The 57,671-nt window shown below is 71.7% G+C and carries 49 protein-coding genes (1 of these 49 only partly in view); 18 read left to right on the top strand and 31 right to left on the bottom strand.

Annotation, left to right across the window (positions count from 1 at the left end; genetic code table 11):
- Nucleotides 1-59: 59 nt before the first annotated feature.
- The 3 genes from fbaA to IE250_RS07665 form a co-directional block, all read right to left on the bottom strand.
- Complete coding sequence (fbaA, locus tag IE250_RS07655; protein WP_268247801.1) at nt 60-1,085, bottom strand: class II fructose-bisphosphate aldolase; 1,026 nt, start codon at nt 1,083-1,085, stop codon at nt 60-62.
- A gap of 195 nt (nt 1,086-1,280) precedes the next feature.
- Complete coding sequence (locus IE250_RS07660) at nt 1,281-2,519, bottom strand: MFS transporter (protein ID WP_189668682.1); 1,239 nt, start codon at nt 2,517-2,519, stop codon at nt 1,281-1,283.
- Between the two features lie 73 nt (nt 2,520-2,592).
- Entirely contained in the window at nt 2,593-3,240 is a 648-nt protein-coding gene (locus IE250_RS07665; protein ID WP_229872245.1) for a TrmH family RNA methyltransferase, read from the bottom strand.
- A 31-nt stretch (nt 3,241-3,271) separates the two neighbouring features.
- Here IE250_RS07665 and IE250_RS07670 point away from each other — a divergent pair, with 31 nt between their 5' ends.
- The gene (locus IE250_RS07670) at nt 3,272-4,042 is read left to right on the top strand and encodes a VTT domain-containing protein (RefSeq protein WP_229872246.1); all 771 of its coding nucleotides are present in this window, start codon (nt 3,272-3,274) and stop codon (nt 4,040-4,042) included.
- A gap of 48 nt (nt 4,043-4,090) precedes the next feature.
- Nucleotides 4,091-4,867: an HAD-IIA family hydrolase gene (locus IE250_RS07675; RefSeq protein WP_189668684.1), complete on the top strand. Its 777-nt coding sequence runs from the start codon at nt 4,091-4,093 to the stop codon at nt 4,865-4,867.
- Between the two features lie 65 nt (nt 4,868-4,932).
- Here IE250_RS07675 and IE250_RS07680 read toward each other — a convergent pair whose 3' ends face one another.
- Together IE250_RS07680 and pyrE are read right to left on the bottom strand one after the other, a co-directional pair.
- Nucleotides 4,933-5,655, bottom strand: coding sequence for a type III secretion system chaperone family protein (locus IE250_RS07680; protein WP_189668685.1), 723 nt, complete (start codon nt 5,653-5,655; stop codon nt 4,933-4,935).
- Nucleotides 5,656-5,736: 81 nt separating this feature from the next.
- Complete coding sequence (gene pyrE / locus IE250_RS07685; RefSeq protein WP_189668686.1) at nt 5,737-6,312, bottom strand: orotate phosphoribosyltransferase; 576 nt, start codon at nt 6,310-6,312, stop codon at nt 5,737-5,739.
- Nucleotides 6,313-6,392: 80 nt separating this feature from the next.
- On the opposite strand from pyrE, the gene IE250_RS07690 reads away from it, so the two are divergent.
- A complete protein-coding gene (locus tag IE250_RS07690; protein ID WP_189668687.1) occupies nt 6,393-7,460 on the top strand; it encodes a magnesium and cobalt transport protein CorA in 1,068 nt (355 codons plus the stop codon).
- A 37-nt stretch (nt 7,461-7,497) separates the two neighbouring features.
- Here the strand turns inward: IE250_RS07690 and IE250_RS07695 are convergent, their stop codons facing one another.
- The 4 genes from IE250_RS07695 to IE250_RS07710 are packed head-to-tail and all read right to left on the bottom strand — an operon-like array spanning nt 7,498 to nt 11,449.
- Nucleotides 7,498-8,274, bottom strand: a complete 777-nt coding sequence (locus IE250_RS07695) for an SDR family NAD(P)-dependent oxidoreductase (protein WP_189668688.1) — start codon at nt 8,272-8,274, stop codon at nt 7,498-7,500.
- 43 nt (nt 8,275-8,317) lie between these two features.
- Complete coding sequence (locus IE250_RS07700; RefSeq protein WP_189668689.1) at nt 8,318-9,856, bottom strand: tripartite tricarboxylate transporter permease; 1,539 nt, start codon at nt 9,854-9,856, stop codon at nt 8,318-8,320.
- The gene (locus tag IE250_RS07705; RefSeq protein ID WP_189668690.1) at nt 9,849-10,448 is read right to left on the bottom strand and encodes a tripartite tricarboxylate transporter TctB family protein; all 600 of its coding nucleotides are present in this window, start codon (nt 10,446-10,448) and stop codon (nt 9,849-9,851) included. Before IE250_RS07705 ends, IE250_RS07700 begins: the two co-directional genes overlap by 8 nt.
- Nucleotides 10,445-11,449 carry a Bug family tripartite tricarboxylate transporter substrate binding protein gene (locus tag IE250_RS07710; RefSeq protein WP_189668691.1) on the bottom strand — a complete coding sequence of 335 codons (1,005 nt, stop codon included), beginning with the start codon at nt 11,447-11,449 and terminating at the stop codon, nt 10,445-10,447. The genes IE250_RS07705 and IE250_RS07710 overlap by 4 nt, the downstream gene beginning before the upstream one ends.
- A 185-nt stretch (nt 11,450-11,634) precedes the next feature.
- Between IE250_RS07710 and IE250_RS07715 the strand changes: the two genes are divergently transcribed.
- Nucleotides 11,635-12,981, top strand: coding sequence for a sensor histidine kinase (locus tag IE250_RS07715; protein WP_229872247.1), 1,347 nt, complete (start codon nt 11,635-11,637; stop codon nt 12,979-12,981).
- Entirely contained in the window at nt 12,978-13,670 is a 693-nt protein-coding gene (locus IE250_RS07720) for a response regulator (protein ID WP_189668692.1), read from the top strand. Before IE250_RS07715 ends, IE250_RS07720 begins: the two co-directional genes overlap by 4 nt.
- A 130-nt stretch (nt 13,671-13,800) precedes the next feature.
- Here IE250_RS07720 and IE250_RS07725 read toward each other — a convergent pair whose 3' ends face one another.
- From IE250_RS07725 to IE250_RS07755, 6 genes are all read right to left on the bottom strand, one after another.
- A complete protein-coding gene (locus IE250_RS07725; protein ID WP_189668693.1) occupies nt 13,801-14,220 on the bottom strand; it encodes a rhodanese-like domain-containing protein in 420 nt (139 codons plus the stop codon).
- A 78-nt stretch (nt 14,221-14,298) separates the two neighbouring features.
- Nucleotides 14,299-14,673 carry a nuclear transport factor 2 family protein gene (locus IE250_RS07730; RefSeq protein WP_189668694.1) on the bottom strand — a complete coding sequence of 125 codons (375 nt, stop codon included), beginning with the start codon at nt 14,671-14,673 and terminating at the stop codon, nt 14,299-14,301.
- A gap of 25 nt (nt 14,674-14,698) precedes the next feature.
- Nucleotides 14,699-15,403 (bottom strand): alpha/beta fold hydrolase, encoded by a 705-nt coding sequence (locus tag IE250_RS07735; protein ID WP_189668695.1) that lies wholly within the window; start codon nt 15,401-15,403, stop codon nt 14,699-14,701.
- A 93-nt stretch (nt 15,404-15,496) separates the two neighbouring features.
- Nucleotides 15,497-18,184, bottom strand: coding sequence for an ABC transporter ATP-binding protein/permease (locus IE250_RS24935; RefSeq protein ID WP_308434117.1), 2,688 nt, complete (start codon nt 18,182-18,184; stop codon nt 15,497-15,499).
- Nucleotides 18,181-19,128: an ABC transporter permease gene (locus IE250_RS07750; RefSeq protein ID WP_189668696.1), complete on the bottom strand. Its 948-nt coding sequence runs from the start codon at nt 19,126-19,128 to the stop codon at nt 18,181-18,183. Before IE250_RS07750 ends, IE250_RS24935 begins: the two co-directional genes overlap by 4 nt.
- A gap of 26 nt (nt 19,129-19,154) precedes the next feature.
- Nucleotides 19,155-20,672, bottom strand: a complete 1,518-nt coding sequence (locus IE250_RS07755) for an ABC transporter substrate-binding protein (RefSeq protein WP_229872248.1) — start codon at nt 20,670-20,672, stop codon at nt 19,155-19,157.
- A gap of 37 nt (nt 20,673-20,709) precedes the next feature.
- Here IE250_RS07755 and IE250_RS07760 point away from each other — a divergent pair, with 37 nt between their 5' ends.
- Complete coding sequence (locus tag IE250_RS07760) at nt 20,710-21,591, top strand: exodeoxyribonuclease III (protein ID WP_189668698.1); 882 nt, start codon at nt 20,710-20,712, stop codon at nt 21,589-21,591.
- Nucleotides 21,592-21,736: 145 nt separating this feature from the next.
- Complete coding sequence (locus IE250_RS07765; RefSeq protein ID WP_189668699.1) at nt 21,737-23,611, top strand: septum formation family protein; 1,875 nt, start codon at nt 21,737-21,739, stop codon at nt 23,609-23,611.
- Here the strand turns inward: IE250_RS07765 and IE250_RS07770 are convergent.
- A complete protein-coding gene (locus IE250_RS07770) occupies nt 23,589-24,611 on the bottom strand; it encodes an ArsR/SmtB family transcription factor (RefSeq protein WP_189668700.1) in 1,023 nt (340 codons plus the stop codon). The two genes, IE250_RS07765 and IE250_RS07770, sit on opposite strands and share 23 nt — an antisense overlap.
- Nucleotides 24,612-24,831: 220 nt before the next feature.
- On the opposite strand from IE250_RS07770, the gene IE250_RS07775 reads away from it, so the two are divergent.
- Nucleotides 24,832-26,277, top strand: coding sequence for a family 43 glycosylhydrolase (locus tag IE250_RS07775; protein ID WP_189668701.1), 1,446 nt, complete (start codon nt 24,832-24,834; stop codon nt 26,275-26,277).
- Nucleotides 26,278-26,337: 60 nt separating this feature from the next.
- On the opposite strand, the gene clpB is transcribed toward IE250_RS07775, so the two are convergent.
- Nucleotides 26,338-28,968, bottom strand: a complete 2,631-nt coding sequence (gene clpB / locus IE250_RS07780; protein WP_189668702.1) for an ATP-dependent chaperone ClpB — start codon at nt 28,966-28,968, stop codon at nt 26,338-26,340.
- 116 nt (nt 28,969-29,084) lie between these two features.
- Here clpB and cpt point away from each other — a divergent pair, with 116 nt between their 5' ends.
- On the top strand, nt 29,085-29,642 hold the full coding sequence (gene cpt / locus IE250_RS07785; RefSeq protein ID WP_189668703.1) for a chloramphenicol phosphotransferase CPT: 558 nt from the start codon (nt 29,085-29,087) through the stop codon (nt 29,640-29,642).
- Nucleotides 29,626-30,426 carry a sulfite exporter TauE/SafE family protein gene (locus tag IE250_RS07790; protein ID WP_189668704.1) on the top strand — a complete coding sequence of 267 codons (801 nt, stop codon included), beginning with the start codon at nt 29,626-29,628 and terminating at the stop codon, nt 30,424-30,426. Before cpt ends, IE250_RS07790 begins: the two co-directional genes overlap by 17 nt.
- Here the strand turns inward: IE250_RS07790 and IE250_RS07795 are convergent.
- From IE250_RS07795 to IE250_RS07805, 3 genes are read right to left on the bottom strand one after another with little or no spacing between them, the layout of a single operon-like run.
- Nucleotides 30,423-31,853, bottom strand: coding sequence for a carboxyl transferase domain-containing protein (locus IE250_RS07795; protein ID WP_189668705.1), 1,431 nt, complete (start codon nt 31,851-31,853; stop codon nt 30,423-30,425). The genes IE250_RS07790 and IE250_RS07795 overlap by 4 nt on opposite strands.
- Complete coding sequence (locus IE250_RS07800) at nt 31,850-33,043, bottom strand: CaiB/BaiF CoA transferase family protein (RefSeq protein ID WP_189668706.1); 1,194 nt, start codon at nt 33,041-33,043, stop codon at nt 31,850-31,852. The genes IE250_RS07795 and IE250_RS07800 overlap by 4 nt, the downstream gene beginning before the upstream one ends.
- Nucleotides 33,044-33,048: 5 nt before the next feature.
- Nucleotides 33,049-34,371, bottom strand: a complete 1,323-nt coding sequence (locus IE250_RS07805; RefSeq protein ID WP_189668707.1) for an SLC13 family permease — start codon at nt 34,369-34,371, stop codon at nt 33,049-33,051.
- A gap of 103 nt (nt 34,372-34,474) precedes the next feature.
- Between IE250_RS07805 and IE250_RS07810 the strand changes: the two genes are divergently transcribed.
- The 6 genes from IE250_RS07810 (at nt 34,475) to IE250_RS07835 (ending at nt 40,229) form a co-directional block, all read left to right on the top strand.
- Nucleotides 34,475-35,191, top strand: a complete 717-nt coding sequence (locus tag IE250_RS07810) for a FadR/GntR family transcriptional regulator (protein ID WP_189668708.1) — start codon at nt 34,475-34,477, stop codon at nt 35,189-35,191.
- Nucleotides 35,188-35,949, top strand: a complete 762-nt coding sequence (locus IE250_RS07815) for a sulfite exporter TauE/SafE family protein (protein ID WP_189668709.1) — start codon at nt 35,188-35,190, stop codon at nt 35,947-35,949. The genes IE250_RS07810 and IE250_RS07815 overlap by 4 nt, the downstream gene beginning before the upstream one ends.
- Before the next feature lie 235 nt (nt 35,950-36,184).
- A complete protein-coding gene (locus tag IE250_RS07820) occupies nt 36,185-37,162 on the top strand; it encodes an alpha/beta hydrolase (RefSeq protein WP_229872249.1) in 978 nt (325 codons plus the stop codon).
- Between the two features lie 35 nt (nt 37,163-37,197).
- On the top strand, nt 37,198-37,791 hold the full coding sequence (locus IE250_RS07825) for a GNAT family N-acetyltransferase (protein WP_189668710.1): 594 nt from the start codon (nt 37,198-37,200) through the stop codon (nt 37,789-37,791).
- A 34-nt stretch (nt 37,792-37,825) separates the two neighbouring features.
- Nucleotides 37,826-39,613, top strand: a complete 1,788-nt coding sequence (locus IE250_RS07830) for a DNA-3-methyladenine glycosylase 2 family protein (protein WP_189668711.1) — start codon at nt 37,826-37,828, stop codon at nt 39,611-39,613.
- A gap of 67 nt (nt 39,614-39,680) precedes the next feature.
- Nucleotides 39,681-40,229 carry a methylated-DNA--[protein]-cysteine S-methyltransferase gene (locus tag IE250_RS07835; RefSeq protein WP_189668712.1) on the top strand — a complete coding sequence of 183 codons (549 nt, stop codon included), beginning with the start codon at nt 39,681-39,683 and terminating at the stop codon, nt 40,227-40,229.
- A 124-nt stretch (nt 40,230-40,353) separates the two neighbouring features.
- On the opposite strand, the gene IE250_RS07840 is transcribed toward IE250_RS07835, so the two are convergent.
- The 3 genes from IE250_RS07840 to IE250_RS07850 all read right to left on the bottom strand — a co-directional run bounded on the left by IE250_RS07840 (nt 40,354) and on the right by IE250_RS07850 (nt 43,779).
- Nucleotides 40,354-41,280, bottom strand: a complete 927-nt coding sequence (locus tag IE250_RS07840; RefSeq protein ID WP_189668713.1) for a carbohydrate ABC transporter permease — start codon at nt 41,278-41,280, stop codon at nt 40,354-40,356.
- Complete coding sequence (locus tag IE250_RS07845; RefSeq protein WP_373301622.1) at nt 41,277-42,269, bottom strand: carbohydrate ABC transporter permease; 993 nt, start codon at nt 42,267-42,269, stop codon at nt 41,277-41,279. The genes IE250_RS07840 and IE250_RS07845 overlap by 4 nt, the downstream gene beginning before the upstream one ends.
- 121 nt (nt 42,270-42,390) lie before the next feature.
- Nucleotides 42,391-43,779, bottom strand: a complete 1,389-nt coding sequence (locus tag IE250_RS07850) for an ABC transporter substrate-binding protein (RefSeq protein ID WP_229872250.1) — start codon at nt 43,777-43,779, stop codon at nt 42,391-42,393.
- 275 nt (nt 43,780-44,054) lie between these two features.
- Between IE250_RS07850 and map the strand changes: the two genes are divergently transcribed.
- Nucleotides 44,055-44,831 carry a type I methionyl aminopeptidase gene (gene map / locus IE250_RS07855; RefSeq protein ID WP_189668714.1) on the top strand — a complete coding sequence of 259 codons (777 nt, stop codon included), beginning with the start codon at nt 44,055-44,057 and terminating at the stop codon, nt 44,829-44,831.
- Nucleotides 44,832-44,904: 73 nt separating this feature from the next.
- Here map and IE250_RS07860 read toward each other — a convergent pair whose 3' ends face one another.
- The 7 genes from IE250_RS07860 to IE250_RS07890 all read right to left on the bottom strand — a co-directional run bounded on the left by IE250_RS07860 (nt 44,905) and on the right by IE250_RS07890 (nt 55,460).
- On the bottom strand, nt 44,905-45,789 hold the full coding sequence (locus IE250_RS07860) for an HAD family hydrolase (protein ID WP_229872251.1): 885 nt from the start codon (nt 45,787-45,789) through the stop codon (nt 44,905-44,907).
- 71 nt (nt 45,790-45,860) lie between these two features.
- Complete coding sequence (locus IE250_RS07865) at nt 45,861-46,664, bottom strand: HAD family hydrolase (RefSeq protein WP_189668715.1); 804 nt, start codon at nt 46,662-46,664, stop codon at nt 45,861-45,863.
- Between the two features lie 160 nt (nt 46,665-46,824).
- Nucleotides 46,825-48,096, bottom strand: coding sequence for a serine--tRNA ligase (serS, locus tag IE250_RS07870; RefSeq protein ID WP_189668716.1), 1,272 nt, complete (start codon nt 48,094-48,096; stop codon nt 46,825-46,827).
- Between the two features lie 9 nt (nt 48,097-48,105).
- Nucleotides 48,106-52,458, bottom strand: coding sequence for a hypothetical protein (locus tag IE250_RS07875; RefSeq protein ID WP_189668717.1), 4,353 nt, complete (start codon nt 52,456-52,458; stop codon nt 48,106-48,108).
- Nucleotides 52,459-52,484: 26 nt separating this feature from the next.
- Nucleotides 52,485-53,603 carry a diacylglycerol/lipid kinase family protein gene (locus IE250_RS07880; RefSeq protein ID WP_189668718.1) on the bottom strand — a complete coding sequence of 373 codons (1,119 nt, stop codon included), beginning with the start codon at nt 53,601-53,603 and terminating at the stop codon, nt 52,485-52,487.
- Nucleotides 53,604-53,642: 39 nt separating this feature from the next.
- The gene (locus IE250_RS07885) at nt 53,643-54,440 is read right to left on the bottom strand and encodes a glycosyltransferase family 2 protein (RefSeq protein WP_373301623.1); all 798 of its coding nucleotides are present in this window, start codon (nt 54,438-54,440) and stop codon (nt 53,643-53,645) included.
- A gap of 195 nt (nt 54,441-54,635) precedes the next feature.
- The gene (locus tag IE250_RS07890) at nt 54,636-55,460 is read right to left on the bottom strand and encodes a DUF5926 family protein (RefSeq protein WP_189668719.1); all 825 of its coding nucleotides are present in this window, start codon (nt 55,458-55,460) and stop codon (nt 54,636-54,638) included.
- Nucleotides 55,461-55,582: 122 nt separating this feature from the next.
- Here IE250_RS07890 and IE250_RS07895 point away from each other — a divergent pair, with 122 nt between their 5' ends.
- Nucleotides 55,583-56,935: a CoA transferase gene (locus IE250_RS07895; RefSeq protein ID WP_229872252.1), complete on the top strand. Its 1,353-nt coding sequence runs from the start codon at nt 55,583-55,585 to the stop codon at nt 56,933-56,935.
- Between the two features lie 73 nt (nt 56,936-57,008).
- Here IE250_RS07895 and IE250_RS07900 read toward each other — a convergent pair whose 3' ends face one another.
- Nucleotides 57,009-57,671 carry the 3' portion of a hypothetical protein gene (locus IE250_RS07900; protein ID WP_189668721.1) on the bottom strand. 252 nt of this gene lie beyond the right edge of the window, so the window shows 663 of its 915 coding nt (coding positions 253-915); the start codon falls outside the window, past its right edge; the stop codon is at nt 57,009-57,011.

Raw genomic sequence — 57,671 nt, forward strand, 5'->3', positions numbered from 1 at the left:
CTGGTCAGCACCTCCGCCCCAGTTCTATCTCGCCACAGTTCTACTTCGGCACAGCAGGGTCACATCTTGTGGCCGGCCGAGCGGAGCTGCTGGCAGGCCTCGACGATGCGGGCGGCCATGCCGGCCTCCGCCGCCTTGCCCCACGCGCGCGGGTCGTAGGCCTTCTTGTTACCGACCTCGCCGTCGATCTTCAGGACGCCGTCGTAGTTCTTGAACATGTGCTCGACGACAGGGCGCGTGTACGCGTACTGCGTGTCGGTGTCGATGTTCATCTTGATGACGCCGTTGTCGACGGCCGCGGAGATCTCCTCCGCCGTCGAGCCCGAACCACCGTGGAACACGAGGTCGAACGGGTTCTCCTTGCCGATCTCCGCGCCGACGGCCTTCTGGATGTCGAGCAGGATCTCCGGGCGGAGCTTGACGGCACCCGGCTTGTACACGCCGTGCACGTTGCCGAAGGTGAGGGCCGTGAGGTAGCGGCCCTTCTCGCCCGAGCCGAGTGCCTTGACCGTGGCCAGGCCGTCCTCGACCGTCGTGTACAGCTTGTCGTTGATCTCGGCCATGTGGCCGTCCTCCTCGCCACCGACGACGCCGATCTCGATCTCGAGGATCGTGCGCGCCGCCTGCGACAGCTCGAGCAGCTCTGCCGCGATCACGAGGTTCTCCTCGATCGGCACGGTGGAACCGTCGAACATGTGCGACTGGAACGTCGGCAGGCCGCCGTTCTTGACCTGCTCCGCCTCGATCGCGAGCAGCGGCTTGACCCAGGAGTCGAGCTTGTCGGCCGTGCAGTGGTCCGTGTGGATGGCGATGTTGACGCCGTAGCCCTTGGCGACCTCGGTCGCGTAGGCCGCGAGCGCGAGCGAGCCTGAGACGCGGTCCTTCACCGTCGAGCCCGACGCGTACTCGCCGCCGCCCACGGAGACCTGGATGATGCCGTCGGACTCCGCCTCGGCAAAGCCCTGAAGTGCGGCAGTAATGGTCTGCGACGAGGTGATGTTGACGGCGGGGTAGGCGAACTTGCCGGCCTTCGCCCGGTCGATCATCTCGGCGTAGACCTCAGGGGTTGCGATGGGCATCTGCAGAACTCCAAACGACTGGTGAGATGGGCGGTCGCACGAGTCGTGTCCAAGGCCGCCCGGGGATGCACCTTCGATCTTGCCACGATCCACAGGCAGCCGTGTGCGGCCGTTCGCCAATCGAACGGCCAAAACACTGTGGTTTTCGCATGTCCGACGATGTCACCCGGCCTCGGGCGGCCTCGCCGGTCCCCCACGGGGTCACGCCAGGTGATGGTCCTCGGGGTTCCGGTCGCGGATCGGGGTGAAAACGGCGACGCCGACCACGGCCACGTATACGACCGCCACGGCGAGCAGCGGCCCGGACGCGCCGAAGCGGTCGGCCGCGGCGGTGAGCACGGCTGCGCCGAGGGGAGCCAGGCTGTAGTGGATGGTCCAGAACGCGGCGGTGACGCGTCCGAGCAGCGCATCGGGCGTGACCAGCTGCCGCAGCGACATCGAGCACACCGCCGCCAGCATCAGCCCGAACCAGAACGCGAAGACCGCGGCACCGATGACCAGCACGTCGCGGCTCAGCGCCAGCACCGCGGCAGCCCCTCCGCACAGGGTCATGGCTCCTAGCCAGCAGGCGCCGAACCCCAGCTTCCTGCGCAGCCGGGCGGACAGGATCGCCGCCACGCAGGTGCCCGCCCCGGCGGCAGCCATCACGTAGCCGACGACGTTCTCGCTCTGCCCCAGACCGTGACGCACCTGGTAGATGAGCACGTCGGTCAGGCCGAACGTGACGAAGGTGGTGATCGTCAGGAACACGGTGAGCACCCGGAGCGCCGGGTGCCGCCACAGGAACCGCGCGCCCGTGACGAAGCCCGTCCGGAGGTCGCGCCCGAGGCCCGACCTGCCCGCCGACGCCGCGTCGGGGGCCACCCGCGGCAGGCGGACGGCGAGGAGCCCGAGCGCCGAGATGCCGAACGTCGCCGCGTCGATGGCGATTGCAGCGGTGACCCCGAACGACGCCGCGACGAGCCCGGCGAGCGCCGGCCCGCCGATGCTGGCCAGCGAGGCCGTGGCCTGGAGCTTGCTGTTGGCCTCGGCCACCCGCTCCCGGCCGACGATGTTCGGCACGGCCGTGATGTAGGTGATCTGGAACAGCTGGCCGAACACGGACGCCACGCCCGCGACGACGAAGAGCAGCCATACCTGCGGCTCGATCGCCCAGCAGACCGGCACCGCCGCGAAGAGCAGCAGCCGCGCCACGTCGCAGGCGATCAGGAGCCGACGCCGGTCGAACCGGTCGACGATCGCCCCGCCGACCAGCCCCATCGAGAGCGATCCGGCCGCCATGACGCTGGTCAGCAGGCCCATCTGCACCAGCGACCCCGTGGCCTCCAGCATGAGCAGCGGGAACGCGATCACCGAGAACGAGTCGCCCAGCACCGAGAACGTCTGGGTGCCCCAGAAGAACACGAAGTTCCGGTCTCGCCCCAGGGGTCGAGGATTCACCCGACGATCTTGTCGGAGCGACCGACCGGAAGCAACGGCTCACCGACGGAACGCTGCCTGCTCGGCTCAGAGGCTAGGCAGGCCCGCTGCCGTGCTGCTCGATCCAGCTGTGCATGGCGATGGCAGCCGCCGCGCCCGCGTTGATCGACCGGGTCGATCCGTACTGCGTGATGTGCAGGACGACGTCGCACGCGGCCTGGGCCTCCGCCGTCAGGCCGGTCGACTCCTGGCCGAACAGCAGTACGCACTCCCGGGGGAGTGCGTACCCCTCGATCGGCACGGAGCCGGGCACGTTGTCGATCCCGATGATCGGGAGCGATCCCGCCGACGCCGCCCACTCGGCCAGCGTCACGGCGTCCGGGTGGTGCGTCACGTGCAGGTACCGGTCGGTGACCATCGCGCCGCGGCGGTTCCACCGGCGTCGGCCCACGATGTGCACGCCCGCCGCGTTGAACGCGTTGGCGGTGCGGACCACGGAGCCGATGTTGAGGTCGTGCGCCCAGTTCTCGATCGCCACGTGGAACGGGTGCCGCCGTGTGTCCAGGTCGGCGACTATCGCCTCCACGGACCAGTACCGGTACTGGTCCGCGACGTTCCGGCGGTCGCCGTCGGCCAGGAGCTCCGGGTCGTAGCGGGGGTCGTCAGGCAACGGGCCGTCCCAAGGGCCGACGCCGACCTGGTGCTCGGCCTCGGGCTCGGACCGGGCAGACGTACTGGTCATGCCCGTCATTGTGCCCCGGTAGGCTCGGCCCATGCTGACGACCGCGCTCCCGGAAGTCTTGTCCGGACTGGCCGCCGCCCCCCTCCACGCAGCTCCGGTGCCGCAGCTGCTGGGCATCGACTGGATGGATCCGAACTACCTCATCGAGCGGTTCGGGGACGCGGCGCTGGTGGGTATCGCGCTGGTCATCTTCGTCGAGACCGGCCTGCTGTTCCCGATCCTGCCCGGCGACTCGCTGCTGTTCACGGCCGGCGCGCTCGTGGCCCAGGGGACGCTGCAGATCAACGTCGGCGTGCTGTGCGTCATGCTGTTCGCCGCCGCGTTCCTTGGCGACCAGACCGGCTACCTGATCGGCCGCAAGGCCGGCCCCAAGATCTTCGACAAGCCGGACTCGAAGCTCTTCAAGCGGTCCTACATCGACCAGACCAACGCCTACTTCGACAAGTACGGCGGCCGCACGATCATCGTCGCGCGGTTCGTGCCGATCGTGCGCACCTACGCCCCGGTCGCGGCCGGCGTCGGCAAGATGGCGTACCGGCACTTCGCGACGTACAACGCGATCGGCGCGCTGCTCTGGGCCGTCGGCGTGACGCTGCTGGGCTACGTGCTCGGCAACTTCACGTTCGTCAAGGAGAACATCGAGGCGCTGCTCATCCTCATCGTGCTCATCTCGGTGATCCCGATGGTCGTCGAGATCTGGCGGGCGAGGCGCGGGGAGAAGGCGGCGCCGGTCGAGCCCGGCGCGACAGGACCGGCCGACGACGAGGCCCCGGTCGGCCCGCCGCGCCACTCGCGGCGCTGAGCTGGACGGCCGACGCCGGGGCGCACCGCGGCCACTAGGCTGGCGCCCATGATCGAGCGGACCACCGAAGCCTGGCTCACGGACATGGACGGCGTGCTGGTGCACGAGGGCACCGCCCTCCCCGGCGGCCCCGAGTTCATCAAGGCGTTGCGGGAGAAGGAGCTGCCCTTCCTCGTCCTGACGAACAACTCGATATTCACGCCGCGCGACCTGCGCGCTCGCCTCGCGTACAGCGGGATCGACGTGCCGGAGGAGAACCTCTGGACCTCGGCCCTGGCCACCGCCCAGTTCGTGGCGGACCAGATCCCGAACGGCAGCGCGTACGCGATCGGCGAGGCGGGTCTGACGACGGCGCTGCACCAGGCGGGCTACACGCTCACCGAGTCGGATCCGGACTACGTGGTGCTCGGCGAGACCCGCACGTACTCGTTCGAGGCGATCACCAAGGCCATCCGGCTGATCGTGGGCGGCGCCCGGTTCATCTGCACGAACCCGGACGTCACCGGCCCGTCGCAGGAGGGTCTGCTGCCCGCCGCGGGGTCCGTTGCCGCGATGATCGCGGCGGCGACCGGCCGGCAGCCCTACTACGTGGGCAAGCCCAACCCGGTGCTGTTCCGGTCCGCGCTCAACCTGATAGGGGCGCACTCGGAGTCGACGACGATGGTCGGCGACCGCATGGACACGGACATCCTGGGCGGCATGGAGGCCGGCCTGGAGACGTTCCTGGTGCTCACGGGGTCGACGTCGGCCGACGAGGTCGAGAAGTACCCGTTCCGGCCCAGCCACGTGGTGAACTCGATAGCGGACATCGTCGACCTGGTCTGAGCTGGACCGGCGCCCAGCGGCACCAGCCCGGGACCGAGACCCGACCGAGCCTGGGCACGGTCGGCTCAGGTCAGGCCCGGGATCCCGAAGCCGTCGATCCTGCCGCCCGTCTCGAACCGCGGGCCGCCCTTCTCCAGCGGCAGCACGATCCGCGCGACGTCGGCTATGCGCTTGGCCCGCTCGGTCAGGGTCGTCACGTCCGTGCGGCCCGGGCGCCACAGCAGCACCGACGGCCCCTCGATCCGGAGCCGGGAGCCGTGGAAGTCGGGGAGCATCACGATGTTCGCGAGGCGGGCGTCGAGGGCGCGTCGCGCGAACACCTCGTCGGAGGTCCGCACGAGCCACTGCCCGTCGAACGCGGGGTTGTCGATCTGGACGTCCTGCGCGCCGAAGAGCTTCTGCCACTTCTCGCGGAGGCCCTCGGGCGACAGGTCGACCACGGGCTCGCCCGGCAGCGCGTCGAGCGCCACCACGTGCGCCGAGCGGCGCAGGCCGGGACGGCGCGCGTTGGGGGAGCCCGAGCGCCAGGTGTAGGTGAACGAGACGATGTCGTAGCCGTCGACGCTCCCGCGCAGGACGTCGCGAGCCTCGTGGTCCAGGCCGACGCCGAAGGGCCGGCCGCTCCACCGCTGGGCGAGCGTCGAGTCGTTTCCGACGTACTCCCAGCCGTTGGCCTCAGCCCACTGGGCGGCGTCCTGCGAACGCCCGCGCTTCATCACCCGCGCTGCGGCAATTGTGAAGGTCACCACTCCGGCGACGAGCAGGACTAAAGCGACAAATGTCCCCATGAACCTAAAGATACCGTAGCGGTGGGCAAAAGTCTCCACAGGGAGTGATATCGAGATAGCCCAAGTACGGTATTGACAGGTTCAGGCGAGGCCGAGGTCCTGCAGGCCGAACAGGTAGTGGTACGGCACCCCGAGCGCCTCGATCTTCTCGCCCGCGCCGGTGGCCCGGTCGACGATGGTGGCCACACCCAGCACCTCGGCGCCGGCGGCCCGGGCCGCCTCGATCGCCGCGATCGGCGAGCCGCCCGTGGTGGTGGTGTCCTCGACGACGACCACGTTGCGGCCCGCGATGTCCGGCCCCTCGATCTGGCGCTGCATGCCGTGCGCCTTCGCCGCCTTGCGCACCACGAACGCGTCCAGGTCCTGGCCGCGCGAGGCCGCGGCGTGCAGCAGCGCGGCCGCAATCGGGTCGGCGCCAAGGGTGAGCCCACCGACGGCGTCGATCTCGGCGGTGCCGAGCCCGACCTCCTCCAGGTGGTCCAGGAGCACGTGCCCCACGAGCGGGGCCGCCCGGTGGTGCAGCGTGATGCGGCGCAGGTCGACGTAGTAGTCGGCCTCCTTGCCGGAGGACAGGGTCACCTTGCCGTGCACCACGGCGAGCTCCTTGATGAGCTCGGCCAGCTGCTCGCGCGGGGTCGGGGAGAAGTCAGCGTTCACGGTGCAAGGGTACGTGGCGCGCCGTCGTGGAATTCCGGACGCCGTCCCGGGTTGCCCCCCACCTCTGGGAGGGTTGTGCTGTGAGCATCATGGACAACGCGGTGTACGTGGACGGCAAGCGCACGGCGAATCCCGCCAGCCTCGAGGAGACCTGCGAGATCACTCGCGAGCGCCACGGCATCGCCTGGGTGGACCTGTCCTGGCCGACGCCCGCCGAGATCGAGGCAGTCGCCGAGGAGTTCTCCCTGCACCCGCTCGCCGTCGAGGACGCCATCCACGCGCACCAGCGGCCCAAGATCGAGCACTACGACGACGTGCTGTTCGTGGTGCTGCACCCGGCACGGAGCGTCGATGAGGACGGCGACGGGCACATCGACCGCGTCGAGTTCGGTGAGGTGCACGCGTGGGTGGGCCCGGACTTCGTGGTGACGATCCGACGGTCCGTCACGCCCGACCTGGCGGCGATGCGTGCCGGGCTGGAGCAAGACCCCGACCTGCTGCGCCTCGGGCCGATAGCGATCCTCGCGGCGCTTCTGGACCAGGTGGTCGACACCTACCGGCCGGTGGTCACGCGGCTGCGCCGCGACATCGACCAGGTCGAGGACCAGCTCTTCTCCCGCGACCCGGAGGTGTCCTTCCGGATCTACGAGGCGACGCGTGAGGTGATCGGGCTGCAGCGAGCCACCAGCCCGCTGGTCGACATCCTGCGGGAGCTGCTCGACGGCGAGAGCGAGACCGGCGAGAGCGAGACCGGCTCCGACGTCGCGCAGGACCACCGCTACGTGGAGCTCCATCGCAACCTGCGCAACGTTCTCGACCACGCCATCAAGCACGCGGAGACCTCGGACACGTTCCGGTCACTGCTGACAAACACCCTGAACGTGCACTCGACCCTCGTGACGCAGGAGCAGAACGAGGAGTCGCGCCGCCTGACGGAGATCAGCATGAACCAGGACGAGCAGGTGAAGAAGATCTCCGCCTGGGCGGCCATCCTCTTCGCGCCGTCGCTGATCGGCACCATCTACGGCATGAACTTCGAGCACATGCCCGAGCTGACCTGGACGTTCGGATACCCGCTGGCGCTCGCCACGATGGTCGGCCTCGGCGGGATCTTCTACTGGATCTTCAAGCGGGTCGGCTGGCTCTGACGGCTGCCCGCCGCGCCGCCCGGCCAGGCCCGGCCCGTCAGCGGTACTTGCCGACGGCGCGGACCGCCCAGCGCGGCGCGGCCCGCAGGAGGGCGGCGGCCAACTTGTAGCGCACCGACGGCGTGGACAGGACGACGCCGCGGCGCACGTCCGCGAGCGCCACCCTGACCACGTCCTCGGCGTCGAGCCAGCCCCAGTCCGGGATGGACGACTCGGGGATGCCTGCCCGGGCGTGGAACTCGGTGTGCGTGAACCCGGGGGACAGCAGCGTCGCGGTCACGCCGGTGCCCTTGAGCTCGACGGCCAGGGACTCGGTAAAGGTCCGCACGTACGCCTTGGCGGCGGCGTACGTGCCGCCGGCCGTGAGGGCCGCGATCGAGCCGACGTTGCAGATCGCGCCGCGGTCCCGTTCGAGCATCTGCCCGACGGCGGCGTGCGTCAGCTCCACGACCGCCGTCACCATGACGTCGATCCCGCGGCGCTCTGTGGTGATCCGGCCCTTCGCGAAGCTCGCGCCCGTGGCGAAGCCTGCGTTGTTGACGAGGAGTCCCACGGGCTGCAGGTCGCCGTCCTCGGGCCGGCCGCCGACGACGGCGAGGCGCTGCGCGACCCGCGCGACGTCGTCGGGCACCGAGAGGTCCGCCGGGAGCACCTCGACCGCCACCCCAGTGGCGGAGCGGAGCTCCTCGGCGACCTCGTCCAACCGTTCCTCGGTGCGCGCCACCAGGACCAGATCATGGTTGGACGCGGCGAGCTGACGCGCGAACTCCAGACCCAGACCGGCGGACGCGCCGGTGATCAGTGCGGTTCCCATGGCCGCACCCTATCGGCGCGCCCCCGCTGTCTCCGGGCCGCTGTCACCTGTCGTCGCCGACGCTCGCCGTCGCCGTCGCCGTCACACCCGTCGCCTGCTCCCGGCGGCGCAGCCAGATGCCCGCCACCACCAGCACAACGATCGCCGCGTACGCCGTGGCGGCGAACGGGCTGGTCACCAGGTAGGTCAGATCGCCCTGGCTGATCGCGAGAGAACGGCGCAGCCGGTCCTCCGCCATCGGGCCGAGGATCATGCCGATCACCATGGGCGCCACCGGGTAGCCGTACCGCCGCATGAAGAAGCCGATCAGCCCCACAACCAGGAGGAGCAGCACGTCCACCGGCGAGAAGTTCAGCGCGTACGAGCCGAGCGCGCCGAACATCAGGATCCCGGCGTACAGGTAGTGCCGCGGGATGCTCAGCACCCGCACCCACATGCCCACGAGCGGCAGATTGAGCACGAGCAGCATGAGGTTGCCGATGTACAGGCTCGCCACCAGCGCCCATACCAGCGCGGACTCGTTCCGCAGCAGCATCGGCCCCGGCTGGATGCCGTACGACTGGAACGCGACCACCATGATGGCCGCCGTCGCCGTCGTGGGCAGGCCGAGCGTCAGCAGGGGCACCAGGACCCCCGCCGCCGCGGCGTTGTTCGCCGCCTCCGGGCCTGCCACGCCCTCGATGGCGCCCTTGCCGAACTCCTTGCGGCGCGACCCGGAGAGCCGGCGCTCGGCGGCGTAGGAGAGGAACGTCGCGACGTCCGCCCCGCCCGCCGGGATGGTGCCCACGGGGAACCCGATCGCCGTTCCGCGCAGCCACGGCTTCCAGGAGCGGCGCCAGTCGTCGCGCTTCATCCAGGAGCGCCAGCCCTTCTCGACCGGAATCACCTCGATGGGCCCGTGCCGCATCCGCGACCCCACGTACAGAGCCTCGCCGACGGCGAACAGCCCGACGGCGACCACTACGACGTCAATTCCGTCTGCCAGGTTCGGCACGCCGAACGTGAAGCGCTGCTGGCCCGTGAGGGTATCCGTGCCGACCAGGCCGAGGAACAGCCCGAGCGACAGCGACGCGAGCCCGCGCGGGACCGAGGACCCCAGCAGGGCGCCCACGGTGATGAAGGCGACCACCATCAGGGCGAAGTAGTCGGGCTCACCGAGCTGGACGGCCCATCTCGCGACGACGGGCGCCACGAACGTGAGCGCGACCGTTGCGATGCTTCCCGCGACGAACGATCCGATGGCCGCCGTCGCCAGCGCGGCCGCGCCCCGCCCCGCACGGGCCATGCGGTTGCCTTCGAGCGCCGTCACGATGGACGCCGACTCGCCCGGTGTGTTGAGCAGGATCGACGTCGTCGACCCGCCGTACATGCCGCCGTAGTAGATGCCGGCGAAAACGATGATCGCCGCCGTCGGCTCCAGTGTGTAGGTGAGCGGCAGTAGCAGGGCGATGGTCATGGCCGGGCCGATGCCCGGCAGCACGCCGACCGCCGTCCCGATGAACACGCCGAACAGCGCGTACAACAGGTACATGGGGTGCAGCACGGTGGCGAACCCCTCGAGCAGTGCGGAGAAGTTATCCATGGAGGAACGGCACCCCTTCCAGGAGCGGGCCCGGTGGGAGCGACAGCTTGAGCAGCCCGCCGAAGATCACTTGGATGGTCAGGCCCAGCGCGAGCCCGACCAGGGCGGCCCGCCACCACGGACGGGCCCCCAGGACGACCGCGGCGCCCGCGAACAGGATCGCGGCGGCGAACGGCCAGCCGATGACGTTGATCGTGAACACGTGCACCACGAGGGTGCCCGCGAGCAACGCGACGGTCCGCCAGTCGGTCCGGACGGTGGGGTCGACGTCCTCCCCACCCTCCTCCTCCCCGGCCCGGCCGCTCAGGACCAGGACGACCAGCGCCACCCCGGCCGCGACGAGCATGCCGCCCACCAGGTAGGGAAAGGCGCGCGGGCCGAGAGTGTTGGTCGAGCCCGGAACGGTGATGCTCCCGGCGGCCAGCAGTACGTAGGCGCCGAGGGCCGTCGTCGCCACGGCCAGCACGAGCTCGCCCCACCGACGGCGCGGCGGCTCGACGTGCGCAGGGATCGGGGGCGGCGGGGGGCCTGCGTCCGCCGTCGGCTCGCCCGGTTGAGTGGGCGCCACGGGCGCCGCGCCGTCGGTGCTCACTTGACGAGCCCGATGTCCTGGAGCACCACCTGGATCTCGGCGATGTTGTCGGTGAGGTACGAGTCGAACTCGTCACCGGCGAGGAACGCGTCGTCCCAGCCCTTCTCCTCGAGCGTGGCCTGCCACGTCTCGGACTCGGCGAGCTCGGTGACGGCGGCGGTCAGCGCCTCCTTCTGGGCGTCGTCGATCGAGCCGGGGGCGACCACACCGCGCCAGTTGGTGAGGACCAGGTCGTACCCGGCCTCGGTGAGGGTGGGCGTGTCCGGGAGCGCGTCGACACGCTCCCCGCCGGAGACCGCGAGCGCCCGCAGATCGCCCGCCTCGACCTGCTCGGCGTACTCGCTGACGCCGGAGATGCCGGCGTCCACCTTGTTGCCGAGCAGGGCCGCCAGGGACTCGCCGCCGCCGGAGTAGGCGACGTAGTTGAGGCTGGTCGCGACGTCCTCAGCGGGCATGCCGGCGGCCTTGAGCAGCATGCCGGCGAGGATGTGGTCGGTTCCGCCGGCGGAACCGCCGGTGATGGTGACGTCCTTGCCGTTCTTCTCGACGTCGGCGATGAGGTCGTCGATGGTCTCGTACGGCGACTCCGCCGGGACCACGATGACCTCCTGCTCCTCGGTGAGGCGCGCGATCGGCGTCGTGTCCTCGATCCGGGCCTGGGACTGGTTGGTCTCGACGGCGCCGACCATGACCAGGCCCATCACCAGCAAGGTGTTGGGGTCGGTGGCGTTGGCGATGTTGGCCAGGCCGACCGTGCCGCCCGCGCCGTCGACGTTGGTGACCGTTGCGGAGCCGACAAGCTTCTCCGACTGCATGTCGGCCTGCATCGCGCGGCCGGTCGAGTCCCAGCCGCCGCCCGGCGCTGCGGGGACCACGATGCTGAGGTCGTCGATAGCGGTGTCGTCGCTACCGCCACCGCTCGGTTCCAGGCTGGAACAGCCCGCAAGGGCCAGTGCCAGGACGATTCCGACGGGGGCAGCCCCGGTCCGGATGATGCGCATGTCTCCTCCTTGAGCGGATGCGTGTACCCGGCCGGCTACGTCGCCAGCACTCGGGTTCACTTGCGGCGGGAGTCTAGGAAGCGACGCCTGCCGGGGTCCGGTTCTGGTCGCAACGAACGTTGTGGTCGTTTAGGTCGCGGCCCTCGGCTACCGCACTGGCCGCAACCCGGTGCACACTGGCGTCCGTGAGAAGAGCGATGACGCTCCGGGCGCAGCTACTGGTGCTGCAGGTCGTCATCGTGCTCGTGCTCGTGTGCACGACCGGGCTCGTAGCCTCCACCCTGCAGGAGCGCCAGCTTCGCGAGGCCTACGTCGACCGGATGACCGGGGTGGCGCAGTCGGTCGCGCGCCTGCCCGCCATCCACGACGCGTTCGACGACGAGGACCCCTCTGCCACGATCCAGCCGATCGCCGAGGTGATCCGCGAGGCGTCAGAGGTGACCTACGTGGTCGTCACCGACGAGAACGGCGTCCGCTACTCCCACCCCGACCCCGAGCAGATCGGCCAGCGCGTCTCGACCGACCCGTCCGTGCCGCTGTCCGGGCAGATCTGGACGGGCACGCAGACCGGCACGCTCGGCACGTCGTGGCGCGTCAAGGTCCCGGTCTACGGCGACGCGGCCGACGACGCCTCACCCGCCCCCGTCATCGGCACCGCCAGCGTCGGGATCCTCGAGTCCGAGCTGCGCGCCGACCTGACCGACGACCACAACTGGCTGCTCGGCGCGCTCGCGGCCGCCACGGTGATCGGCGTGCTGTGTGCGGCGTGGGTGACCCGCCTGGTCCGCCGCCGCATCTACCTGCTCGAGCCCGAGGACATCGCGACCCTGCTGGAGACCCGGGGCCTCACCGACGCACTGCGCTCCCAGTCGCACGAGTTCGCCAACACCGTGCACGTGATCTCGGGGCTGCTGGAGCTGGGCCGCACGGAGGAGGCCGTCGCGTTCATCGAGCGGTCCGGTTACGGCGGGCTGGTCACCGCCTCCGCCGTCGCGCCGGGCGTGCGGTCCCCCGAGCTCGCGGCGCTGCTCCTGGTGAAGGTGATCACGGCGCGCGAACGCGGCGCGACGCTCGACGTCGACGACGCGTCCGAGCTCGCCGCGCCGGCCACGCCGGACGCCTCGTCGCTGCACACGGACGCCCTCGTCGTGCTCGGGAACCTGATCGACAACGCGGTCGACGCGGTGGGCCAGGACGGCCGCGTCCGCGTCCTGCTGTGCTCGGACGGGACGCACCTGCGCCTGCAGGTGGACGACGACGGCCCCGGCATCCCCGACGCGTTGCACCACCAGGTGTTCAAGGCCGGGTTCTCGACCAAGGTGCCCGGCGACCGGGAGCACAGCCGGGGCATCGGCCTGGCACTCGTCCGGCGCGTCGTGGACCGGCGGGACGGCGAGGTGGCCATCGGGACCGGTGACCTCGGCGGCGCACGAGTGACCGTCGACTTGCCCGTACCCGCGTCGGCGGGTGGGCGCTCGCGGGCCGCCGCGGGTTCCCGGGTGGCCACCGGCGCCCCGGAGGTGACGGCATGACGGCGCAAGCCCGGACGCTCATCGTCGAGGACGATCCGGCCGTCGCCATGGTGCACCGCGGGTTCGTGGAGAGCCACCCCCGGTTCGTAGTGGTGGGCGAGGCGCGCAACGGCGCCGACGCGCTGCGCCTCGCGTCCGCGCTGCGGCCCGACCTGGTGCTGCTGGACCTGCACCTGCCGGACATCGGCGGGCTCGACGTGCTCCAGCGCCTGCGCCTGCTGCCCGGCCCGCCCATCGACGTCGTCGCGACCACCGCCGCTCGGGAGCTCGACAGCGTGCGGCAGGCCATGGCCGGGGGCGTGCTCGCCTACCTGGTCAAGCCGTTCACGTCTGCCGCGCTGCGCGAGCGGCTCGACGAGGTGTGGCAGCGGCGCGAGGACGTGCGCCGGGCCCAGGCCACGCTCGACCAGGACGAGGTGGACCAGCTCCTCGCCGGGCCCCGCTCCGCCACCGAACGGCTGCCCAAGGGGCTCTCGGGCCGGAGCCGTGAGCTGGTCCGCGAGGCACTGGCCGGTTTGTGCGGTGTGGCGGGGAGGGACGCGTCAGCGGCCGAGGTCGCCGAGGCGGTCGGGATGTCGCGGGTGAGCGCCCGCCGGTACCTGGAGCAGCTGGTCGCGGAGGGGTACGCCCAGGTCACGCCCCGGTACGGGGCGACGGGCCGGCCCGAGAACCGCTACCGGCCGGCGTGACCAGTACTGGTCCACGGAAGCCGGACCCGGGCCAGGTCCGCTTCGAGAACGCGATCAGGCATGGTTCCCGCCCTTGAACCGTGCCTGATCGCGTTCTCGAAGCGGACTTTGGCGCCGGCGCGCGGGTCGCTCAGACCGGAGCGGTCAGCGGGTCGGCGTCGGGCTGGACCGGGCCGGACGCCGTGTCGTACGCGAACCCCTCGCGCACCCAGTACTCGAAGCCGCCGATCATCTCCTTGACCTGGTAGCCGAGCCTGGCGAACTCGAGCGCCGCCTTCGTCGCCCCGTTGCAGGCCGGGCCCCAGCAGTACACGACGACGGGCAGCTCCGGGTCGACGGTCTGCTCCGCGCGCAGGCGCACCTTGCCGGTGGGCAGGTGGATCGCTCCGGGGACGTGGCCCTGGTCCCACGACTCGGGGGACCGGACGTCGACGAGGGTGAACGGGGTGTTCGCGGCGAGGGCGGCGTGGACGTCGCTGACGTCGGTCTCGAAGGCGAGCCGCGCGGTGAAGTGCGCGACGGCGGCGGAGACATCGGAAGAGATGGTCATGACCCGAGTCTGCGGACGCCGGAACACCGAGGACAAGACCCCGGACGCACACCATTTCTGAAGCGTGCGTAAGGCCCGCTACTCCGAACGCCAGGTGCCGCGCCAGTCGTAGAGCGGAGCGGTCGTCTGATACTCGCGAAGAGTGAGGATGAGCCCACCCCTGGTGCGGACGACGGTGGCGCCGTCGAACGTGCTCCGCACGCCCGCCCACGTGCACTCGAACGTCCACTCGGCGACCTCGCGGTCGGCGGTGACCATGTGGTCGGTGACGTCCCAACGGTGCACGACGCCGCCCGCGCCGAACCATTCCTGACCCCACCGACGCACCCAGTCCCGCCCGCGATAGACCGGTCCGTAGCACTCGGTGATGATGCAGTCCTCGGCGACCGTGCCGGCAATTCGCTCCACGTCTCCGGCTACCCAGGCGTCGATGTAGTCGCTCAGCGCAGTCATGGAGCCGACCCTAGTAGGGGAGCGCCTACACGACCTCGCGCAGGAAGCGCACGACCCTTCGGGCCCGGAACATCAGCGCGTATCCGATGGCGATCACGTGACCCACCACGCGCATCGTCTCGTTCACGGCGCCCTCGAGCAGCGTGTCCTCGTCGTCGACCACGCCGTCCCTCGCTGACCGCAGGCTGAGGATCCGGGCACGGTCCTCCGGTCCCAGCTCCTCCAGGAGCTTCGGCACCGTCGACAACGACTGCGCGAAGGGCGCGTTGCGCAGGAGCACCGGCTTGATGATGTCTTCGGGTTCGAGGAACTTCCCGGCGATGATCACGACGGCGATGATCGACCGGCGCCGGGCGTACTCCGCGAGCACCGCACCCGCGCCGGCGGAGGCGCCCATCAGCGCTACCCGCTCGCCCCGCTGCTCGAACCGTTCGACCAGGGCGTCGAGCCGGTCGAGCCGTTCCTGGAACGACGCGTCCGACGACCAGCGGACGCGAAACATCGTGGTGCGTATCCCGAGCGCGCGCCATGTGCGCAGCGCCTCGCGCTGGAGGTGCACCAGGGGCGGCAGCCGGTCGCCGAGCCCGGGCACGAAGATCAGGCGGATCGGCGCCGCCTGGCCACGCACCGCCCGGATAGGCACCGCTCCGGTAGGCACCGCCCGGGTAGGCGAGGCGCCGCCGTCGGGCGCATCGAGGTCGCTGTCGCCGCTGGTCGTGTGCTCGCTCATGTCGCGCAGGAGGCTACACGCCACGAACGTGTCGGACCCACAGGCCACCCGGCTGACCTGCGGGGTCCGACACGTCGGCGGGTTCCTGACAGGTCAGCGCACGAGCAGCGGGGTCGCCTCGCGCAGGCGGCGCGTGTAGTCGTGCTGCGGATCGTCGTAGACCTGGTCAGTAGGTCCCTGCTCGACGACGAGGCCGTCGCGCATCACCGCCACGTGGTCGCAGACGTGCCGCACCACGCCGAGGTCGTGCGACACCAGTAGCAGGGTCAGGGCGTGCTCGTCCGCCAGCCGCGCGAGCAGGTCCAGCACCTGTCGCCGGACGGAGACGTCGAGCGCGCTGACCGGCTCGTCCGCCACGAGGATGCGCGGCCGGCACACCAGGGCCCGCGCGATGGCGATGCGCTGCCGCTGCCCGCCCGAGAACTGGTGCGGATACCGGTCGGCCGCGTCGAGCGGCAGGCCGACGGCGTCCAGCATCTCGCGCACCGCGTCGCGCCGCGCGGACGCTGCGGGGCCCCCGCGAAGACCCGCAGCGAAGCGAGGACGCTTCGTGGGGTATGCCGGAAGAGGCCCGCCGTCCCGGACGTTCGCCGGGTTCAGGAGCGGCTCCGCCACGATGTCGCCGACGGTCATGCGGGGGTCGAGCGACCCGTACGGGTCCTGGAACACGACCTGCAGGACGGCGCGCAGCTCGCCCAGGTCCCGCGGCGGCGTCGGCCCGGTCAGGTCGACGCCGGCGCTCGTGACCCGGCCCGACGTCGCACGGTCCAGCCCCGCCACGATCCGGAGCAGCGTCGACTTGCCCGACCCGGACTCCCCCACGATCCCGAACCGCTGCCCCTCGCGAACATTCAGGGAGACGCCGCGCAGCGCGTGCACCGTCTGGCCCCGGCCCGTGTATGTGCGGGTCACGTCCTCGACCCGGATCAGGGCCTGGTCGACCCGGTCGGCTCGAAGGTTGACCATGCGGTTGCTGCTTGATCCTTCCGCGGATCCGGGAGCAACCGCATGGTCGACCGTCGCCGGCGTCGCCCGGGGCTCGAGGGTGGACGCAGCCAGCAGCTGCCGCGTGTAGTCGTGGCGGGGGTGTGCGAAGACCTCGGCGACCGGGCCTTCCTCGACGACTACACCGTCGAGCAGCACCACCACCCGCTCGCACACCTGGGACACCACGGCCAGGTCGTGCGTGATGAACAGCAGGCCGGCTCCCCGGTCGCGGACCAGCCGCACCATCAGGTCCAGCACCTGGCGCTGCACGGTGACGTCGAGGGCCGTGGTCGGCTCGTCCGCGACCAGCACCGCCGGATCGTTGGCCAGTGCCATCGCCAGCACCACCCGCTGCCGCTGGCCGCCGGACAGCTCGTGCGGGTAGCGCCGGGCGGCGCCCGCGGGCAGGCCGACCTCGGCCAACAGCTCCGCCGCCCGCCGGGTGGCCGTGCGACGCACGGCCCCGTGCACCGTCATCGTCTCCGCTACCTGACGGCCCACGCGCATCAGCGGGTTCAGCGCGGTCATCGGTTCCTGGAACACCATCGAGATCTCCCGGCCGCGCAGCCGCGCCAGGGCGCCCTCGCCCCGGTCCAGAAGGTTCCCCGGAACCCCGGCGAGGCCGACGTGCCCGGTGGCCGCGACGCCGTCGGGCAGCAGGCCGAGCGCCGCGAGGGCCGTCATGGTCTTGCCCGAGCCGGACTCGCCGATCAGGCCGACACGCTCGCCCGCGCCGACACGGATGGTGACGTCGGACAGGAGCGTGCGGCCGCCGCCGGTGCGGACGGTGAGGTCCCGCAGGTCGAGGGCCGGGGGCGGTTCCTGAGCCTGTCGAGGGGCGACCGGCTCGACCAGAGAGGCGGGCGGGGTCTCGACAGGCTCGGCTTTCGGTCTGGGCTCGGCCGGCGGACTGACGGCGGAGAGCCTCGGGTCGAGCACGTCGCGCAGGCCGTCGCCCAGGAGGTTGAGGCCCAGGACCGCCGTCGCGATCGCGATGCCGGGGACTATCGCAAGGTGGTCGGCGACGCCGAGGAACTGCTGCGACTCCTGCAGCATGCGGCCCCACGACGGCGTCGGCGGGGGTGTGCCCAGGCCGAGGAACGACAGCCCCGCCTCGGCGAGCACGGCGATCGCGAAGTTGACGGAGCACTGCACCAGCACCGTGCCGGCGATGTTGGGCAGCACGTGCCGCGCAGCTATCGCGAGCTCGCCGCGGTTCGCCGCGCGCGCGGCGAGCACGTAGTCGGACCGCATCACCTGCAGCGTCCCGCTCCGGGCCACGCGCGCGAAGGCCGGGATCGAGCCGATGCCGAGCGCGACCATCGCCGTCACCGTGCCTGCGCCGTATACGGCGCCCAGCACTATCGCGAGGAGCAGGCCCGGGAACGCGAGCAGGATGTCGCTGCCCCGCATCAGGAGCGCGCCCAGCCGCCCGCCGCGCATGCCCGCGAGCACGCCGAGCGGCACGCCCGCCACCACGGCGATGCCGACCGCAACCAGCCCCACCAGGAGCGTGATCTGCGCACCGGCCATGACCTGCGAGAACACATCGCGGCCGAACCGGTCGGTGCCGAACCAGTGCTCGGCGCCCGGCGGCAGGAGGCGCTCGGCACCTGCGTGCTCCGGGTCGTACGGGGTCCAGATCAGCGACACGAGAGCCGTGACCACGACCAGCCCCACGAGCACCGCGCCGATGACGAGCTGCGGGTGCACGCCGGGGCGGCGGCCGGCGGTGCCCGCTCCGAGGTCGGGCAGTGGCTGCCCGACGACGGCGACCGTGGCCGGGTCGGTCATGACGCCCTCCTCAGCCGCGGGTCGAGCACGGTGTAGGCGAGGTCGACCAGGAAGTTCAGCAGCACGACCAGCACGACGAGTACCGCCACTATCGACTGCACGGCGAGCAGGTCGCGGTTGCCCACCGAGTCCAGCAGGAGGCTGCCGAGGCCCGGCACCGCGAAGACCCGCTCGATCACGACGGCGCCGATCAGCATCGACGCGATCTGCACCCCCACCACGGTCACGATCGGCACGCCGGCGTTCCGCAGCCCGTGCCGCATCAGGGCGCCGGTAAAGGTGAGCCCCTTGGCGCGGGCGGTGCGCAGAAAGTCCTCGCGCATGATCTCCAGCACGGCACTGCGCACGTACCGCGTGATGATCGCGGCCTGTACCGAACCGAGCGCGACCGCCGGCAGCAGCACGTGCCGCCAGAACTCCCCGAACCCGTCCACGGGCGCGGTCCAGCCGCCAGACGGCAGCCAGCCCAGCCGCACCGCGAACAGCGCCACGAGCAGCACGCCCACCAGGAAGTTCGGCACCGCCACGCCCACCTGGCTCACAGCGGACAGCGTCACGCCGCCTGCGTTCCGGTGCCAGACGGCGGCCAGCGTGCCCACCGGCACCGCCACCACCAGGGCGATCAGCATGCCGAGCAGCACCAGGATGCCCGTCACCTGCACCCGGTCGGCGACCAGCGGCGTGAGCTCCTGCGACGTCACGTAGCTCGTCCCTAGGTCTCCCGTGAGCAGCCCGCCGACCCACTCCAGGTACTGGGCGAGGAGCGGCCCGTCCGTGCCGTGCTCAGCGCGCCAGGCCGCGAGCGCCCCGGGGGTGGCCTCGATCCCGAGGGCGACGACCGCGGGGTCGCCGGGCAGCACCCGCAGCAGCACGAAGATCGCCGCCGTCGCTACGAGGAGCGTGGCGGCGAGCTGCGCGACGTGCGAGGCGAGGTGTCTGGCCACGTATGGTTGTCCGGCGTCGGGCCGGGTCAGCTGGCGGACCAGGTCAGGCCGGTGAGGTCCATCGACTCCGTGGTGGCGTTCGTGGCGATGCCGTTCAGGCCGGCGTCGGCCACCACCGTGTTGGGGAAGAGGAACAGCGGAGCGCTCGCCGCGTCGTCGACGATCATCCGGGCGACCTCCTGCATGCCCGCGACGTACTGGTCCGGGCTGCCCTGGTCGGCCTCCTCGGCGACCTCGCTGACGCGCGGGTTGTCGTAGCCGATGTAGTAGTCGGGGTCGCCGAAGATCGTCAGCATGTCCCGGGCCTCGGTGTGGAGGATCACGGACATCTGGTAGTCGTGCTTGGTGAACACCTTGTCGAGCCAGACGGCGGGAAACTCCGCCGGGACGATCCTCGCGTCGATCCCGACGTCCTCGAGCTGCGACACCACCACCTGGGCGACGGCCTCCGCGTAGGGGCGGGTCGGGACGTCGAACGTGATGCCCAGGTCTTCGGCGCCGGCCTCGCCCAGCAGCTCCCGTGCCCTGTCCGGGTCGTACGGGTACGCGTCCGTCAGGTCCTGGTAGTACGGGTCGGTGGGCGGCACCATCGAGCCGATGAGCTGCCCGTGCCCGGCCCACGCCGTGCTGAGGACTGCCTCCCGGTCGATCGCGTGCATGACCGCCTGGCGCACCCTGAGGTCGTCGAAGGGCGGTTCGGCGTTGTTCAGCGCGAGCAGCACCTCGCCCGTGGAGGTGCCGTCGACGACCTGCAGGTCCTCGTCCTGTTCGAGGCCCGACAGCAGGTCCGGGGCCTGCATGTTGTACGCCATGTCGATGTCGCCGGCGCGTACCGCGTTGGCCTGCGCGTTTGCGTCGGCGAAGTAGCGGACGGTGACCTCGGAGATCGCGGGCACCTTGCCCCAGTAGTCGTCGCGGGCTGCCAGCGTGACGTGCTCGCCGGTGGCGACCTCCTCGACCGTGTAGGGGCCGGTGCCGACCGCCTCGGTCGCGAGGTCGGCGGACAGGTCGTCGGGGAACATGGCGCCGACGGACGTGCCCATGTCGAACAGCCACGAGTTGCTCGGGTGCTTCAGGGTGACGGCGACCTCGGTGTCGCTGATCGCCTCGGCCTTCGCCACCACGTCCATCTTGGACTTCAGGCTCAGCGTCCAGTCGTCCTGCACCCGGCCGATCGACGCTACGACGTCGTCCGCGGTGAAGAGTGAGCCGTCGGAGAACGTCACACCGTCGTGCAGCGTGAACGTGTAGACCGTGCGGTCCCCGTTGATCTCCCACGACTCGGCGAGCTGCGGCTGCACCTCGCCCGCCTGGTCGATGGTCACGAGGCCCTCGTACACGTTGTTCATCAGCAGCTGGGGGATCGCAGAGCCCGACGTCCTCGTGAAGTCGAGGTTGGTCGGCTCCCCGGTCAGCCCGACGACGACGTCCGTGCGCGCCTCGCCGGTGCCCCCGCCGGAGCTTCCGGCGGAGCACGCCCCGAGCGCCGCGGTGGTGAGGGCGACTGCCGCGCCGACAGCGATGCGCCTGGTGAGGATCTGCACGAGGCCAGGGTAGTCGGGGTGAACATAGGCTGAGCCTGTGCGCCTCGTCACCTGGAACGTCAACTCCATCCGCACGCGTCTCGACCGCGTGCTCGGCTTCCTCGACCGGTCGCAGACCGACGTCCTGGCGATCCAGGAGACCAAGTGCCGCGACGACCAGTTCCCCACGCAGGCGTTCGAGGCCGCCGGGTACCAGGTGGCACATTTCGGGCTGTCGCAGTGGAACGGTGTGGCGATCGCGTCGCGCGTAGGCCTGGACGACGTCGCCACCCAGTTCCCGGACCAGCCGGGCTTCGCGAAGGCGATCATCGAGGACGACATGGACCCGCTGCTCGACGTCGTCCCGCCGGTCGAGGCGCGGGCGATCGGCGCCACCTGCGGCGGCGTCCGCGTGTGGAGCCTGTACGTGCCGCACGGCCGGGCGCTCGGCGACCCGCACTACACCTACAAGCTGGCCTGGCTGGAGGCCCTGCGCACCGCGGCACAGACCTGGGCCGAACCTCGCGGCCCCCGCGAAGTACCGCAGCGCAGCGAGGACACTTCGTGGGGCAGGGGCGCCGGTGACGCCGTCGCGCTCATGGGCGACTGGAACGTGATCCCGCTGGACACCGACGTGTACAACGTCGCCGACTTCGCGGGGAAGACGCACGTGTCCCCGCCGGAGCGGGCCGCGTTCGACGCTTTCGGCAAGGCCGGATACACGGAGCTGACGCGGCAGTTCATCCCGGAGGAGCACACCTACACCTACTGGGACTATCAGCAGCTCTCCTTCCCGCGGAACAAAGGGCTGCGGATCGACTTCTGCTGGGCGTCGCCCGCGCTCGCGAGCCGCGCGTCGGGTGCGCTGATCGACCGCGAAGAGCGCAAGGGCAAGGGCGCTTCCGACCACGTGCCGGTGATCGTCGACCTGACGGACTGACGCCGCCCCGTACGGGCCATGACGCGCCAAGGTTCCACTTGCGATGGGGAAATCGGCGGGTGAAATTGTCCGTAAACGGAACGCACCCGAAGTGGGCGCCGTCCCGGTACCAAGGTCGTTGCCGAATGTCGGTAAGTTAACCTGCATGACGTCGACGCCCGACCAGTTCCCGGCCGCCACCGAAGTCGCCGAGATCCCTGCCACGGATCCTGTCGAGAAGGCGCCCGCGGTCGAGTCGGAGCCGAATCGGGTGCGCAGCGGTTCCGCCGGCAAGGGCGACAGCGAGGGCAGTGCGGAGGCACCCGGGCAGGTCGGCAACGGTACCGCGGCCGGGCAGCCGACGAACGGGGCCGCCGGGCCGACGTCGGCCGCGAAGGCGCCGGCCGGGGATGACGGGCCCGCGGAGGCTGTGACCCCGGAGGACGGACCCGCGGCTGGCGGCGAGGAAGCCATTGCCGCCGGGGCGGGCAGGCCCGAGAGGCTCCCGGCTGAGCCGACAGCGGAGACGCCGTCCGTGCCGGAGCAAGACGCGGAAGATTCCGAGGCAGCCGACGTGGCCGACGCCGCGGCAGGGCACGACGCGGAGCCCGAGGCGACCGCGGCCGAACCCACCGCTCGGGCAGAGGCCGCCGCAGCCGAAGCCGCAGCAGCCGAGGCCGTTAGGGCACAGCCAACACAGCGCTACGAGGCAGCGCCCACCGAGGAGATCGCCATCGTGCCGGCGGCCGCGCGGCCGAAGCCCGCTGCCCCGGCGCCCGGTCCGGCGGCGCCCGTCGAGCCGGAGCACCCCACCGCCGAGGACACGACGCCCGAGCCCACCGAAGCCACGGTGTCGCAGGCCGAGCCTGGCGCAGAGCCCGCGGCGGCGCCCGAGGCGGAGGACGGCGACGCCGGCAGCGAGCCGGCCACGCCGTCGGCTGCCGGTGCGAGCGAGCCCGCGGCCACCACGCCGTCGGGCGGCGGGACGACCACGGTCATGGACGAGACGTTCGACTTCAAGGCCCTCTCCTTCGCGGCGATCGCCGCGGCGCACAAGAAGGCGCTGGGGCCGCGGACGGTTGTCGGCGAGGCCGAGACGCCCGAGGAGCAGAGTGCCGAGGCCGAGGGTTCTCCCACCGAAGCGGCCGGCGACGCGCCCGCCGAGGCGCTTGCGGGGGACACGCCCGCCGGGGCGCTTGCGGGGGACACGCCCGAGAAGGAAGCGCCCGCCGAGGAGGGGTCCGCCGGGCCCAGCGGTGACACACCGAGCGGGGCGGAAGCGCCTACCGAGGCGCCGGAGCTCTTCGCGTCGCCCGCGACACGCACCCAGCCGGACCCCGTGCCGCCGAGCCCGTTTCCGACGCCCGCCGCGCCGACCCAGCACCAGCCGGGTGCGCCGACGCAGGCCGAGCCCCCCGCGCCGCAGCAGCCGCCGTCGCCGTTCCCGACTCCCCGTGGCGGTTCGGCGCACTCGTTCCCGGCGGTTCACGACTACGCGCCTGGGGCGTCCTACGCCGGCTGGCATCCGCCCACCCCTGCCGAGGAGACCGCGAAGCGGCGCCGGCTCGCGCTGATCGGCGGAGCGGTGCTGGCCGTGGTTGCCGTGGTCGCCGTAACCGCTGTCATCGTGAACGTGGTCAACAGCCAGCAATGGGAGCCGATCGAGGCGATGATCGCGGAGGCTCAGGAGGTCCATCCGCTGCAGCTCGTGCTCGGATCGTGCGTGGAGAGCATTCCCGCGGACGGCGAGGTCTCCGAGGTCCTCGCGGTTCCCTGCGACGCCTCGCACACCGCGCAGGTGGTGGGCCGTACCGACTTCGCCGACGCCGCCGTCTGGCCGGGCCGGGACGACGTCGACAAGCGCATCGCGCAGGTGTGCGGCACGAAGCAGCTCGGCCCGATCGCGCGCACCAGCCCGGTCGCGGACACCGTGAGCTACGTGGTCTGGGGCCCCAGCGAGGCCTCGTGGGACGACGGCGACCGCGTCGGCCTGTGCCTCGCGACGACGCCGGAGCCGATCACGCAGGATCTGCTGCAGTAGCCGTCAGCTCCGCGGGGCCCGGCCCGCCGCGGCCGTCCAGCAGGGTCCGGCCCAGCGGGGTCAGCGCGTGGATCACGGTGTTGCGCTCGCGTCCGCTCGCGATGAGCCCGGCGTTGCGCAGCACCGTCGCGTGCTCCGAGGCCGACGCCGGGGAGATCCCCAGCCGCTGCGCGAGCTCGCTGGTCGTAGCCCCGGTGCCGAGCGCGCGCAGGACGGCGGCCCGCGTGCGGCCGAGCAGCGCGGTGAGCTGCCGGCCGCCGTCGTTCCGCGCCTCGATGCCCCTGTCCGTCCAGGTGGTCTCGTGGGTGATCGGGTAGAGCAGCACGGGCGGGAGCTCGGGGTCGGCCAGCGAGATCGGGGCGCGAGTGCAGAAGTACGAAGGGATGATCAGCAGGCCGCGGCCCGCCAGGTCCACGTCCCGCTCCGCGGCGGTCGACACCGACAGCACGGGGTGCTTCCACCGGATCGCGGGATGCAGGGTCCGTAGCGCGTGCTCGGTGCCGCCCGCCACCCAGGCGCGCGTGCGCGCCGCCCGGTCGAGGTCGACTGCGGCCCGGATCCCGCTCCAGTACGGCCCGATCGCCTGCTCGTGGTAGGCACGCATCGCGACGCCGAGCCCGCGCAGGGCAGGCGCGGAGCCGTCGGCTAGGTCGCGCATCCACTGGTGCGGCCGGTGGCCGTTCGCCAGCCGCGAGATGTCGTGGCGGAGCCGGGCTCGCGGCGTGGACAGCACCACGTCGAGTCCGGTCTCGAAGTTGTCGGTGCCGGTCAGGGGCGTGAGGAAGTCCGGCGAGTAACCGCGCGACGGCGTCAGTCGCAGCAGCATCCGGGCCGCTGGCGGCAAGCCGGGCAGCACCCGCTCGCGCCAGGGTCCGAACAGCCCGGCACCCGAGCGCTGGTTCACCACGTGGGCGCTGAGCAGCACCTCCCACATGGGGTCCGGGCCCGGAGCGATCCGAACCCGGGCAAGATCATCCGGAGTGAAGTGGAACCGCAGCATCAGGCCCTCCCTGACCGTCCGCCTCTACCCGTGGCCCTCGTTGGCTCGCCCCCCGCGCGCCACCCACAGATGATCGCAGACCCGGGCCCGGCGTCGCGTCGGCCGATCGACGTAACCGAGCGTACGTCGAGCGGCGTACCGGCTAGACGGCTGGCTTGACCAGAACATCCCCGGTGGTGCACCCTACGCAATGTTAGCGCTCACATGACGAAGGAGTCCCATGAGCATCCTTGCCGGTGCCCGACGCCGTATCGCCGCCACCCTCGCCGTCGCCTTGTCGGTCCTCGCGCTTGTCGCGACTCCTGCGGCCGCCCAGTTCATCGACGTCCCGAACCCGCTGGTGCAGCAGCGCGCCGACACGGCGATCTACAAGCACACCGACGGCTACTACTACATGACCGCCTCCGTGCCGGACTACAAGCGAGTCGAGCTGCGCCGGTCGCAGACGCTCGCCGGTCTCGGCTCGGCCACACCGGTCACCGCGTTCACCGCGCCGTCCAGCGGCAACCTGAGCGGCTGGATCTGGGCGCCCGACATCCAGTACGTCGACGGCGCCTGGTACATGTACTTCTCGGCGTCGCCCAGCTCGTCGCAGTTCGCGCAGCGTCTCTACTGGATACGCAACACGTCGGCGGACCCGACGACGGGCACGTGGTCGGCACCGCAGCGCCTGACGACGGGCTGGGAGTCGTTCCAGCTCGACCCGGCGTCGTTCACGGTGAACGGCACCCGGTACTTCGCGTGGGCGCAGGACAGCCCGAGCACCAGCTACAACAGCCACATGTACCTGGCGCGGATGACGTCGCCGACAACCATCGACACGGCGTCGGCGATCGAGATCGCCCGACCCACGCACTCGTGGGAGATGGAGGGCGTCGCCGGCGTGGTCGAGGGACCGTCGCCGTTGGTCAGGAACGGGAAGGTGTTCATCGCGTACTCCGCTTCGGCGACCGACTCCCGGTACAAGCTGGGCCTCCTCTCGGCGTCCGCGTCGGCGAACCTGCTGGACCCCGCCTCCTGGAGCAAGAAGTCGACACCCGTGTTCCAGACCGCCAACGGCGTCTACGGTCCGGGCCACGGCAGCTTCACCGTCGCCGAGGACGGCGTGACCGACATGCTGATCTTCCACGCGCGCGACTACGCCACCCCGACGCCGGACGCGCTCACGGACCCGAACCGGCACACGCGCGCCCAGCAGCTCTACTGGTCGGACACGGGTGACCCGTTCTTCGGCCAGCCCATCGCGACCGGCACGCGCCAGCCGGGCATCCGCGGCAAGCACAGCGACAAGTGCGTCGACGACTACGACTTCAACACCGCCGACGGTGCGCTCGTGCGCCTCTACAGCTGCAACTCGAACTCCGTCCAGAAGTGGGAGTTCACGTACGTCAACGGGTACTACCGGATCAAGAATCTCTATGCCGGCAAGTGCCTCGACAACCTCGACGGCGCCACGGCCAACAACTCCGACGTGGGTCTGTGGACGTGCAACGGCAGCAGCAACCAGGACTGGTCGGTCCAGGACCGGGGGAACGGCTGGTTCTCCCTGCGGAACCGGACCTCGGGGTTGTGCCTCGACAACTACGAGTGGAACACCGCCAACGGCGCGCGCCTGTCGATGTACGCGTGCAACGGCCTTGCCGCCCAGCTCTGGCGCAGGGGCTGAGCAGGCCTCACCCGGTCCCGGTGGCCCGTCCTACTTGGACGGGCCACCGGGGCCAGCGGTTCAGCCCATCAGGATCGCCGGCCTGAGCGTGAGGCCCTCCCCGTCGGCAGCGCGGTCCACCAGCACCGTGTCGCCGTCGGACACCTCGCCCGTGAGCAGGAGCCGCGCCAGGCGGTCTCCGATCTCGCGCTGTACCAGGCGGCGCAGCGGCCGGGCGCCGTACGCCGGGTCGAAGCCCTCCAGGGCGAGCCACTCGCGCGCCGCCTCGGTCACGTCGAGCGTGATGCGACGGTCCCCGAGCCGCTTCGCGAAGGCGCCGACCTGCAGCTCGACGATGCTGCCGAGCTCCTCGAGCGTCAGCGAGTCGAAGACCACGACGTCGTCGAGCCGGTTGAGGAACTCCGGCTTGAAAGCTGCTCGCACGGCGTTCATCACGGACTCGCGCCGCTCCTCGTCCGACAGCATCGGATCCACGAGGAACTGGGAGCCGAGGTTCGAGGTCAGCACGAGGATCGTGTTGCGGAAGTCGACGGTGCGGCCCTGGCCGTCGGTGAGGCGGCCGTCGTCGAGCACCTGGAGCAGGATGTCGAAGACCTCGGGGTGCGCCTTCTCCACCTCGTCCAGCAGCACCACCGAATACGGCCGACGCCGTACAGCCTCCGTGAGCTGACCACCCTCCTCGTACCCGACGTACCCCGGAGGCGCGCCGACGAGCCGGGCCACCGAGTGCTTCTCCCCGTACTCGGACATGTCGATGCGCACCATGGCGCGCTCGTCGTCGAACAGGAAGTCGGCCAGCGCCTTGGCGAGCTCCGTCTTGCCCACGCCCGTGGGGCCGAGGAACAGGAACGAGCCGGTGGGCCGGTCGGGGTCGGAGACGCCGGCCCGGGTGCGCCGCACGGCGTCGGACACCGCGGCCACCGCTGTCCTCTGGCCGATGAGGCGCTCCCCGATGACCTCCTCCATGTGCAGGAGCTTCTCGGACTCGCCCTGCAGCAGCCGCCCGGCGGGGATACCGGTCCACGCGGCGACCACCTCGGCGATCTCGTCGGCGCCGACCTTGTCGGCGATCATCGGCGGCTCGGCGTTCGCCGGGCCGAGGCCCTCCGGCTCGTCCTCCGAGCCGGCCTCCGCCTCCTCGGCCGCCGTGAGCTCCTTCTCGACCACCGGGATCTCGCCGTACTGGATGCGCGCCGCACCCTCGAGATCGCCCTCGCGCAGCTTGCGCTCGGCGTCGGTACGCAGCTCGTCGAGGCGGGCGCGGAGGTCGCCGACGCGGTTGTGCCCGGCCTTCTCGGACTCCCAGCGCGCGGTCAGCGCGGCCAGCGCCTCGCGGCGGTCGGCGAGGTCGGCCCGGAGTCGCTGCAGCCGCTCCTTGGAGGCGGCGTCCTCGGACTCGGACAGCACTACCTCTTCCATCTCGAGGCGCGTGACGGCGCGCTGGAGCTCGTCGATCTCCACCGGCGAGGAGTCGAGCTCCATGCGCAGGCGGGACGCGGCCTCGTCGACCAGGTCGATCGCCTTGTCAGGGAGCTGCCGGCCGGAGATGTACCGGTCGGAGAGCGAGGCGGCAGCAACGAGCGCGGAGTCGGCGATCGTCACCTTGTGGTGCGCCTCGTAGCGCTCCTTGAGCCCGCGCAGGATCGCCACCGTGTCCTCCACCGACGGCTCGCCCACGAAGACCTGCTGGAACCGGCGCTCCAGGGCAGGGTCCTTCTCGATGTGCTCGCGGTACTCGTCGAGCGTGGTGGCGCCCACCATCCGCAGCTCGCCGCGGGCGAGCATGGGCTTGAGCATGTTGCCGGCGTCCATCGCGCTGTCACCGCCGGCTCCCGCGCCGACCACGGTGTGCAGCTCGTCGATGAAGGTGACCACCTCGCCGTCGGACGCCGCGATCTCTTCCAGGACCGCCTTGAGGCGTTCCTCGAACTCGCCGCGGTACTTCGCACCGGCCACCATCGAGGCCAGGTCCAGGGCGACCAGGCGCTTGCCCTTGAGGGACTCGGGCACGTCACCCGCGACGACCCGCTGGGCCAGCCCCTCGACGACGGCGGTCTTTCCGACGCCGGGCTCGCCGATGAGCACCGGGTTGTTCTTGGTGCGTCGGCTGAGCACCTGGATCACGCGGCGGATCTCCGAGTCCCGGCCGATCACCGGGTCCAGCTTGCCGTCCCGGGCACGCCGCGTCAGGTCCATGCCGTACTGCTCGAGTGCCTTGTACGTGCCCTCCGGGTTGGGGCTCGTGACCCGGCCGGATCCCCGGACTGCAGGCAGGGCGGTGCGCAGAGCGTCGGCGGTGGCCCCGGCGCCGGACAGGATCTGGGCAGCGGACGACTGGCCGGCCGCGATGCCGACGAGCAGGTGCTCGGTGGAGACGTACTCGTCGCCCAGGCCCTGCGCCTCCTTGGACGCCAGGTCCAGGACGGTCGCCGTCGCGCGGCTCGCACTCGGCTGGGCCGTGCTCGCACCGCTGGCCTGGGGCAGCGCGACGAGAGCCGCGCGCACCTGCTGGCCGATGGCCTGCGCGTTGGCCCCGACCGCGTCGAGCAGGCCGACCGCTACGCCGCGCTCCTGCTGGAGCAGCGACGCGAGCAGATGGACCGGCTCGAGCTGCGGGTTGCCGGCCGCCGACGCCGACTGGATCGCGTCGCCGATCGCCTGCTGCGACATGGTCGTGAACTTGGTGTCCATGAGGCCTCCCAGAATGCTGAGCTCTGCACGAGATGAAACGTGCTCAAAGTTGAGTCTATTCCGCTCAACTTGGAAATCACTGTAGCGCGCGTCACCGACACTCGTACCGTTGCCGCATGCACACCCAGGTCGTCGTTCTCAACGGCGGGTCCAGCTCCGGCAAGTCCGCGATCGCACGCGGCCTGCAGACGGCGCTCCCCGGCGCGTGGCTGTCGCTCAGCATCGACACCCTCGTCGACGCGATGCCCGCCCGCCTGACGACCGGCGGCGACGGGATCGGGTTCGCGGACGACGGCGGTGTCGCCGTCGGGCCGGAGTTCATTGCCCTGCAGGACGCCTGGATCGCCGGGCTGGTCGCCATGGCACGCGCGGGCGCGCACATCGTGGTCGACGACGTGTTTCTCGGGGGCGCCGCATCGCAGCGGCGCTGGCTGGACGCCCTGGGCGACGTGCCGACCCTCTGGGTCGGGGTGCGCTGCGACGGTGCGGTCGCCGAGGACCGTGAGGCGGCTCGCGGTGACCGGGTCGCTGGCATGGCGGCGAAGCAGGCCGACGTCGTCCACGAGGGCGTCGCGTACGACCTGGAGGTCGACACCACGAACACCGGGTCGGTGGACTGTGCGCGGGCCATCGCGGCACACCTGAGATCATCACGGGGTGACCGAGCAGACTGACGACTCCCTGACCCCTCCCCGCGCCGCCCTCGTCGGGATCGTCGGCGGGACCTTCTCCGGGCTGTTCGGCCTCGGCGGCGGCATCGTGATGGTGCCCCTCCTGACGTCGCTCGGCGGCCTCACGCAGCGCCGCGCCAGCGCCTACTCGCTCGCGGCGATCCTGCCGGCGGCGATCGTCGGGTCCATCCCGTACCTGACGCACCAGGCCGTCGACCTGATCGCCGCCGGACTGCTCGTCGTGGGCTCGGTGATCGGCGCGGTGGTCGGGGCGCGGCTGCTCGCCCGCGTCCCCGAGAGCCTGCTGCGCTGGCTGTTCGTCGGGGTGCTCGTCGCAGGGATCGTGCGGTCTCTGCTGGATGCGTTCGGGGAGCCGCCGTCGGTCGATACCGCCGAGGGCCTGCCCAGCGTGCTCGACGGCGCGGGCATGATCGGGCTCGGCCTCGTCATGGGGGTCGCATCGGGCCTGCTCGGCATCGGCGGCGGCCAGCTTGCCGTGCCCGGTCTGTCCGCCCTGTTCGACTTCGCACCCGCGCTCGCCAAGGGCACGTCCCTGGTCGCGATGATCCCGACCGCCATCTCGGGCACCTGGGTCAATGCCCGCAACCGCCTGGTCCACCTGCGCATGGCCGCGCTCATCGGCCTGGTGGCGTCCGCCTTCTCGTTCGGCGGCGCGAGCCTGTCGGTGATGCTGTCAGACGACGTCGCGTCGATCGCCTTCGCCGCCCTCCTCGTGTTCGCGCTGGTCCAGCAGGTGCGCAAGGCCATCGAGAAGCAGCGCCACTAGCTACCCGCATCCATCTCCCGCAGCATCGCGGCGCACTCCGCCGCCACGGCCACAGCGACGTCGCGCACCGTGTCGCCGTCGTACTCCGGGACCACCCGCTGCACCGCACCCTCGGCGAGCAGGTCGACGGCCCGCACGTGCTGCGCCTCCGCCATCTGCGCAGCGTGCGCGGTGTCCCCGTGCACGATGACGCTCGCGCCCTCGGGCGGGAGCGGGGACAGCCAGGCGTGCTCAGCGGCGATCACCGCCTGGGCCGGCAGCAGCGCGAGCGCCCCGCCGCCACAGCCCTGGCCCAGGATGACCGACAGCGTCGGCACGGTCATCCGGGTGAGCGCCGCCATGCAGCGTGCGATCTCGCCGGCGAGCGCGCCCTCCTCGGCGTCCTGCGAGAGCTCGGCCCCCGGGGTGTCGATCACCGCGACCAGGGGCAGCCGCAGCTCCTCGGCCAGCCCCATCGCACGTCGTGCCACGCGAAGCGCAGCGGGCCCCATCGGTGTGCGTTCGGACTGCCGGGTCCGGTCCTGTCCCACGACCAGGCAGGGCCGGCCGTCCAGCCGGGTGAGCGCGACCAGCATCGACTCGTCGCGCTCGCCCTGGTCCGTACCGGACATCCGGACTGTCCCCGCCGCTCCGTAACGCAGCAGGTCCCGCACGCCTACGCGGTCGTCCCGGCGGGTCCGCAGCACGGAGTCCCAGGCGGACGTCGTCCCGGACGGCTCGCCGTCCCGGCGGGGGAGGGACGGCGCCGACGGCGGGTCGACGAGCACCGCGAGCGCCCGCTCCACCAGCGCCGGCAGGTTTTCGGGGGCGACGACGCCGTCGAGCACGCCCTTGGCCGCGAGGTTCTCGGCGGACTGGACGCCGTCGGGCAGGGCCTTGCCCGTAAGGGCCTCGACCACGCGCGGCCCGAGGAACCCGATGAGCGCCCCGGGCTCTGCGACGGTGAGGTGCGCGAGCGAGCCCCACGACGCGTACACGCCGCCGGTCGTCGGGTGCCGCAGGTACACGAGGTACGGCAGGCCGGCGTCGCGATGGTCCATGACGGCGCGGGAGATCTCGACCATCCGGAGGAACGCGGGGGTGCCCTCTTGCATCCGGGTCCCGCCCGACGCCGTCGTCGCCAGGACGGGCAGGCGTTCCGCGGTCGCGCGCCGGACGGCGGCGGTGATCCGCTGCGCCGCGGCCCGGCCGATGGAGCCGCCGAGGAACCGGAACTCGTTGACGACGACCACCACGGGCCGCCCCCGCACGCGCCCCCGCCCGGTGAGCACTGACTCGTCGGTGCCGGCCTTCTCGGCGGCCGCCGCCAGCACCGCGCGGTACTCCGCCGTGTGCCCGGACGTGTCGACCGGCTGGTCCCAGGACTCGAAGCTGCCCTCGTCCAGGACGAGGTCCAGCAGCTCGCGCGCCGTCCACCGGCGGGTCATCGGCCCGCCTCGGACCCAGGCCCGGGCGCGTCGAGCCAGGCGCGGATCCGGGTGGCGTGCTCGTCGAGCACCGGGGGCGCCTGATGGTCCTGGCGGGTGACCTCGGCGCCGGAGGGGTCGAAGAACCGCAGCGGCGGACCCGGCAATGTCACCGTGCCGAGGCTCGTGTGCTTCACGTCCACCAGCAGGCCCTGGCTGGCCGTCTGCTCCCATGCGTACACCTCGTCGAGCGTACGCACCCGGCCCGCCGGGATCCCGGCGTCGGCGAGCCGGGTCAGCAGCGCGTCCGCCTCGAGCTCGGCGAACACCCCCTCGACCACCTCGATGACCCGGTCGCGGTGGGCCACGCGCTCGGGATTGCTTCCCATGCCCTCCGCTTCGGCGTCGAGCGCGAACGCGAGGCAGAACCGCTGCCACAGTGCCTCGGACCCGACGGCGATCTGGACTGCGCCGTCACGGCAGCGGAAGAGACCGTACGGCGCTATGGAAGGGTGGTGGTTGCCCTGCGCGCGCCCCACCTCCCCGCCGACCGTCCACCGCGTGCCCTGGAACGCGTGCACCCCGGTCACGGCTGCCAGCAGCGACGTCCGCACCACCTGCCCGACGCCGGTGCTGTGCCGCTCGTGCAGCGCCGCGAGCACGCCGTACGCGCCGTAGATCCCGGCGAGCAGGTCGCCGATCGGCACCCCGACGCGCTGCGGGTCGTCCGGGCCGGACCCCGTCAGGGACATCAGTCCGGCCTCGCCCTGGGCGATCTGGTCGTACCCGGCACGGCCGCCCTCCGGGCCGTCGTGCCCGAACCCGGTGATCGAGAGCACCACCAGGCGCGGGTTGCGTTCGAGCAGCATGTCGACGCCGAGCCCGAGCCGGTCCAGCACCCCCGGCCGGAAGTTCTCCACGAGCACGTCGGCGCGGTCGACGAGCGCGAGGAGGGTCGCCCGGCCGGCGTCGGCCTTGAGGTCGAGCGCTATCGACTCCTTGTTGCGGTTGGCCGACAGAAAGTACGTCGACTCGCGCTCGCCCTCCTCCCCGACGAACGGCGGGCCCCAGCCACGCGTGTCGTCGCCGCGGCCGGGCACCTCCACCTTGACGACGCGGGCGCCCAGGTCGCCGAGCATCATCGTGGCGTGCGGCCCGGCGAGGGCCCGGGAGAGGTCGACGACGACGACGTCGTCCAGAGGTCCGGTCATCGTGCTCACCAGCCCGGCAGGACGAGGATGCCCCAGACCAGCAGCGGCCCCGCGAGGGTGACGATGATGGCGTAGTTGAGGATCTGCTTGTAGTAGGCCTGCTCGGAGATCGTGTCCGGGCGGTTGGCGAGCATCAGGGCTCCGTTCGTGGAGAAGGGGCTGACATCGACGATGGTCGAGGAGACGGCGAGGGCGGCCGCCATGGCCCAGGGGCTCACGCCGCCGCCGACGATGAGCGGCACGGCGATCGGGATGATGACCGGCAGCAGCGCAGTCGACGACGCGAAAGCGGAGACGATTCCGCCGACGTAGCAGAGGACGAGCGCCCCGATGGCGGCGATGCCAAGGCCCGCGGCCCAGGTGCCGATGTACTCGGGCGAGCCGGCCGCGTTGAGGACCGTCGCGTAGGTGCTCACGCCCGCCACCAGCAGCACGGTGGGCCAGGCGATCTGCTTGACGGCGTCCTTGTGCTGCTGCGGGGACAGCATGGCCAGCGCGACCGCGGCAGTGATCGAGACGAAGCCGATGTTCTGGTCGAACGCGAGGGCGGTCGTGGCGACCGCCGCGAAGGCGACGAGAGTCAGCACGTGGTCGCGGCGCACGCCCAGCGCGCGGGTGGTGGTCGAGACGCTGGCGCCCTGACCGCTGACGGTCACGGACTGCCCGCCGGTGTGCAGGTCGTCGGCGATGTGGCCGGCCGCTTCCGCGGGGTCGACCCGCTCCCGCATGAGCTGGCGCCCACCGAGCGCCAAGAACAGGATCACCGCCATCGCGGTGTTGATCGCGAGCGACGCGATGAACACGCCCATCTCGGTGCCCTCGTAGCCGACGTCGGCCATGACCGAGTTGGTGATGGTGCCGTAGATGCTGATCGGGGAGAACCCGCCGCCCTGTGCGCCGTGCACCACGAACATGCCCATCATGAGCGGGTTGATCTTGTAGCGGCGGGCGAACCCGAGCGCGACCGGGCCGATGACGGCGCATGCCGCCGGGCTGGCCGCGCCGATGGCGGTGAGCAGCGCGGTCACGGCGAACATGACCCAGGGGATGAGCGCCACCCGCCCGCCGACCGCCTGGACAGCCTTGGAGACGATGAGGTCGACGGTGCCGTTGTTCTTGGCTATGGAGAACAGATAGGTGACACCGATGAGGGTGAGCACGAGGTCGGCGCTGATGCCGCCCAGAACCTCTTTCTCATCCATGTGCAGGGCGAAGACGCCGACAAACCACGCCGCGACATAGGCGAGCGCGCCCATGTTGATCGGCAGGACTGTCCCGGCGACGAACAACGCGACCAGCGCGATGATCGCGATCCACTCAGGACCCATGACCACTCCTCTTCCCATCGCGGCGGACACCTTTGACCGACGAGACACGATGGATCAGTGGCCTAGCCAATAGGCCAATAAGAGATCTGTCAAGTATTCTCGTGTGGTGACCCCTAAGGCTTCGGCCGAACTGCCGACACCGCTGGCCCGCACCCGCCTCTACGAGCAGGTCGCGGAGCAGATCACCGCCTGGATCCGGCAGAACGGGCTCGCAGCCGGTGACCGGCTCCCGCCGGAGCGCGAGCTCGCCGCGCGGCTCGGCGTCAGCCGGGCGACCCTCAGCCAGGCCCTCGTCGCGCTCGAGGTGGTCGGCGTCGTCGTGGTGCGGCACGGGGACGGCACGGTGCTGACCGGCAAGCACAGCGAGAGCCGCATCGTCGAGGCCATCCGGGCGCACGCCAACCGGATGCCCGAGATCATCGACATCCGGGATGCGCTTGAGACCAAGATCGCCGCGCTGGCCGCGCAACGCCGCACCGAGGACGACCTGGCAGCCATCGACGCGGCCCTGGACGTGATGGAGGCGTCCATCGAGCACGGGGACCGCGGCGTCGACGCCGACGAACAGTTCCACGCGGCAGTGACCGCTGCCGCGCACTCGGAGCTCCTGGCCCAGACCATGCGGGAGATCGCGAGCCTGATCCGGGAGAGCCGGATCGAGTCGCTCTCGCAGCCGGGCCGCCCCCGCAACTCCCTCAACGGGCACCGGGCCATCGCGGACGCCATCCGGGCCCGCGACCCGGAGGCCGCCGCCGCGGCCATGCACGCACACGTCGAGATGGTCAGCGACGTGGCACTCCTGCGGGACCGGGACCGATGACCGGCTGGGAGCAGCTCGCGGTGCTCGGCACCGGGCTCGCGGCAGGCGTGCTCACCTCGACGGTGGGCGTCGCCTCGCTCCTGAGCTTCCCGGTGCTGCTGGCCGTCGGGCTGCCCCCCGTCGTCGCGAACGCATCGAACACGGTGGGCCTCGTGCCGGCCGGGCTGAGCGGCTCGTTCGGCTACCGCCAGGAGCTGCGCGAGCACCCCCGCGCCACGGTGCTGGTGCTCCTCACCTGCGCCGCCGGGTCCGTGGGCGGCGCGTTCCTGCTGCTCGCGCTCCCGCCGGGCGTGTTCGAGGCAGTGGTGCCCTGGCTGATCCTGCTGTCCTGCCTGCTCGTCGGCGCGCAGCCGTGGATCAGCCGGTGGCTGCGCCGCACCCGTAACGAGCCCACCCGCCTACGCCACGACATGTCGCCGGCGACCGTCGTGTTCGCGGTGCTCACCGGCGCGTACGGCGGCTACTTCGGCGCCGGTTCCGGCGTGATGATGGCCGCGGTGCTGGGGCTCGGGACCGACTTCCCGGTGCGGATCGTGAACGCGCTCAAGACGCTCGCCGTGCTGGCCGCCAACGTGGTGGCCACGATCATCTTCGTGGTGGTCGCGGACCTGGACTGGCTGGCGATCGGGCTGCTCGCCGCTGGGTCCGTGGTCGGCGGATACGTCGGTGCGCGCCTCGGGCGCAAGATGCCGCCGACGGTGTTTCGGGTGCTCGTCGTCATCGCCGGCGTGGGAACCGCGGTGTTCATGCTGTTCTGACCGGGCCGGCGCCCAGGAGTCCCTGTCCACCCAGTCGTGCCCTCGGCTGGACGGCGGGCTTGCTGTCCCACGCCGGCGGCCATGGTGCTGGGTGGCGTGTTCAGCACCCTGGGCGCCGTGTGCTTCCTCCCCGCGCTGCGCCGGGAACGGATGCTCGCCGCCGCTGTCGGGGGGTAGTTGTTGGATATATGGTCAGCCGACGGCGGCGCACGACAGGCTGACCATGAGGGCAGTCATGACGCACGGGAGCGACATGGAAGAGACCGCGAACGACTGGACCGAGGACGTGCTGGGGGCGGGCTTCGACACCCGCACGCTGCGGCTGCCGGACGGCGCCGAAGCCACCCTGGTCCGCTACACGCCCGACGACGGGCCCGGCGTCGGGCGCCCGCCCGTGCTGTACGTGCACGGGTACACCGACTACTTCTTCCAGCGGCACCTCGCGGAGGCGATCGCCGCGCGCGGCTACCCGTTCTACGCGATCGACCTGCGGGCCCACGGGCGCTCCATCGCCGCATGGACCGCAGCCGGGGGCGACGCCAACATGGTCAACAGCCTGCGGCTCTACCGGCAGGACCTCGACGCCGCGGCGGACGTCATCGCCGCGGAGGGCCACACCGGGCTGGTGCTCCTGGGCCACTCGACGGGCGGGCTGATCGCCTCGATGTACGCGAACGCGCACCCCGACCGGGTGACGGCCCTGGTGCTGAACAGCCCGTGGTTCGACCTGAGGGGCAGCTGGTCTGACCGGACCGTGGTCACCCAGGCGGTCTACGCGCTCGGGCGGATCGCGCCGCGGACGGTGGTGAACAAGCCCGGCGAGGACTACGGCCGGGCCTTGCACACGGCCACGGGCGGCGAGTGGGACTACGACCTGCTCTGGAAGCCGCACGGCGGGTTCCCGGTCCGCGCCGGGTGGTTGGCCGAGATCCGGCGCGCCCACCGCAGGCTCGGACGTGGCCTGTCCGTGCAGTGCCCGGTGCTCGTGTGCACCAGCGACAAGACCGGGCCCGACGGCGGCGAGGCTGCGGTGATGCTCAGCACCGACGCGGTCCTCGACGTCGCGCACATGCATGCGCGCGCCCCGAAGCTGGGGGCGACGGTGGACGTCTCGGTCATCGAGGGCGGCGCCCACGACCTGGTGCTGTCCCCGAAGCCGGCCCGGGAGAAATACCTGACCACGGTGCTGGACTGGCTGGACGCGAAGGTCTGAGCGGCATCCCGCGATGAGCATGGTGGGATAGCGGCATGCAGCACGACCTCCACCTCACCGCCCACGGAGTCCGCCTCGAACCGCTGTCCCGCGACCACGCCCCGGCGCTGGCCCGCCTCGTCGACGCCCAGCTCTGGGCGGGCATGACCAGCGCCCTCCCCGACACCGCCCCGGCGATGGAGGCGTACGTGGACAAGGCGGTCGCGGCCGGCGACCACCTCGCCTTCGCGGTGCTCGGGCCCGACGGCGAGGTGCGCGGCTCCACGCGGTTCTACGAGCTCAACGCCGGTCAGGGCCGGGTCGAGATCGGCTCCACGTTCTACGGCCGCGACTGGTGGGCGGGCGTCACGAACCCGGCGTGCAAGCTGATGCTGCTGCGGCACGCCTTCGAGACCCTGGGTCTGCGCCGGGTAGCGCTGCGCTGCGACGCGCGGAACGCCCGGTCGCGCGCCGCGATCCTGAAGCTCGGCGCCAGGGAGGAGGGCCGGCTGCGCGCGCACCGCGTGGCGCCCGACGGCTCCGAGGGCGACACCCTCTACTTCTCGATCCTGTCCGACGAGTGGCCCGCCGTCCGCGAGGGCCTTGAGGCGCGCCTGACGGCGCTCACTGCCGTGTCCGAATCCCGCTAGCCGCCACGTCCGGGCGGGGCGCAGGATGGTGGCTATGACCGACGTCGAGCTCCGCGATCCAGCGTTCACCGAGCGTTACCGCGCCATCGCCGCGCGCGACTCCCGCTTCGACGGGCAGTTCTACACGGCGGTGCGCACCACGGGTATCTACTGCCGGCCGTCGTGTCCGGCGCGCACGCCGAAGGCCGAGAACGTGGCGTTCTACCTGACGTCCGCCGCCGCGCACGAGGCCGGCTTCCGCGCCTGCAAGCGCTGCCTTCCGGAGGCCGCGCCGGGCACGCCCGCATGGGACCTGCGTCGCGACCTCACGGGCCGGGCGATGCGCCTCGTGGCCGACGGCGTGGTCGACCGCGAGGGTGTGTCGGGGCTGGCCAACCGGCTGGGCTACTCCGAGCGCCAGCTGCACCGGCTGCTGGTCAGCGAGCTGGGCGCGGGGCCGCTGGCGCTGGCCCGGGCCCAGCGCGCGCAGACGGCGCGCGCCCTCCTGGTCGGCACGTCCCTGCGTCTGGCGGACGTCGCCTTCGCTGCGGGGTTCGGCTCGATCCGGCAGTTCAACGACACCGTGGCCGAGGTCTTCGGCGCGACGCCGTCCGAGCTGCGCGCCCGGGGTCGGCGGGCCAGGCGTGGGGGCGGGGGCTCTGCCCGTGAGTTCGGTCGGTTGCCTCGAGATCGGTCCGTCGATGGACCGATCTCGCGGCAACCGACCGAACTCGCGGCAACCGACCGATCTCGCACCGCGCAGCCGACCGATCTCGCCGCCACGATCGGCGAGCCCGTGCGGATCTCGCTCACCCTGCCGGTCCGGGAGCCGTTCGACGCGCGGGGTGTGCTGGAGTTCCTCGCGGTCCGCGCGATCGACGGCGTCGAGTCGGCGGACCTGGATCCTGGCCCTGGCACTCCGACCGGAGCGGACGGCTCGTCGAACGCCCTCCGGTACGCCCGCACCGTCGCCCTGCCGCACGGCCCCGGCGCGTTCGAGGTGCGGGTGCCCCGCCCGGGCAGCGGCCGGGTCGACCTGGACCTCGAGCTCGCCGACCTGGCCGACGCGCCGGTCGCCGTCGCGCGCGTGCGGCGCCTGCTGGACCTCGACGCGGACCCGGTCGCCGTCGACTCCGCCCTGGCCACCGACCCGGTGCTCGCGCCGTCCGTCGCCGCGGTCCCGGGCATCCGGGTGCCCGGCACGCTCGACCCGGCGGAGCTCCTGGTCCGCGCGATAGTCGGCCAGCAGATCAGCGTCGCCGCCGCGCGCACGCACCTGTCGCGCCTCGCGAAGGGCGTCGGCACCCCGTACGCGTCGGCGTTCGAGGGCCTCACCCGCCTGTTCCCCACGCCCACCCAGGTGGCTGGTCGCCCGGGTCCCCGCGAGGACCCGCAGCGCAGCGAGGACGCCTCGTGGGGTGAGGGCCCGGGTCCCCGCGAGGACCCGCAGCGCAGCGAGGACGCCTCGCGGGGTGAGGGCGGCGGCGAGGCGCACCTCCGCCTGCCCGCCCGGACCCTGGCGACCGTGATCGGCGCGGCCCGCGACCTCGCGGACGGAAGCCTCGCCCTGAGCGTCGGGGACGACCCCGACGACCTGCGCCGACGCCTGGTCTCCCGGCCGGGGATCGGGCCCTGGACGGCCGGCTACGTGGCGCTCCGAGTGCTCGGCGACCCGGACGTCCTCATGGAGGGCGACGTCGCGCTGCTCTCCGGCGCGCGCAACCTCGGCCTGGTCTCCGCGGAGGATCCCCGGCCGCACCAGTTCAAGGAGCTCGCCCGACGCGGCGCGGCGTGGGCGCCCTGGCGCTCGTACGCCGCCATGCACCTCTGGCGCTCCGCTTGACGAGTCGAACACGCGGGTCACCCGAGCGACCCATGCGTCCGACAGCTCACCTCACGGAAGGAAGATCATGAACGCCACGACCCTCACCACTCCGGACGGTCCCTTCAGCATCGTCGTCTCCACCGTCCCGGAGACCGCCGGGAGCCCGGCCAAGGACGCGGTGCTCGCCGCCGGCTGGACCGCCGACGTCGACGCGCTGCTCGCGCTCGTCCACCCCACCCTCCGCCCCACGACGGAGGCGGAAATGCTCGACCGGCTGTCGACGCCGGACGGCGTGCTCGCCGAGGCGGCCGACGCCGTCCGCGCGTACTACGACGGCGACCACGGGGCGCCCGGCCGCGTGCCCGTGCGGCAGGCGAGCGGACCGTTCCGGACGCACGCGTGGGACGTGCTGCGCGACGTGAAGGCCGGCGAGCGGATCACCTACAGCGAGTACGCGGTGCGGGCCGGCCGGCCCGCCGCGGTGCGTGCGGCGGCCGGGGCGTGCGCGATGAACGCGGCGGCGCTGTTCGTGCCGTGCCACCGCATCCTGCGCATGGACGGCAGCCTCGGCGGGTTCCGCTACGGGCTGCCGATCAAGGAGAGCCTGCTGGCCCGCGAGACCCTGCCGAGATAGAACCGTGGCGAGATAGAACTGGGGCGCGGGACAGATGCACTGTCCCGCGCCCCAGTTCTATCTCGCCCTAGTTCTATCTCGCCCCAGTTCTATCTCGCCACGGTTCTACCTCGGCTGCTCGGGGTCAGCCCTTGACCGAACCCGCCAGCAGTCCGCGCACGAAGTAGCGCTGCAACGCGAGGAACACGATCAGCGGCACCACGATCGCGATGAACGCGCCGGCGGACAGCACGTGCCAGTCACCGCCGCGGGAACCCGCCATCTCGGCCACGCGCACCGTCAGCGGGAACGTCTGGGTACCGCCCATGACCAGGGCGACGAGCAGGTCGTTCCACACCCACAGGAACTGGAAGATCGCGAACGCCGCGATCGCCGGGGTGAGGAGCGGCAGCATCACCGAGAAGAAGATCTTCACGTGCCCGGCGCCGTCCACACGAGCCGCCTCGACGAGCGAGGAGGGGATGTCCTTCATGAAGTTGTGGAGCAGGAAGATCGCCAGCGGCAGCGCGAACATCGAGTGCGACAGCCAGATGGGCCAGAACGTCCCGTTGACCCCGGTGTCCACGTAGGCGGTGAGCAGCGGGATGAGCGTGATCTGGATGGGCACGATCTGCAGCGCGAACACCGCGACGAACAGGAGGTCGCGGCCCTTGAAGTCGATCCACGCGAACGCGTAGGCGGCCAGCAGCGCCACGGTGATCGGGATGAACACAGCGGGCAGCGTGATCACGAACGAGTTCACGAAGAACTGGATCAAGTTGGTCGAGCTGTCGAACAGCGCCGACTCGTAGTTGGCCAGCGTGAACACGCCCTCGCCCGCGATCGCGTCGCCGAAGACCGTCCACCAGCCGCTGCGCCGGATGTCCAGCTCGGGCCGGAACGACGTGACCAGCAGCCCGAAGGTCGGCACCGTCCAGATGATCGCGATGATCACGGCGATCGCGCTCGCCCACGGCGAGGTAAGCGCCTTTTTCGCCTTGCGCGCCCGCTCGTTCACGGTAGACGGCGGAGGGACCACCCTGGGCGTCACGGCCGGCTGTGTGGTACTCATCGGACCTCCTCGGCCAGGCGCATCTGGCGCACGTTGTAGATGATCACCGGGATGACGATGACGAACAGGAGCACGGCGAGCGCAGCGCCCAGGCCTGCGTTGTTCTGCCGGAAGCTCTGCTCGTAGAACTCGTTCGCGACGACCGAGGTGCCGTACCGGCCCGCGGTCATGGTGCGCACGATGTCGAAGACCTTGAGCGTCGTCATAGCGATGGTGGTCAGCACGACGACGAGCGCCGGGCGGATGCTCGGGATCGTGATGCGCCAGAACATGCCGAAGCCGGACAGGCCGTCCAGGCGGGCCGCCTCGACGATGTCGGTGGGGATGGCGCGGATCGACGCCGAGAGCAGGGTCATCGAGAAACCTGTCTGGATCCAGATGAGCACCACCATGAGCAGGAACGTGTTGAGCGGCCGTTCCAGCAGGAACTGCACGGGCTCACCACCGAGCCAGACGATGAGCTGGTTCAGGAGGCCGGTCTGCTCGATACCCGGCTGGTCGGGCTTGTACTCGTAGACGAAGCGCCAGATGATGCTCGCACCGACCATCGAGATGGCCATGGGCAGGAACACGAGGGCCTTGGCGAACTTCTCGAACCGGCTGTGGTCCACCACCACGGCGTAGACGAGGCCGAAGAATGTGGCCAGGAGCGGCGCCACGAGCACCCACAGCGCGGTGTTGCCCAGGACGAGCAGGAACGCCGGCTCAGTGAACGCCCTGATGTAGTTGTCGAAGCCGATGAACTCGTTACTGGTCCGGAACTGGAACGAGTTCACGATCGTCCCGAAGGCCGGATACAGCAGACCGAGCGCCAGGAGCAGGAGCGCAGGCCCGACGAATCCGGCTGCGACGAACCACTTCGACGGGTTCCGTCGCCGGTCCACGATGAAGAGGATCAGGGCCATCACCACGATGAAGAGCGCTATCGCGATGAGCATCAGCAAGAACTTGTGTACCGGGTCGTCCCCGGCGTGCAGCAGCCACTCCACGGCTATCTCCTGTCGCTGTACTGGTCCGGTCGTCCTTGACTGGTCCTATACCAGCCTAGGACGGCGGAGGCGCGGGACTCCAGGTCCCACGCCTCCGCACGTCATATCCGGGAGGCGGACGTCACTTCGGCCAGGAGGCCTCGATGTCGTCCGTGACCTCTTGGCTGCTGAGGTCAGACGCGAACCACTCGGTCATGCCGGCCCAGAACGACCCCGTACCGACCTCGGAGGGCATCAGGTCGGAAGCGTCGAACCGAGCAACCGTGGCCGGGTCGGCCAGGATCTCCGCAGACAGCCTGTCGAACTCCGTGGCCAGCAGCTCCGGGTCGAGCCCCTTGTTCGCGCTCACCCAGCCGCCGACCGGCGTTGCCGCCGCCTTGGCGTTGGCCCAGTCAGCACTCGACAAGTACGTCTGGAAGGCCTGCACCTCGGGAGCGTCGTTGAACGCGCCGATGAACTCGCCGGCCACGAGGGTCGGCCGCTCGGCGGCATCCATCGACGGGAGGTAGAAGGCGTAGACGTCGCCGTCCGGCGCCACCTCGGTGCCCTCGGGCCACTGCGTCTGGTAGAAGTTCGCCGCGCGGTGCATCCAGCAGGAACCCTCGAGGATCGGGTAGCCCGCGTCCGTCCAGGGCGCCGTCGCGATCGAGTCGACCCCGCCCAGGCCACCGTTCACGTAGTCCGGGTTCTTGAGGATCTCGGCGGCCATGTCGAACGCCTCGACGATCTGCGGGTCGTTGAACGGGATCTCGTGCTTGTACCACTGGTCGTAGACCTCGGGGCCCGCGGAGCGGAGCACGACGTCCTCGATCCAGTCGGTGGCCGGCCAGCCCGTCGCGTCGCCGGACTCGACACCGGCGCACCACGGGACGGCGTCGGTCGAGGCGATCTCTTCCGTCAGCGCCAGCAGGTCGTCCCAGGTCTCCGGGATCTCGTAGCCCGCCTCTTCGAACATGGACGGCGAGTACCAGACGTAGGACTTGACGTTCGAGCCCAGGGGCGCGGCATAGAAGGTGCCGTCGACGGTGCCGTAAGCCTTCCAGTCCTCGCTCCAGCCCTCGTCCACGTTGGCCTCGACCTGCGCCGGCGCGGGCAGCACGGCGTCATACTGCGTCACCAGGGTGTTCAGCAGACCCGGCTGCGGCAGGATCGCGATGTCCGGCGGGTTGCCGGCCTGGACGCGCACGGGAAGCTGCGCCTCCATCTCGCGCGACCCCTCGTAGTTGATCGTGACGCCGGTGCACTCCTCGAACGGCTCGTACGAAGCCGTCTGCGTCTCGGCCTCCGGCTCGACGATCGTGGTGTAGACGTCGACCGAGGTGCCCTCGAGGTCACCGAACTCCTCGAAGACACTGCAGTCGATCTCGTAGGCGCCGGGCTCGCCGCCGTCGCCGCCGCCGTCGCCTCCGCCATCATCGGTGTCGGCACAGGCCGCGAGGACCAGGGCCAGGCTCGCGCCGGTCGCCGCAAGGGCGACCGCTCGACGTCTGGAAGACATCCGGATAGTCATCTCGTGCTCCTCCACTGCTTCGTGGGCTGAGAACCCTCTGACGTGCGGGTACGGCCCGGCAGAGTGCCAGGTTGCCCTTCCTCTACGCAACCGTGGTTCACGAGGTTATGCAAGCCGATACTGCATCGCCTTGCATTACGAAACCGTTGCAATCGCCCGAGTCGCCGATGTCGGGGGAGCCACTGGCGGGCGCCTGCGGCACGGCGGCTCGCGTGTCACTGGCGGGACGTAGGCTTGTGCCGCCAGATCACTGGTGCCCCTACGGAAGGACGGACATGATCGAGCTGAGGACGCCGCGCGAGATCGAGGAGATGCGCCCGGCGGGACGCTTCGTCGCGGACGTGCTGCTCGCCGTCCGGGAGACCGCCGGAGTGGGGGTGAACCTGCTCGAGCTCGACGAGGTCGCCCACAAGATGATCCGTGACCAGGGCGCGGAGTCGTGCTACATCGACTACCACCCGTCGTTCGGCGCCATGCCCTTCGGCAAGACTCTCTGCACCTCGGTGAACGACGGCGTCCTGCACGGCCTGCCGCACGACTACAGGCTGCAGGACGGCGACCTGCTGTCGATCGACTTCGCAGCGTCCGTGAACGGCTGGGTCTCCGACTCCGCGATGTCGTTCGTGGTGGGCACGCCCGCCCCGGACCGCGCTGAGCCGGACGCGAAGCTGATCCGCACCACCGAGGTCGCGCTGGAGGCGGGCATCGCCGCCGCGCAGCCGGGCAAGAAGATCGGCGACATCTCCGCCGCGATCGCCGAGGTGGCCCACGCCGCCGGCTACTCGATCAACACCGACTTCGGCGGGCACGGCGTGGGTCGCACCATGCACGGCGACCCGCACGTGCCGAACAACGGGCGCGCCGGGCGGGGCTTCCCGCTCAAGCCGGGCCTCGTGATCGCCGTCGAGCCGTGGTTCCTCGAGACCACCGACGAGATCTTCACCGACCCCGACGGCTGGACGCTGCGTTCCGTGGACGGTTCCCGCGGGGCGCACTCGGAACACACGATCGCGATCACCGAGGACGGCCCGCTGATCCTGACGGCCCGCTGACCCCTCTTGCCGAAGTAGAACCAGGGCGAAGTAGAACCCTGGTTCTACTTCGCCCTGGTTCTACTTCGGCATCTCAGATGAGGGTGTTCAGCGCCTGGATCACGCCGTGCTGACTGATGTCGCCGACGGTCTCGTCGGCTATCGCCTTCACCTCGTCGGGGGCGTGCCCCATCGCCACGGCGCGGGCAGCCCAGCTCAGCATCTCGATGTCGTTCAGACCGTCGCCGACGGCGAACGTGTTGTGCCGTGCGATGCCGAGCGTGGAGCGGATGTTCTCCAGCGACGTCGCCTTGCTCTGGTGCCGCGGCGTCACGTCGATCCAGTCCAGCCCGGCGGGCGTCGCGGTGACCCCGTGCAGGCGTAGCGGCTCGAGCAGGTCCAGCACGCCCGTCCCGTGGAGGATCGCGCGCGACGCGGGCAGCTCGCCCAGCCCGTCGATATCGACCGTGCGCTGCGCACCGTTGACCTTGTGCGGCTCGAAAGTCCGGTTCACGCGGTAGCCGACGCCGATCTCCTCGACGCCGATCTGCACGTCGGGGAACCGGCTGAGCGCCATCTGGACCACCGGCCCGACGTCGAACGTCAGCACGTCCTCGAGCATGTATCCGTCGGCGCAGGTGTCGCACAGCCGTGCCGTCACGGCGCCGTTGGAGGCGACCACCCAGCCGTCGGTGATCCCGAGCTCCTTGGCCACGGGCAGGATTCCCGTCAACGACCGACCCGACGCCAGGACCACGTGATGCTTCCGGCCGCGCACGCGCTGCACGGCCAGAACCGTTGGTTCGGGCACGGGCTGCCCGGTGACCAACAGGGTCCCGTCGATGTCGAGGGCGACCAGGTGGGGCGCGTCATTGCGCACCCGCATGGACACCGGTTGGTCGTCCAGGATCATCACGTACCCCCATGGCACCGTGAGCGCCGTCACTCCTCGACGGATCGCGCCCAAATGTACAGGCATTCAACCAGTGATCCATACCTTTGCACGGATAACTTTTCACCCGCGGCGTCAGCCCTTGGACCTTTTTATCATCAAAGCAAGGAGCGGAGTACTTCTACGACACCGTCGCTGTCGATCGAGGCCGTGACCTCGTCGGCCGCCGCCCGCACGGTCTCGGACGCGTGGCCCATGGCCACGCCCCGGCCGGCCCACCGCAGCATGTCGATGTCGTTGCTGCCGTCACCGACCGCGACGGTGTTCTCGGCCGGCACGCCGAGCGCCTGGCGCACTTGCTCCAGGGCGGACGCCTTGGTCACGCCCTGGGGTGCGATGTCCATCCATGCGGACCACCCGACGGCGTAGGTCACGTCGTCGAATCCGAGGCGCCCAGCGATCTCGTGGAACTCCGCGCTGGTCTCGCCGGGGCTGCGCACCACCACGCGGGTGACCTCGCCGGCCCAGAGCTCCTCGAAGTCGACCACCCGGTGCTCTCCGTTGAGCTCCCCGTCAGGGAAGAGCTCGGTCATGCGGAAGCCGACACCGACGTCCTCCACCGCGTACCGCGCGTGCGGGAGCTCTACCTTGAGCATGCGGAGCACCGGCTCGGGGTCGAACGTCTGGACTCGTTCCAGGGTGTAGCCCATGTCGGCTGCCGCGTCGAGGCGCGCGGTGACCGCGCCGTTCGAGGCGACGATCCAGGAATCTTCGATCTTGAGCTCCGCGGCGACGGGCGTCATCGCGATGAGCGACCGTCCCGACGCCAGCACCACGTGGTGTCCCGCTGCCCGGACCGCGGCGACCGCGTCCCGGGCCGCGTCGGACAGCACGTCGTCGTACGTGACGAGCGTGCCGTCGATGTCGAGGGCTACTAGCTTTCGATCGATGTCGCGGGGCACGATCGCAGCCTACCGACCCGCGCGTGAACACCGGTCGTCCACCCGTACGAGATCGCCCAAATGTCGGGTGACCGGCCTGGTTGCGGGCGTGACCGTTGCGCCTACGTGTCCCTTATAGGCGCAACGGTCACGCCCACAACCAAGCCGGCTGGTGCGGTGGCTACTTGACCGGCTCGAGGAGCTCCAGGCCGCCCAGGTACGGGCGGAGGCCCTCCGGCACGTACACCGAGCCGTCGGGCTGCTGGTGGTTCTCCAGGAGGGCGACGATCCAGCGCGTGGTGCCGAGGGTGCCGTTCAGGGTGGCGACGTTCCGGGTGGAACCGTCCTCGGTCCGCTCGCGAACGCCCAGGCGGCGGGCCTGGAACGTGGTGCAGTTCGACGTCGAGGTGAGCTCCAGCCAGCGCTCTTGGGTGGGCAGCCACGCCTCGCAGTCGAACTTGCGCGCCGCCGACGAGCCCAGGTCGCCCGCCGCCGTGTCGATGACGCGGTAGGGCAGCTCGACCTTGGCCATCATGTCCTCTTCCCAGCCCAGCAGGCGCTGGTGCTCGGCCTCCGCGTCCTCGGGGGCGCAGTAGCTGAACATCTCGACCTTGTGGAACTGGTGCACGCGGATGATCCCGCGCGTGTCGCGGCCCGCCGAACCTGCCTCGCGGCGGTAGCAGGCGCTCCAGCCGGCGTAGCGCAGGGGCCCGTCGGACAGGTCCACTATCTCGTCGCTGTGGTAGCCGGCGAGAGCCACCTCGGAGGTACCGACCAGGTACAGGTCGTCCTTCTCCAGGCGGTAGATCTCGTCGGCGTGCGCACCGAGGAAGCCCGTGCCCCGCATCGTCTCGGGCTTCACGAGCGTCGGCGTGATCATCGGCGTGAAGCCCTGCTGCACGGCCTGGTCCATCGCCATGTTGAGCAGCGCCAGCTCCAGGCGCGCGCCGATGCCGGTGAGGAAGTAGAACCGCGCCCCCGACACCTTCGCCCCGCGCTTGGTGTCGATGGCGCGCAAGCCCTCGCCCAGCTCCAGGTGGTCCTTCGGCTCGAAGCCCTCGGCCGCGAAGTCGCGCGGCGTGCCGACCTGCTTGAGCTCGATGAAGTCTTCCTCGCCGCCCGCGGGCGCGCCCGCGATCACGTTGGCGATGGAGTACAGCACCCGGTCGAGTTCCTGCTCGGCCTCCGCGGCCGCTGCCTGATGGTTCTTGACGTCCTGGGCGAGCTGCTTGGTATGCGCCAGCAGTGCCTGCTTCTCGTCGCCCTTCGCCTGCGCCACGCGCTTGCCCAGGGACTTCTGCTCCGCGCGCAGGTTCTCGAACTCCGCCAGGGAGGAGCGGCGGCGCGCGTCGGCGTCGAGTGCCGCGTCCACGAGGTCGGGGTCGTCGCCGCGGGCCACCTGGCTCGCGCGGACGACGTCTGGGTTGTCGCGCAGAAGTCGGAGATCGATCACGGGAGGAGCCTAACGGGGCTGCCCTGGCCGCGTGGTCCGCAGCGCGACCATCGTGAGCAGCGGCACCGCCGGGATGAGCGCGATCATCGCGATCCGGAGGCCGAAGTCGTTGACCAGCGAGCCCAGCACGGCCATCACCCACATCGCCACCAGCGCGGGCCGCAGGAACTCCCAGCGTTCCTGGGCGCGCCCGAACCAGTCAGGGATCAGGCGCTCCCGCCATGCCGCCGGCCCGTAGAGCGCCAGCCCCACCACCACGAGCACGAGCACGGTGACCCAGACCGCGGGCCCGCCAGTGATCGAGTTCAGCGCGTACAGGGCCTTGCGCAGCACGGTCGACACCGCCTCGCCGTCGACCACCTGGGCCACGAACCGGCCGAGGTGCGAACGCGACTCCGGCGGGCGCAGCCAGTCCAGCACCCCCACGAGGGCCACTACGCCGACGCCGGCCGCCGCCACCCAGGCGAAGCGCCAGAACGTGAGCCGAAGCCCGGAGGCGGCGGTGGCGACCACCACGAACGCAGGGACGAGCACCAGCCCGCCGCCGAGGTCGGCCCCGAGGGTGGGCCAGACGTCGACCGCCATCGCGACCACGCCAACGACCGTCACGGCCAGGGTGGCCAGAACCCGCTTCCCGCGTGACACGAGCAGCTGGGCCAGCGCGGCCGCGAGCACGATCGCCGCCACCGCGTACACCGAGAACGTCGGGTTGCCGAAGCCGTAGAACCGCGCGCCGAACGTCGGTGCCGACCCCAGGGGGGCCGCCCGGTTCAGCGGCGTACCGAACAGCGCGTCGAGCGTGAGCGCGACGAACGTGATGCCCGCGACCACCGCCGGGGCCGCCCAGAGCGGTCGTCGTGGGGCAAGCAGGCCAAGCCCGGTCACGGCCGCCGTCACGAGCAGGGTGGCGCCCACTATCGCGAGCACGGGCAGGTCGAACCGCCACCAGCCGGTCAGGGAGACGAGGAACCCGCCGGCCGGGAGCGCCGTCAGCGCGGTCGCGCCGATCTCGGCGGCGCGGCGCCACCGGCCCGGCACCTCGCCCAGCCCGCGCGCCCGGCGTCGGCGGGGCACCCACCAGCACGCCGCCGCCAGCGCGAGGCCCAGCCAGAACGGCATGTCCACGAGCCAGACGTACGCGTCGCGGCGCACGTGGTCGCGGGCGGTCATGTCGGCGAGCTCGTCGGCGGTGAGCCACGCCGAGGCGGGGCGCTCGCCGCCGCGCATCAGCGGCGTCGGGTCGATGTCGGCGGGCAGGTCCACCCCGGCCGCGTCGAGCACGGACGCCGGGACGTCCATCAGGCGCGCCACGCCCTCCGTGCGGGTCGCCGTGCTGGCCAGGTAGCGCGGCAGACCGTCGCCGGACGGCCGCACCATCGCCATCCCGAGCTCGAGGGCGTGCTCCGGCACCGTCGCGACGTCGATCACCAGCACCGTCGCGTCCGCGGGGGCTGCGTCCAGGACCCGCCACACCGCGAGGTCGACCATGGAGACGAGCTCGGCGCGGCGGGCCTCGACCTGCTCCTTGCCGTCGGGCCGCTCCTCCAGGTCCGCGCGTTCCGCGACGTTCAGCAGCGCGGAGCCCGCGTCCACGAAGGTGACCGGGCAGTCCCACGCGCCCGACCCCTCCGCCACCGCGGTGGCGAGGTCGAAGTACCGCCCGACGCTCCCGCCCCGGTCGGCGAGCGCCACCGCGGCGCCCGGGCCGACCGCCGTCGTGCACTGGTCGGCGAGCGCTGCGCCGAACGTGCCCGGGTGAGCGGCGTAGCCGGAGCCGCGCTGCAGCGCGGTCAAGCGGTCCCACTGGTCGACGACGGCGGGCCGGTCACCCCGTGCCGCTCCGTCGCCTTCCTGAGCGCCTTCCTGGGCACCGTCCTCGGCTTCTTCCCCGCCGTCACCGGCGCCAGGCGCGTCGCCCGCAACCGGTGTCACCGAGATCTCGTCGCAGATCCAGTGGTCGTCGGCGTCGCGCTCGTCGGCCACCTCGGCGAGGCGGCCCGCCGACAGGCTGAGCCAGCCGCTGTCCGGGCAGCGCGCCGCACGCCCGTTGGGCAGGGTGAGGCCGGCGGCGTCCGCGCCGTCGGTCAGCAGGCCGTACAGGGTGGGTGCGGGCGCCGTGCCGGTGTCGAGGGACGGCTGGACGTCGGTCCAGCGCAGGCCCTGCGTGCCGATGACGATCACGTCGCCACCCGGCGGTACAGCGAGCTCGGCGGTGTTGAGCGAGCCCGACTCCTCGCCCGCGGCGTCGGCGCCGGGCACGGGGAGCACGGCCGCCGCGAACAGCAGGCTCAGCAGCAGCGCGCCGGACAGGCCCAGCACCGCGGACGGTACGTTGCGCACCGGCTCGGTGGGCCTGCCCGGGTCTCGGAGCCCCCGCGTGGTATCGGAGCGAAGCGAGGACGCTTCGTAGGGGGACGACGGCAGCCAGCCGCGGGCGCCGAGGAACCGGGCCATCTGGTCCGGACGGGCCGCCAGGAGCGCGAGCACGGCGAACGGCACGAGCAGGACGAGCCCGCGCAGGCGGTCCCCGAAGAACGGCGCGGCGTCCACCCCGGTGGTCACGAGCGCTACGGCGGCCACCGCGCCGGCCGCGAGCCACATCGGGCGCGTGGTCCGCTGGGTGTCCGTCCTGCGGGTGCCGTCGCCCAGCACGGTCCCGACGCTCATCGCGGTACGGCGGCGCGCCAGGTAGGCCGCGATTCCGCCCGCGAGGACCAGCCCGGCCACCGCGTAGAGCACGAAGGCCACGTCGGAGAACCCGTAGAACCGGTCGGCGGTAGCGAGCGACGGGCCCAGCAGCGAGCCCTGGAGCAGCGTGAACCCGGTGAGGCCGTCGACGGTGAAGACCAGCCAGGTGACCCCCGCCGCCGCGACGGCGTTGCGCCAGGGGGCCGGGGAGAGCAGGCGGGACACGCCGCGCACGGTGAGCGCGACGGCGACCGCCGCCACGGTCAGCGACAGGGCCAGGCCGAACTCGGGCGCGGGCCACACCCACCAGCGCGTCAGCGTCGCCAGGCTTGCCGCCGCCGGGGCCGACACCGCGAGCAGCGCCGCGCCCAGCGCCAGTCGCCGCCGGTAGGGCCCGGGCTCCCGGCGCGGCCGGGCGGCGCGGCGCGGCAGCACCATGATCAGTACCGCCATCAGCAGGAACAGGACTATCGCGCCCCCGAACGCCGGGACCTGCGCGGGGATCGTGTCGGCCAGGACGTTGATGTACTGCCGGTTCTCGACCGTGCGGGCGACGGTGGTGCGGCGCGGCTCGCCCACCTCGATCGGCATGCCGTCGATCACCGGCTCCTCGACGGCCGGGGCCTGCTCGGGCTCCTCGGCCTCGGGGTCCGGCAGGGCGCCCCCGGCCTCGGCCGCGGTCGCCGTCAGGTCCGTGAGCTGCACGAACCCGGTGCTCCGCGACGCTTCCGACGTCAGCCAGCGGACCCGCGGCACGTCCACCACCCAGTCCACGACGACCTGCAGCCCCTGCTGCGTGAGCGGCGTGTCGGCGATGCCCGCGACCAGCACGCGCGTCCCGGTCGGCAGGTTCCGCGTCAGGCTGCTGAGCGTGCCGTCAAGGGCCTCGAGCGCCTCGGCGCGCTCCGGGCCCTCGGGCAGGCTCCCGGCGTCGATGACGGTGACCGGGCACTCGGTGAGCACCTCGGTCCAGCCCGAACCGGGCGACGCGCCCGTGCCGGTCGACCCCGGCGCGTCCGGGCTCAGCGCGTCCAGGGACGCGACGTACCGGCTCACGGTCCCGTCCTCGCGGGCGAGCATCACGGCGGCGCCCGGCCCGACCGCCGTCGAGCAGGTGCCCGCCTCGGCCAGCATCTCGCCGAGGAGGCCGGGGGCCGGAGCCTCCGTGCGGCCGACGGGCTCGTCGTCCCGCCCCTCTTCCTCTTCGGGAAGCTGGGCCCAGCCGTCCACCGTCGCTTCGGCCGGCTCGGCGCCGCCCGCGCCGTCCGCCCTGGGCACCGGGGTGCACGACGTCGCCCCGCGCGCCTCCGGCTCCTGGCCGTCCTGCCGCCCGGGGTCGGGCTCGTCCGCACGTTCGGCGCTGCCCGCCGAGACCATCCGGCTGCCGGCCGAGAGCGTGAGCCACGCGTCCAGCGGACAGGTCGCGGGCGCGGCGGTGCGGACGTTGATCGAGGCGACGGAGCCGCCGCCGATCATGTGCCACAGGTTCGGGGTGGTGCTGCGGGACACGTCGGTCCAGCGCAGACCGGCGACGCCGACCACCACGACGGGAGCTCCGGGTTCCGGCCTCGGGGCCGCCGACGCCGTCGTCGGCGCGACCAGGCCCAGCAGGGCCGCCACGAGCATGACCAGAACTGCGGGCACGGTCAGGGCTCGTGTGGAACGGGGATTCACCCGCCCAGAGTAAATGGCTGGAGCGGTCACGGTGCTCGGACCAGCAACGCGCCCGGCTGGACACGTACGTCGATCCCGACCGCCCGCCCGAGGGGGTCGCCATCGACCTGGGCCTCCTCGCCCGCGGGCACTTGGATGCGGGCTCGCCGGGCCTTCGTGTGGTCGATGCGGCCCAGCTTCTCCGGCAGCTCGTTACGCACACCGACACCCTGCATGGCGATCTCTAGCGTCAGCTGGGCCCAGCCGAACACGCCGCCGCGGACGTCGACGGCGGCCACGTCGAGCACCCCGTCGTCGAGCACGGCGTCGGGCAGCAGATTGACGCCGCCGGGGAGCATGCCCACGTTGCCGACCATGATCGAGCGCGCGCGGGCCTCGACGGGCGGCTGGTCGTCGAGCTGCAGGTGGGCACGCATCCGCCGGGCCTGCATGTGCGACAGCCCGGCCACGAAGTAGGCGAGCCAGCCCACCTTCTTCTTCAGGTCGGCGTCGGCGGTGGCGACCATCGCGGCGTCGAAACCCAGGCCCGCGATGACGAGGAAGATGTGCTCCCGCTCCGTGTCGGGCTCGTGGTCGGGCTGGTTGGCGTTTTCGCCGTTGCGGGGCATCTCCGCGAACTCGGTCACCCGCAGCCAGCCGACGTCGATGGCACGTGTGCGGCCGTGCACGATCACGTCGAGGGCATCGCCAGTGCTGGCCAGCGGCAGCTCGAGGTTTCGGGCCAGGAGGTTGCCGGTGCCGACGGGCAGCACGCCCATCGGCATGTTCGCGCCGACCATGGTCTCCGCGACCGCCCGGACGGTCCCGTCCCCGCCCGCCGCGACCACGATGTCGGCGCCGTCGTCCAGGGCCCGCTGGGCCTGGCCCTTGCCCGGGTCGTCCACGGTGGTCTCGTACCAGAGGGGCTCCGGGAGCCCGTGGGCGCTGCAGTGCGCCCGCACCTGGGCGAGCAGGCCGGCTGCGCCTTGTTTGGACGGGTTCACGATCACCGCCAGCTGCGGGGCCGCCTGCACGCTCTGCGGCGTGGCACGCCGCGGGTCGCGGCGCCGCTTCCACGCCTGCTGGGACCAGACGCCGATCGCGACGGCGAGTGCCAGCAACGCCACGGCGATCGCGGCCACCCCTAACCAAGCCTGCCACTCCACGAGGTCAGCGTACGTGGCGGACCTGTGGAAGCAGGTTCATCAGCTGCGGACGTTGGAGCCCGCGTGCCGCACCGCATCCACCGCACCGCGCACCTTGCGCGCGTTCACGGCCAGCAGGACGTCGCGGTACTGCGCCGCACGGTGGATCTGGCCCTTGAGGTCGTTCGCGGACGCCCGGTGCTTGAGGTCGCACGGCACCTCGACCGCGACGTACCCCTTGCGCAGCAGGTCGATCGTCATGCCGGTCTCGACACCCCAGCCGCGGGCGAGCGGCGTGGCCGCCTCGAACGCCTCACGGGTGAGGCAGCGCATGCCGGAGAGCGGCTGCGACGGGCTCCAGCCCGTCATCGCCTCGATCGCCCGGCGGGACGCGCCCACCACGATTCCGCGGCCGCCCGCACCTGCCTGCTTGGGCAGCAGGGCGATCGCGAGATCGGCCACACCCTCGCGGACCGGGCGCACGAGGGGAGCCGTGTTCACGGCGGTGTCGCCGAGGTCGCCGTCGATGAACATGAGCAGGCGCGGGGGCCGCCCGTCGGCGTCGCGCATGGCGACCACCGCGGCGCCCGTCTCCATCGCGGCGGCCTTGCCGCGATTGTGCGAGTGGCGCACGACGACAGCCCCGGCGGCACGCGCAACGTGCTGCGTGTCGTCCTCGGAGCCGTCGTCGACCACGAGCACGAGGTCGACGTGGGGGATCGCACGCGCGGAGCGCACAGTAGCGGCAATGCGCTCGGCCTCGTCCTTGGCGGGAATGATCGCCGCCACCCGTTGGACGTTCTTGCCTGCCAGAGCATTGCCGGGACGCGTAGTCTTCGCGACCGGGAGAGCGTTCACACCTGTCCTGCCTGAAGCGTCGATTTGCCTTGGTGGGTGACCGGATAGCCCTTTGCTTGGTGAGTGCAAAGGTTTACCCCTGGAATCCTACTCCCTTGGTCCGCTAGTTGCCGAAACCAGGGCCGCTCGTGGCGATCCTCGGTGACTGCCGACGCGTTCCGGGCCGCTCGCGCACGACCGGCCGGGGCGTCCGGACTAGCGCAGGGTGACCTGCCGGGAGACGATACCTGCTCTTGCGCGTCGCTCGTTCGCATCAAGCGGCTCCTTGATGGAAAGTGCTTTCGCGAGCTTCTTGCCGAGCTCGGTCGCGGGGCCCTCCAGATCGGCCGCCTGGGTGCCTTTCGGCAGCTCCCAGACAGGAACGACCAGGCCCGACGCACGAAACGCTCCCACGAACTTCCCACCCGCGAGCCCTGACTCGCGCTTTGCGTGGAGCCGAGAGATCGCGTCGATCACGTCGTCCTCCGGCTCGGGACGCGCCCAGCGCATGAACTCGCGGGTCATGCTGCACCAGTACGCCGACTCGACGGAAGACACCTTGACGGTGGGGATCGCGCCGTCGGCGGCGTCTTCAAGGTTCTCCTTGAGCTCCGGCGTGACGTCAGCGCTCGGGTCGAGCCAGAAGTCGAACGTGTCGTGCACGGTGACCTCGAACGGGACGCTCAGGTCGAGCACGTCCTGCAGTCGCGGGCCCGCACCCGGCAGCTCGCCCGACTCGACAGCCGTACCCGGCTCGACCTCCAGCGCCTCGAGGAGCGCCGCGGCGAGGTCGCGGCTCACGTCGCCGGTGCTGAGGACCCCCTGCACGGCCAGCAGGATCGCGCCGTCGGCGCGGTGCAGCGCGGTCCAAGCACCCGGCAGGAGCGTCACGACAGTGACGTCGCGGGAGCCGTACTCGGCGGTGGTGCGAGCCGTCGCGGTCGCTGACGGGACGATCTCGCGCATCGCGACCCAGTCGGTCTCCCCGGGGAGACCTTCGAAGGGCCGGAGCACGAAGTCGGAGGAGGGGTTCTTGGCCATGCGGCGAGTGTATCCGCGCGCATGGTTGCAGATCTGTCGAGCCGGTGATGTTTTTCGGAGCAGTCCGTCGCCGACCTGTCGAGCCGCGGCAGTACGGAAGGACGGGACGTGATGATGGAGAGGTGGAACCCTGGCTCGCCGCACACCTGCCCGTGCTCGACCTCGCGCTCGACGCCGTCCGGGCGGCCCAGCGCGCGGCCACGAGGGCCGGCCTCCGGCTGACGACCACGGATCCCGCCCGGCTCGATCCGGCCCGGATCGCTACCGCCTTCGCCTCGGACCGCGTCCTCGAGCTCGACGGACAGCCGGTGGACGGGTTCGCCCCGCTCTCCGGTTTCTTTCCTGCCGCCGACGGCTGGGTCCGCACGCACGCCAACTACCCGCACCACCGGTCGCGGCTGACGGCTCTCGTCGGCCTGCCCGACGACGTCGGCCGGCCCGCCTTCGCCCACCGCCTCACCGGCTTCCCGGCCCAGGAGCTCGAGGACCGGGCGGCCGACGCCGGCGCGATCGTGGCGCGCGTCCGGACCGAGCGGGAGTGGCGGGAGTCGGGACCGGGGCGCGCCGCGGCGTCGGGCCCGGTGGTGCGGACGCGGCTGCGGCCCGGCCCTTTGACAGGCACAGGACGGCGCCTTGCGGCGGGCTCAGGGCGGCGCGGCGGGGCCGACCCTCGCTCCTTGGCTGATCCGGGACCCGGCGGGACGGCCCTGGCCGGCGTCCGGGTGCTCGACCTGACGCGCGTCATCGCGGGTCCGGTCGCCACCCGGACGCTGGCGCTCCTCGGCGCGGACGTGCTGCGGGTGGACCCGCCGGACCCCGCGGAGATCGAGTGGCAGCACCTCGACACGGGGCAGGGCAAGCGCAGCGCCGTCCTGGACCTCAGGGATGCCCGCGACCGCCGCATCGCCCAGGACCTGCTGGACGCCGCGGACGTGCTCGTGACGGGCTACCGGCCCGGCGCGGTCGAGGCGCTCGGGCTCCGGGTCCCGCCCGGCGTCGTGACCGGACGGGTGTCCGCCTGGGGCGACGCGGGGCCGTGGGCCGACCGGCGGGGGTTCGACTCGATAGTGCAGGCAGCGAGCGGCATAGCGCTGCTGGAGGGCCGCGACGGGACGCCAGGGGCGCTACCCGCCCAGGCGCTCGACCACGCCTCGGGATACCTGCTCGCCGCGGGGATCGTCGATGCGCTGACACTCCGGGACGGCCGACCCCAGGACGGCGCGGCCGGCAGCGTCCCGGGCGACGGGCTCGGCCGCGACGTCTCGGTGTCGCTCGCGCGCACCGCTACGTGGCTGCTGGACCTGCCGGGACGGGACCCGCTGCACCCGGCCGCCGCGCCGGCGTCGGGCAGCCAGACCGTGACGCACGAGCGAGTGACCACGGCGCGTCCTGCGCTGCCCGGGTACGAGGACTACCCGCACCCGGCGCACCGGTGGGGCAAGGACGACCCGACGTGGCGCCCAGCGCCGAACTAGCTTGGTTGTGGGCGCGATCGTTGCGCCTACCTGCCCGGTTTAGGCGCAACGATCGCGCCCACAACCAGGTGGGTCAGGCGCGGATGTGGCTGCGGCGAGCGACCAGGAGCGAGCCCGCACCGCCGATGACCAGGGCGCCGGCCGCCGCCGTGAGGGCCGCAGCCTCGGCGCCGGTCGTAGCGAGCCGGACCGGGGCGTCGAGCGTGGCCTCGGCGAGCGCGGACGCCTCCTTCTCGATGGCCTCGACGCTGGCGCCCTCGTTCGGGACGAAGGCGGTGAGCTCGGCGCCGAGGGTGTCCGGCGTCGTCGACGGTCCCTGCCACTGCTGCCCGGGCGCCTGGACGGCCAGCGGCGGCTCCGACGCGGCGATCTGCACGGGGGCGGCCAGCACCACGGGGGCGGCCAGCACCACCGGTGCGGGAGCCTCCTCCGGGGCTGCGGGGGTGGGCGCCTCGGCGGGCGCGGCCGGCCGTGCGGCAGCCGTGGCGACCTCGGGCTCAGGCTCAGGCTCGGGCTCGGGCTTCGGCTTGGGTGCCGGCGCCTCGGCTTCCTTCACGTTCTCCCGGACGGCCTCGCGCTCCTGCTCGCGGTCGCCCCCGTCCCACTCGCCGTTGCTGCTCTGGGCCTCGGCGCCGCCCTGCACCTCGGTGCGGTCGCAGTCACCCTGCTCGGCCTCGTACTGCGGCACGTCGTAGCTGGGCTCCGCGTTACCCGTGGGCTCGTACGAGCGCGGGGC

The sequence above is a fragment of the Promicromonospora soli genome (assembly GCF_014653785.1).
Classification (GTDB): Bacteria; Actinomycetota; Actinomycetes; order Actinomycetales; family Cellulomonadaceae; genus Promicromonospora; species Promicromonospora soli.

What these genes read in the sequence shown, in the direction of transcription:
- IE250_RS07720 (WP_189668692.1), top strand. Translation starts at nt 12,978, where the DNA reads ATGACGGCGCAAGCCCGGACGCTCATCGTCGAGGACGATCCGGCCGTC.
- IE250_RS07835 (WP_189668712.1), top strand. Translation starts at nt 39,681, where the DNA reads ATGAACGCCACGACCCTCACCACTCCGGACGGTCCCTTCAGCATCGTC.
- IE250_RS07775 (WP_189668701.1), top strand. Translation starts at nt 24,832, where the DNA reads ATGAGCATCCTTGCCGGTGCCCGACGCCGTATCGCCGCCACCCTCGCC.
- IE250_RS07820 (WP_229872249.1), top strand. Translation starts at nt 36,185, where the DNA reads ATGACGCACGGGAGCGACATGGAAGAGACCGCGAACGACTGGACCGAG.
- IE250_RS07730 (WP_189668694.1), bottom strand. Translation starts at nt 14,673, where the DNA reads ATGACTGCGCTGAGCGACTACATCGACGCCTGGGTAGCCGGAGACGTG.
- IE250_RS07800 (WP_189668706.1), bottom strand. Translation starts at nt 33,043, where the DNA reads ATGACCGGACCTCTGGACGACGTCGTCGTCGTCGACCTCTCCCGGGCC.
- cpt (WP_189668703.1), top strand. Translation starts at nt 29,085, where the DNA reads ATGCACACCCAGGTCGTCGTTCTCAACGGCGGGTCCAGCTCCGGCAAG.
- IE250_RS07825 (WP_189668710.1), top strand. Translation starts at nt 37,198, where the DNA reads ATGCAGCACGACCTCCACCTCACCGCCCACGGAGTCCGCCTCGAACCG.
- IE250_RS07665 (WP_229872245.1), bottom strand. Translation starts at nt 3,240, where the DNA reads ATGACCAGTACGTCTGCCCGGTCCGAGCCCGAGGCCGAGCACCAGGTC.
- IE250_RS07710 (WP_189668691.1), bottom strand. Translation starts at nt 11,449, where the DNA reads ATGCGCATCATCCGGACCGGGGCTGCCCCCGTCGGAATCGTCCTGGCA.
- IE250_RS07700 (WP_189668689.1), bottom strand. Translation starts at nt 9,856, where the DNA reads ATGGATAACTTCTCCGCACTGCTCGAGGGGTTCGCCACCGTGCTGCAC.
- IE250_RS07795 (WP_189668705.1), bottom strand. Translation starts at nt 31,853, where the DNA reads ATGACCCGCCGGTGGACGGCGCGCGAGCTGCTGGACCTCGTCCTGGAC.
- IE250_RS07830 (WP_189668711.1), top strand. Translation starts at nt 37,826, where the DNA reads ATGACCGACGTCGAGCTCCGCGATCCAGCGTTCACCGAGCGTTACCGC.
- IE250_RS07890 (WP_189668719.1), bottom strand. Translation starts at nt 55,460, where the DNA reads ATGGCCAAGAACCCCTCCTCCGACTTCGTGCTCCGGCCCTTCGAAGGT.
- IE250_RS07695 (WP_189668688.1), bottom strand. Translation starts at nt 8,274, where the DNA reads ATGGGAACCGCACTGATCACCGGCGCGTCCGCCGGTCTGGGTCTGGAG.
- IE250_RS07725 (WP_189668693.1), bottom strand. Translation starts at nt 14,220, where the DNA reads ATGACCATCTCTTCCGATGTCTCCGCCGCCGTCGCGCACTTCACCGCG.
- clpB (WP_189668702.1), bottom strand. Translation starts at nt 28,968, where the DNA reads ATGGACACCAAGTTCACGACCATGTCGCAGCAGGCGATCGGCGACGCG.
- IE250_RS07735 (WP_189668695.1), bottom strand. Translation starts at nt 15,403, where the DNA reads ATGAGCGAGCACACGACCAGCGGCGACAGCGACCTCGATGCGCCCGAC.
- IE250_RS07860 (WP_229872251.1), bottom strand. Translation starts at nt 45,789, where the DNA reads ATGCCTGTACATTTGGGCGCGATCCGTCGAGGAGTGACGGCGCTCACG.
- IE250_RS07840 (WP_189668713.1), bottom strand. Translation starts at nt 41,280, where the DNA reads ATGAGTACCACACAGCCGGCCGTGACGCCCAGGGTGGTCCCTCCGCCG.
- IE250_RS07850 (WP_229872250.1), bottom strand. Translation starts at nt 43,779, where the DNA reads ATGACTATCCGGATGTCTTCCAGACGTCGAGCGGTCGCCCTTGCGGCG.
- IE250_RS07765 (WP_189668699.1), top strand. Translation starts at nt 21,737, where the DNA reads ATGACGTCGACGCCCGACCAGTTCCCGGCCGCCACCGAAGTCGCCGAG.
- map (WP_189668714.1), top strand. Translation starts at nt 44,055, where the DNA reads ATGATCGAGCTGAGGACGCCGCGCGAGATCGAGGAGATGCGCCCGGCG.
- IE250_RS07805 (WP_189668707.1), bottom strand. Translation starts at nt 34,371, where the DNA reads ATGGGTCCTGAGTGGATCGCGATCATCGCGCTGGTCGCGTTGTTCGTC.
- IE250_RS07670 (WP_229872246.1), top strand. Translation starts at nt 3,272, where the DNA reads ATGCTGACGACCGCGCTCCCGGAAGTCTTGTCCGGACTGGCCGCCGCC.
- IE250_RS07680 (WP_189668685.1), bottom strand. Translation starts at nt 5,655, where the DNA reads ATGGGGACATTTGTCGCTTTAGTCCTGCTCGTCGCCGGAGTGGTGACC.
- IE250_RS24935 (WP_308434117.1), bottom strand. Translation starts at nt 18,184, where the DNA reads ATGACCGACCCGGCCACGGTCGCCGTCGTCGGGCAGCCACTGCCCGAC.
- IE250_RS07675 (WP_189668684.1), top strand. Translation starts at nt 4,091, where the DNA reads ATGATCGAGCGGACCACCGAAGCCTGGCTCACGGACATGGACGGCGTG.
- IE250_RS07815 (WP_189668709.1), top strand. Translation starts at nt 35,188, where the DNA reads ATGACCGGCTGGGAGCAGCTCGCGGTGCTCGGCACCGGGCTCGCGGCA.
- IE250_RS07770 (WP_189668700.1), bottom strand. Translation starts at nt 24,611, where the DNA reads ATGCTGCGGTTCCACTTCACTCCGGATGATCTTGCCCGGGTTCGGATC.